The organism is Sporomusaceae bacterium (assembly GCA_031460455.1).
Taxonomy (GTDB): Bacteria; Bacillota; Negativicutes; order Sporomusales; family UBA7701; genus Anaeroselena.
In genome coordinates, this window is sequence record JAVKTQ010000002.1 from 1 (window position 1) to 56,630 (window position 56,630).

Genomic DNA, 56,630 nt, shown 5'->3' on the forward strand with positions numbered 1-56,630 from the left:
GCCGCCAAGCTCGGCCGCCCCACCGGGTTCACGGTGACGGTGCGCGAGGTGCGGGTGGCGGCCGGGGCGGGCTTCCTGGTGGCGATCACCGGCGAGATCATGACGATGCCCGGCCTGCCCAAAAAACCGGCCGCCGAGGCGATGGACATCGACAACAACGGCAAGATAGTAGGCCTGTTCTAGGGAAGTTAACGCAGCGAAAAACCCCGCCATTGGCGGGGTTTTTCGCTGCGTTTTGTATACTTGGGGCTTGGGAGCCAATTGGCTTGATTTGGCAGATGCATTGTGATAGTGTGTAATTATAAAGGCTTAGTGCCTGGAGTGGGGTGAGAAACGTGACGCAAAGCCTGGGGAATCCTGATAAGGTCAAGATGATGCTCTCCGGGTCGATTCTGGTGGTCGCGCTTTATTGCTATTTCGATTTTATCTTGGATGTCGGCGATATGTACCCGAATATGATTTGGGACGAGGTTGTCACCGGTTTGCTGGGAGTAGGCTTCGTGCTTATATGGCGCCGTTTTCTGGGCAGGCGATAGCCTGGCGGATGACTTGCCTGACTAGAAGACCCGCGATTGCGCGGGTCTTTTTTTCTGCTTTTCCGGTTTGTGAAAAAAATATCAAAAAAACGCGCCGCCGGGCGGACGGGCGGCAGGGAGTGGACGGACGGCAGGCGAATTCCAAAAGTTATAACAGAGACGAGGTGAAGTATGCAGACATTCGACGTGTTAGTCATCGGCAGCGGCGGCGCCGGGATGCGGGCGGCGCTTGAGGCGGGGGCCCGCGGCGGGCTGTCGGTGGGCCTGATGACCAAGATGTTCCCGACCCGCTCGGCTACCGGCATGGCTCAGGGGGGTATAAACGGCGTTCTCGGCAACGCCGACCCGACCGATACCGTAGACAAACATATCTTCGACACGGTGAAAGGCAGCGACTACCTCGGCGACCAGGACGCCATCGCCTTTTTCTGCGGACAGGCGGCGGCCGCTATCAGGGAGATCGACTACTATGGGGTGCCTTTTTCCCGCGATGCGAAGGGGCAGATCGCCCAGCGCAACTTCGGCGGCCAGTCGGCGCCCCGCACTTGCTTTTCGGCCGACAAGACGGGCCATGTCATCCTCCACACGATGTACGAGCAATGCCTGAAGCACGGGGTGAAAATGCTGACCGACCGGCAGCTTCTTGATCTGGCAGTGGACGGCGACGGGCTGTGCGGCGTGGTGGCGCTCGATATCAGGACAGGCACGGTCGTGCCGGTGAAGGCCAAGGCGGTGGTCGTGGCCACCGGCGGGGCGGGGCGGATGTACTGGTCGCGGACGACCAACCCGTTCACGTCGACGGCCGACGGCATGGCGGCCTGCTTTAGGGCGAGCATTCCGCTGAAAGATCCGGAGATGGTGCAGTTTCACCCCACCGGCCTGGCCGGGACGGGGATACTGATGTCGGAGGCTTCCCGCGCCGAGGGGGGCTACCTGTACAACAACGCGGGCGAGCGGTTCATGGCCCGCTACGCGCCGGAGAAGATGGAGCTGGCGACCCGCGACCTCGTTTCCCAGGCGATCGAGACGGAGATCAGGGAGGGGCGCGGCTTCGGGGAGGGGATGAACGCCTATGTGCTGCTCGATCTCAGGCACCTGGGGCGGGAGAAGATCCTCGAGCGCTTGCCAGGTATCCGCGATCTGGCGATAACCTTCGAACAGGTCGACCCCATCGAAGCGCCGATTCCTATCCGTCCGAGCTGCCATTATACGATGGGCGGCGTGGACGTGACAAATTTCCGCACCGGGGGCACGGCTCTCGCCGGGCTGTTCGCGGCCGGCGAGGCGGCCTGCGTGTCCATCCACGGCGCGAACCGGCTGGGCGGCAATTCGCTCGCCGATATCATGGTGTTCGGCAAGTGCGCCGGCGTCGGGGCGGCCGACTATGCCCAGGCGCAGAGCCGCGAGGCCGGCGACGGGGCGCTAATGGCCAAGACGGCCGAATGGGAGGCGCGGCTGGCGGCGGCGATGGCCCGCGGCGGCGGACCGGCTGTAGCGTCGATCCGCGACCGGTTGGCCGAGGCGATGTGGAACAAGGTCGGTATTTTCCGCCGCGGCGCCGAGATGGAGGAGGCGGCGGCGATAGTGGACGGCCTGGCCGCAGAGTATGAACGGTGCGCCGTCGGCGACGACAGCCGGGTTTTTAACACGGCGCTGGTGAATTACGTGGAGCTGGGCAACCTGCTGGCGATGGCCAAGGCGGCGGTGCTGGGAGCGATAAACCGCACCGAGAGCCGTGGCTGCCACCTGCGCGAGGATTACCCGGCCCGCGACGACGTCAATTTCCTCAAACATACCCTCGTCACTCTGGCGGGGGCACAATATGAGCTGTCTTACCGGCCGGTGGTCGTGACCGAGCACCAGCCGGCGGAACGGAGGTACTGATGGAACAGGTTGTCTACCGGATACGCCGCTTCGACGGCGAGAAGGAGTTCTGGCAGGAATACAGCTTCGCGCATGAGCCGAATAAGACAGTGCTGTGGGGGCTGCTGAAGATCAAGGAGACGGCCGATCCTTCGCTGGCGTTCGTGGCCGCCTGCCGCTCGGCGGTGTGCGGGGCGTGCGCGGTGCGGGTCAACGGCGAGGCGGTGCTGGCGTGCGAGACGCCGCTCGACGCGCTGCTGGGCCGCTTCGGTGCGACGTTGGTCCTCGAGCCGCTTGGCAATTTCCCGGTAATCCGCGATCTGGTGGTGGACTGGGAGCCCAAGGCGGTCAGGCTGGCGGAGGCCAAGCCGTGGCTGATGCCGCGGGACGAGTTTTCGGCGGAGGCGGGCTGCCGACAGACGCAGGCGGAGTTTAAGAAGATAAACGCGCAAACCAACTGTATCCTCTGCGGGTCGTGCGCGTCGGAGTGCAACAAGCTGAGCACGGGAGACGACGATTTCTACGAGCCGTTTGTCTATACCAAGGCCGGCAAGTTTGTCGCCGATTCGCGCGACGGGGCGGCCGCCGAGCACCTGCGCCCCGTGCTGGCGCGCGGCCTGTGGAAGTGCGTGCATTGCCAGGAGTGTGTGACGAAGTGCCCCAAACGGGTGGCGCCGGCGGAGGATATCGCCGCGCTGCGCCGCGAGTCGATCAGGCAGGGGCTGACCGATAATCCGGGGGCGAGGCATGCGCTGGCGTTCGCGGGCGATATCACGAATTCCGGCCGGCTGAACGAGACGACGATGGCGGTCAAGACCGACGGGCTGCTGAAGTCTGCCACCCGCCTGCCGTTCGCTCTGCGGCTGCTGCGCCGCGGCAAGCTCAACCCGTTCCACTTCCCGGCGCCGGTCGAGGGCATCGACGGTGTCCGCGCGATCGTGAAGGCCGCTAAGGAGGCGAAAGAATGATGCGCTATGCGTTTTTCCCCGGCTGCGTGCTGGACGGGGCGGCAGCCGAGGCCCGCGAGGCGACGGTGAGAGTCGCGCGCGCCCTGGATATCGAGCTTGTCGAGCTGCCGGGCTGGACGTGCTGCGGCGCGTCTCACGCCCAGGACGTGGACGAACTGGCGGCAGTGGCGGTCAACGCCCGCAATCTGGCCCTGGCGGAGAAGCTCGGCCTGCCGCTCTTGACGGCGTGCAGCACCTGTACGCTGATGCTGCGCAAGGCCAAGGCGGCCCTCGACGGAGGGCTGAAGGACAAGGTGAACGGATTGCTCGCGTCAGCCGGGATGGCTTACGCGGGGACGAGCGACGTAACCCACCTGCTGTGGGCGCTGGTCCGCGACTACGGGCTGGAGCGGCTTAAAGCCAAGGTGACGCGGCCGCTGACAGGCTTGAAGGTGGCCGGCTACTACGGCTGCCATCTGCTGCGCCCGCCGCAGGTGATGGATTTCGAGGACCATGCCCGGCCACGGTCACTGGCGGCGCTGATCGCCGCCCTGGGCGCCGAGCCGGTGGAAATGGCTTCCGCCCGTAAGTGCTGCGGCTTCCATGCCGTATTTCCCGCCGAGCGGGATGTTTTCAAGATGACGGGGACGATCAACGCCGACGCGGTTGCCGCCGGCGCCGACTGCATTGTGACGCCTTGCCCGCTGTGCCAGATGCAGCTCGATATGCGTCAGCCGGAAGGCAGGGAGGCGATCGGGACGGCGGGGGATATGCCTATCCTGCACCTCGCCCAGCTCGTCGGTCTGGCGCTGGGGATGACGGGCAGCGAAATGGGACTGGGACGGCATGTGACCGCCGCCTTCCATGTAGCCGCCAAGGCCGGCGGACGGTAAAAAAACAATATTATTACGGGGCGCAGCCCGGCTGTTCGGCCGGGCTGCGTTTTTACGTATTTTTGTATTTTTACAACGGACAAAAGTATACATGTTATCTGTTTTTGCGAGTGTGATAAAAATTGTGGCGGGTAATTTACAAATAGTGCTTGCATTTAGATCGGCAAACAATTATAATCAAAAATCATATCTAGTATTAATGTATACATGTATTTTAAAAAACATCAGATTTACGAGGAAGGCGGTTGGTGAAGATGTCAGGTCTGGCGGAAGTAATCGCGTGCGACTCAACCATCTGTTCCATCGAGAATGGCGTTCTGAGATACCGGGGTTACGCTATCGAGGAACTCGCCGAGCACGCGTCGTTCGAGGAAGTGATCTATCTGCTGTGGTACGGGCGCCTGCCTAACTGCTACGAGCTCAAGGCACTCAAGCAGGATCTGGCCGAGAACGCGGCGCTGCCGCCGAAGATTTACGATCTGCTGCGCATGTATGCCCCGTGGGGCAACGCGATGGCAAAGCTGCGGACCTGTCTTTCGTTTCTGACCCACTTTGACGACGAGGTTATGGACCATTCCTTCGCCGCCGACCATCGCAAGGCTGTGAGGATAATGGCGCGGATGGCCGCGATCGTCGCCGCCATCGAGCGTATCCGCTGCGGCAAGGAACCGGTCGATCCTGCGGCCCTCCGCACTCAGAGCCTGGCGGAACTTTTTCTGTGGCTGCTGTCTGGAGAAAAGCCTGAGCCGATTGCCGTGAGGGCGATGGATAAGTGCCTTGTCCTCCAGGCCGAGCACGAGCTTAACGCGTCCACCTTTGCCGCCCGCGTGACGGTGTCCACCATGTCGGATACTTATTCGGGGATGGTGTCGGCCATCGGCACACTCAAGGGGGCCCTACACGGCAACGCCAACGAGCAGGTGGCCCGCATGCTGGAGGAGATCGGCGATATCGACCGGGTGGAGGCTTATATCGGCGCAAAGATCGCTGCCGGCGAGCTTATCATGGGCTTCGGCCACCGGGTTTACAAAAACGGCGACCCGCGGGCCAGGGTGCTGAAGGAGCTGGCGAAGGAGCTGGGCGAGTGGCGGCAGGACACCCGTTGGTACGATATGTCGGTGAAGGTGGCCGACCTGGTGGAAGAGAAGAAGGGGCTGCTGCCCAATGTGGATTTTTACGCGGCGTCGGTTTATACTTATCTCGGCATCCCGCGCGACCTGTTTACCCTGGTATTCGCGATCAGCCGCACGAGCGGCTGGCTGGCGCATATCATGGAACAGCACGAGAATAACCGCATCATCCGGCCCAGGGCCAACTATACCGGCAAGGACGCCGGCAGGTGGCTGCCGCTGGCGGAGCGTTAGAAGAGCATAGCGCGGCGGAGGATTTTACGGCTCCGGCGGAGAAGATGTAGCGCACGGATACATTCTCTGAGAGGAGCCAGATGATGATGAAAACAATCGTAGCGACCAACGAGGCGCCACAAGCGATTGGACCGTATTCCCAGGCGGTCAAGGCCAACGGTTTCCTTTTCTTGTCCGGGCAGATCCCCCTCGATCCCGTAACAGGCCAGCTTGTATACGGCGGCGTGGCCATGCAGACCCGCCAATCGCTCGTCAATATCAAGGCGGTTTTGGCCAAGGAAGGGCTGACGCTGGAAAATGTCGTGAAGACGACGGTGTTTTTGCACGATATGGACGACTTCGCCGCGATGAACAAGGTGTATGCCGAGTTTTTCCCGGCCGAGCCGCCGGCCCGGTCGACCATCCAGGTAGCCCGTCTGCCCAAGGACGCGTCGGTGGAGATCGAGGTTGTGGCTGTATACTAGGAGCAGCAATAAAAAACCGTCATCCCGTTTGGGGATGACGGTTTTCTTATTGCTTGACAGGGTCGATTTGCAGCTGACGGCGGATATTCATGTAGGCTTTGCGGACGTGCTCGGTGAGCGCCTTTTCCGCGCCGACCGCGTCTTTGGCCTCGAAGGCTTCGAGGATGGCGTGGTGCTCGGCGAGGGTGTGGGGCAGGCGGTTCTGCATGCCGAGGGATTTGAGGCGGGCCATCTGGACGTACTGGTGCAGGTTGTGCAGGGTGAGGTAGAGGATTTTGCTGCCGGCAGCCTCGTAGATCATCTGGTGAAATTTGTTGTCAAGCTCGGCGATTTCCTCGACATCGTTCTTCTGGGCGTAGAATTCCATCAGTTCGTAGGTTTTCTGCAGTTCCTTCAGTTCGGCGGGCGAGAGGCGCTCGGCCGCCCAGCGGGCCGCGAGTCCTTCGACGAGCTGACGGATGGCGTAGATGTCCTCGACGTCCTGATGGGAGATGCCGAGGACGATGGCCCCTTTTTTCGTGGTGGTTTCGACGAGGCCTTCCATTTCCAGCAGGCGGATGGCTTCGCGAATCGGGGTGCGGCTTACGCCGAGTTCCTCGGACAGCTTCGATTCGAGTAGTGTTTCGCCGGGGCCGAAAGAGCCGTTGATTATTTGTGACTTAATGTATTTAAATACTTTGTTGCGCAAAGACGCATCACTGGCGGGGGAAAATTCTGTTTCCCGTGACATTGCGTTCCCTCCTCGCGTCTACTGACCATGTATATTCTATTATATCATTTTTCCCCGCACAAGCCCAGGAAACATCAAATTTTTCAACGCCTGGCGACCCTTGGCGGCTGAACAGGAACGTAGCGTAGTAGTGAACAAATGTATTTGAATAATAGACGCAGTAAACAGTACAATAAAAAAACATTTTTTTTTTGCGACCCTCTAGTATTTCTTTACAAAGAGTGTTATAATGTACCCAAAAATCAATGTATTAATGGGGGATGAAATACATGTATACGCAAAAAGGCAGCCGCGTCGATCTGGAACTGGTGCTCGAAGAACTGAAGCACGTCGAGCCTGAGCAGACCGTTTTCGCCGAGCACTAAGCCGCGAAGACAATACCGGCAATGCCGGCCCGGAGCCAGGGGCCTGATTGGTGTACCCCGGCTTAAGCCGCTGTGGCCTCTTTTCCATCCCCGGACAATACAATTGCTGTTTCAAGCTGCGACAGAGTTGTCGCGGACGCTGTTTCCGCCGGTCGTCCGTCTTGAAAGAGCAGTTGTTATTTTTTTACCCCGCGGCCGGCGCCGCGCATATTGATAACGGAGGAAGCGCCATGGGAAAAACGCTGACAGCAAAGATTCTCGCCGCCCACCTGGCGAGCGGTTCGCTTAAACCGGGAACGGAGATCGGCATAAGCATCGATCAGACTCTGACCCAGGATTCCACCGGGACGATGGCTTACCTGCAGTTCGAGGCCATGGATGTGCCGCGGGTCAGGACGAAGCTGTCGGTGGCGTACGTTGACCACAACACGCTACAGTGCGGGTTCGAGAACGCCGACGACCACCGCTACATAGAAACGGTGGCCGCCAAACACGGGGTGGTATTTTCCAAGCCGGGCAACGGCATCTGCCATCAGGTCCATCTGGAAAGGTTCGGCCGTCCAGGCTGGACGCTGCTGGGCTCAGACAGCCATACGCCCACCGGGGGCGGCCTGGGGATGCTGGCGATCGGCGCCGGCGGCCTCGACGTGGCCGTGGCGATGGCGGGCGGCGCATATCATCTGACGATGCCCAAGGTGTGCCGGGTGGAGCTTGTCGGGAAGCTGCCGCCGTGGGTGGCCGCCAAGGATGTAATCCTCGAGCTTTTGCGCCGCCTGTCGGTAAAGGGCGGGGTGGGGCGGATTTTTGAATACGGCGGGCCGGGCGTGGCGACGCTCAGCGTTCCCGAACGGGCGACGATCACCAATATGGGCGCCGAACTGGGGGCGACGACGTCGATTTTCCCCAGCGACGAGGCGACCAGGGCTTTCCTGACGGCCCAACAGCGGAGCTGCGAATGGCAGCCGCTGGCCGCCGACCCTGATGCGGTCTACGACGAGACGGTTACTATCGACCTTGCCAGGCTGGAGCCGCTGGTGGCCGCGCCCCACAGCCCGGACAACGTGGCGCCGGTGAGCGAGGCGGCGGGGACGAGGCTTGATCAGGTGGCGATCGGCAGTTGCACCAATTCGTCGTTCAGCGATCTTTACAAGGTGGCGAAGATTCTCGAGGGCAAACGGATCGACCCCGGCGTGTCGCTGGTGATCGCCCCCGGGTCGCGGCAGGTGTTGGGTATGCTGGCCGACTGCGGCGCCCTCGGCGCGCTCATCCGCGCCGGCGCTCGCATTCTCGAATGCGCCTGCGGGCCGTGCATCGGGATGGGGCAGGCGCCGCGCTCGGGCGGGGTGTCGCTCAGGACTTTCAACCGCAATTTCCCCGGCCGCAGCGGCACGCCGGACGCCGGCGTCTTCCTGGCCAGCCCCGAGGTGGCGGCAGTGAGCGCGCTGACCGGCATGATAACCGATCCGCGCCACTGCGGCGCGCCGCCCATGGCTGTCGGCGACGACGCCGCCGGCCGCAACGCGGGCGACAATCTGTTCGTTTTTCCGCCGTTTTCAGGCGACGAGCTGACGGTGGTGCGGGGACCGAATATCAAGCCTTTCCCCCGAGCCGCCCGGCCGCCCGCGGAACTTGCGGCGGCCATCGTCCTCAGGGCAGGCGATAATATCACGACCGACGATATCATGCCGTCTCACGCCGGTCTGCTGCCGTACCGCTCGAATATTCCCCATCTGGCCGATTACTGCTTCGCCGGCCTGGACGCGGCCTTCCCGGCCCGGGCGAAGGCGGCGGGCGGCGGGATAATCGTCGCCGGAACCAACTACGGGCAGGGCTCAAGCCGCGAGCACGCGGCCCTTGTGCCGCTTTACCTCGGCATCAAGGCGGTGATCGCCAAGTCGTTCGCCCGCATTCACCGCGCAAATTTGATCAATTTCGGCATCCTGCCCCTGCTGTTCGCCGACCAGGCGGACTACGACACGCTGGCCGCGGGCGAGACGCTGACATTCTCCGGACTTACGGAGCAGATAGCGGCGGGTACGGAGCTGACCGCGCGGACTGACGCCGGCCGCACGGTGAGCCTGCGGCTGGAGATGACGCCGCGGGAGCGGGAAGTCATCCTCGCCGGCGGCCTGCTCAATCTGGCCGGGAAGGGAGGGGGCGCCCATGCATAAGGTGACGCTCATCCCCGGCGACGGCATCGGACCCGAAATCAGCGCCGCGGTCCAGGAGATTTTCGCCGCCGCGGGCGCGCCGGTGCTGTGGGAGGTCCATCACGCCGGCCAGGGCGGCATCGACCGCCACGGCGACCCGCTGCCGGAGGCGACGCTGGCCAGCATCAGGGCCACCAAGGTCGCGCTGAAGGGGCCGCTGACCACCCAGGTGGGCGAGGGATACCGCAGCATCAATGTCACGCTGCGGCAGACGCTCGACCTGTACTGCAACCTGCGGCCGGTGAGGTCGCTGACCGGGGTGAGGAGCCGCTATGCGGATGTCGATCTGGTGATATTCCGCGAGAACACCGAGGATCTTTACGCCGGCATCGAGCACCGCGTCGGCCGCTACGCGGCCGAATCGGTCAAGATTATCACCAAGGAGGCGTCGGTCCGCATCGCCCAGGCCGCTTTCGAGTACGCGGCCAGGCATGGGCGGAAAAGGGTGACGGCTGTTCACAAGGCAAATATCATGAAGCTGACCGACGGGCTTTTCCTGGCGAGCGCCCGCGAGGTGGCGAAGCTCAACCCCGATATCCGCTACGACGAGGTGATTGTCGACAATCTCTGTATGCAGCTGGTGCTGCGGCCGGAGGAGTACGATATTCTGCTTGCCCCCAACCTGTACGGGGATATAATCTCCGACCTGTGCGCCGGCCTGGTGGGCGGCCTGGGGGTGGTGCCCGGAGCGAACATCGGTGAGGGCGGGGCAATCTTTGAGGCGGTGCACGGCACGGCGCCGGACATCGCAGGCAAGAATGCGGCCAATCCGGCGGCGCTGCTGCTGTCGGCGACGATGATGCTGGAGTACATCGGCGAAGGGGCGACGGCGGCCCGCATCCGCGCAGCGCTGGAGGCGGTGCTGGCCGAGGGGCGGGCGGTGACGGTCGATCTGGGGGGCGCTGCGACAACAGCGGAGATGACGGCGGCAATAATAAGGAAACTATGAGAAGACGCCCTGCCGGGTAGTACTGGCAGGGCGTCCTTTTGTTTTATGCTATTTTCTTCTGGAACTTCTTGATCGCGATCGCTAAAACGACAGTTGTAAACAGCGTCAGGGCGAGGATCTGGGTCCACAGGACGCTGATGCCGACGCCTTTGAGGATGATGCCGCGCAGTATCTGGAGGTAGAAGGTGAGCGGCAGGAGGGTGCCGAGCCAGTTGAAGAGCAGGGGCATGGATTCGCGCGGGAACATGAAGCCGGAGAGGAGAACACTGGGCAGGAAGATGAAGAAGGACATCTGCATGGCCTGCATCTGGGTTTTGGCGAGGGTGGAGATGAGCACGCCGAGGGCGAGCGAGGCGATGATGAACCACGAGGTGAGCAGGTAGAGGAGACCGAGGCTGCCGCGCACGGGCAGGTCGAAGACGACGATGCCGACGAGGAGGGCGACGGTGGCCTGGACATAGCCGACGACGATGTAAGGGATGATTTTGCCGAGCATGAGTTCCCACGTTTTCATCGGGGTTACGATGAGCTGTTCGAGGGTGCCGCGCTCGCGCTCGCGGACGATGGCCATCGAGGTTATCATGACCATGGTCATGGTGAGGACGATGCCGAGGATGCCGGGGACCATGTAGAAGGCGGTGACGAAGTCGGGGTTGTACCAGGGGCGGATGCGGACGTCGAAGGGCGGGTCGACCTTTTTGCCGGTGACGCCCTGCAGGCGTTTAATCATGATCTCCTGCGATTTTATCTGGCCGACGAGCTGGGCGGCGCTGATGGCCGACGAGGCGGCCATGGAATCGGAGGCGTCGACGATGACCTGCACGGCGGCGCTGCGGCCGTGCTTGAGGTTTTCGGCAAAGTCGGGGGGTATTATGACCCCGACTTTGGTTTTGCCTGACTCGACGGCGGCGGCGACTTCTTCGTGGCTCGTGGCCACCTGGGTGACGTCGAAGTATTCGCTGGCGGTCAGGGCGGCGAGGAAATCGCGGCTGTCCTGCTGCATGGACTGGTCGTAGACGGCGGTGGGCAGGTGTTTGACGTCGGTATTGATGGCGAAGCCGAATACGAGTAGCTGGACGATCGGCAGGCCGATCATCATGGCGAAGGTCAGCCGGTCGCGGCGCATCTGGATGAATTCTTTTATCAGCAGGGCTCTGAGGCGTCTCATGCTACCGCCTCCTTGCGGTGGGATTTGACGAGGTAGACGAAGACGTCTTCCAGCGACGGGTCGATGACGGCCGGACCGTAGGTTGCCAGCCGGCCCTCCTGGCCGGGGGCGGCGAGAACGTGGAGGCTGGAGCCGAAGGGGTAGACGTCGAGGAAGGGGTCGTCGCCGCCTTCGAGTTCGGCGAGCAGGGCCATCGGCTCGGGGGTGGGGATGGCCAGCAGCGTGCCGGGGAGGTTTTTTTTGAGGTTGGTGGGGGTGTCGCTGGTAAGGAGGGCGCCTTCGAAGATGAAGCCGATTTCGTCGCAGTGCTCGGCTTCGTCCATGAAGTGGGTGGTGACCATGACGGTGGTGCCCTGGCGGGACAGGTCGTAGATGATGTCCCAGAAGAGGCGGCGGGATTTGGGGTCGACGCCGCCGGTGGGCTCGTCGAGGAAAAGGATGGGCGGGCTGTGGAGGATGGAGCAGCCGAGGGCCAGTCGCTGTTTCCAACCGCCGGAGAGGTTGGAAACAAGTTCGTGCTGCCGTTTTTCCAGGCCGGCGAGGGCAAGCATGGCGGCGATCCGCTCTTTTTCCACGGCCGGCGGCAGGCTGTACATGCCGGCGTAAAAGGCAAGGTTTTCGCCGACGGTCATGTCGTCGTAGAGGCTGAATTTCTGGGACATGTAGCCAATCTTGTGTTTGATGGCTTCGCTGTCGGCGGCGATGTCGAGCCCGAGGACGCGGCCGCCGCCGGCCGAGGGGGCGAGGATGCCGCAGAGCATGCGAATGACGGTCGTTTTGCCTGAGCCGTTGGGGCCGAGGAAGCCGTAGATGCTGCCCTGACGGATGCTGAGGGTGACGTTGTCGACGGCGGTGAAGGCGCCGAAGCGGCGGGTGAGGCCATGTAGCTCAATAGCGTGCATATCAGGCCACCTCGCTTGCGAGGGCGACAAAGACGTCCTCAAGGGTGGGGGGTATCTCGGTGAGGGCTACTATGGGCACGCCGGCGGCGGCCAGGCGGGCGCGGACTTCAACCGCGGCGGCTGCTGCGTCGTCGGCGACGAGGTGGTATTTGTCGCCGAAGGGGTTGATGTCGATGAGCCGGCTGCCGGTGAGCAATTGTTTGACGTTTTTGCCGGGGGTGGCGAGCTCGAGCACTTTGTGGGGGTAGGAGCCGCGAAGGCCGCGGGGCGAGTCGCAGGCGACGATGCGGCCGTTGTGCATGAAGGCTACGCGGGTGCAGAGCTCGGCTTCGTCCATGTATGGGGTGGAGACGAAGACGGTGGTGCCTTCTTTGTTGAGTTTGTAGAGCATCCGCCAGAATTCGCGGCGCGAGACGGGGTCGACGCCGGTGGTCGGCTCGTCGAGGACAAAGAGCCGTGGCCGGTGCATGAGGCCGGCGGCGAGAGCGAGCTTCTGCTTCATGCCGCCCGAGAGGTTGTCGGCCAGGCGGTCCTTGAAGGGGAGGAGGTTGGTGAAGGACAGGATGGCGGTGGCCCGGGTCGCGATCTCGGCGTCGTTCTGGCCGTAGAGGGAGCCGAGGACGCGGATGTTTTCCATGACGGTGAGGTCGCTGTAGAGGCTGAATTTCTGCGGCACATAGCCGAGCTTGTCTTTTACGTGCTCGGGGTTGGCGGCGTCCATGACGCGCAGGCTGCCGGCGGTGGGGGCGAGGATGCCGGTGACCATGCGGATGACGGTCGTCTTGCCGGCGCCGTCGGGGCCGACGAGGCCGAAGATCTCGCCGGGAGCGACGCTCAGGGTGACGCCGTCGACCGCGACGGTTGCGCCGTATTCTTTGGTGAGGTTTTCGAGGGCGATCATTTTATGACCACATCCGCGGGCATGCCGGGTTTGAGGATGCCTTCGGCGTTGTCGACCTTGACTTTGACGGCGAAAACAAGGTTGGCCCGCTCGCGTTGGGTGATGCTTTGGCGGGGGGTGAATTCGGCGTTCTGGCTGATTTCCTTGATAGCGCCGGGGAAGGTGCGGCCGGGGAAGGAATCGACTTTGACGGACACTTGCTGGCCGACCTTGATGAGGCCGAGCTGGGTGGAGGAGATGTAGACTTTCACCCAGCAGTCGCTCATGTCGCCGACGGTGGCGATCGCCGAGCCGGGGTTGATGTATTCGCCGTTCTCGAAGTTTTTGGTCAGCACGACGCCGGTTATCGGGCTGGCGACGACGGTGTCGGCGAGGAGGGCGCGGCTGGCGTCGACGATGGCTTGCGACCTTTTAACTTCCTGGCGCTGAGCTTCGATGGCGTCGGGACGGTTGCCTTCTTCGACGAGGCTCTGGCGGGAGCGGGCGGCTGTGAGGGAGCTGAGGGCTACGTCGTAGCCGGACTGGGCGGCGTCAAGCTGCTGGGTGGAAATGGCGCCGCTCTTGTGGAGCGAGCGGTAACGTTCAAGGTCGGTGCGGGCTTTGTCGTACACCGCCTGGGCGGAGGCCAGGTTGGCGGCCGCTTCGCTGCGTTCCTGGCTGCGGGCGCCTTTCTCGAGGTCGTCGAGCTGGACCTTGGCCTTGACGAGGGCCGATTCGTCGCGCAGGAGCTGGGCTTCGAGATCGGGGCGGGCGATGCGGGCTACCGTCTGGCCGGCTTTGACCGTGTCGCCGGCCTGGATTTTAAGTTCGCCGAGGTAGCCGTTGACCTTGGGCATGACGTCGGCGCGGGTGACTTCGATGGTGCCGGTGGCGGTGATGCCGTCTTCGCGCGCCATGTAGAGTTTGTAGCCGGCGAGGGCGGCGAGGGCGAGGAAGATGACGGCGCCGACGATGATAAGCCGCTTATTCATTGTCTTTCCTCCTGATGCCGTTGAGATAAATGGCGAACGCCTGGGAAACGTACCGTTCGTCGGAAAACTCGTTGATGGGCAAGAGCTGGCTGGCCATAGGCTTGACGATAAAGTAAAAATTCAGTATTCCGGCCAGCGAGATGGTGGCGAAGCCGAGGTCGAGGCCGGGCCGGAAGTCGCCGGCGGCGACGCCGTCTTCGAGTGTTTGGCGGAGGAACCGGAATATTCGCGGGATGTATTTTTTGACGACCGCTTCGAAGGCGGCGGTAGGACTTGTCAATTCGCTGTGTACGAAGCGCAGCAGGTAGGGGCGCTGGCGGTGGACGCCGGCGACAAGCGAGGCGTAGTGGGACAGGCGCTCGAGCGGAGGAAGGGAGGACATGGTTTGGATGCGCTCCAGCGCCGCGGCGATGGGCTCGAACTGGTACTCCAGCACGGCGTGGTAGAGCCCTTCTTTACCGCCGAAGTGGTAGGAGACGGCGGCGACGTTGGCGCCGGCCGCCTGGGCGAGTTCGCGTACCGACACACCGGCGAGACCCTTGTCGGCGAACATGGGGGTCGCGGTCTCAATCAGCTTTGTGCGGGTATCTTTTTCCATATCGTCACCTCGCAAGCAAACAATTGTTTTAAACGTTTGTTTTAAAAATAGCATGATGTAAACCTGTCTGTCAAGATGTTTATGCTAAAAATTGGGAGATTATTATCGGGGTGGCATGATATGGGGGGACGGCCGGCGGCAGGTGGAGGCGGGGCCGGTGGAGAACAAGAACTGAAAGGCAAGTCCGCCCAATACGAATCTCAATAAATATAATGAGGAGTACAGCATGTGTCTGATCGCGTTTGCATATAAAGTCCATCCCCGCTACAGTCTTGTCGTCGCCGCCAACCGGGACGAATTTTACCGCCGGCCGACCGCCCCGGCAGATTATTGGCCCGAGTGCCCCGGCATGCTGGCCGGGCGGGATCTGGAGCAAGGCGGGACATGGCTTGGCGTGACCCGCGACGGGCGATTTGCCGCTCTGACCAATTACCGCGACCCGGCCGCCAACCGGCCGGACGCCCGCTCACGCGGCGAACTGGTGCGCAATTACCTCTGCGGTGCGCTGGCTGCCCGGGAGTATCTGGAGCGGGTAAGGGCGGCCGGCGGGGATTACAACGGGTTCAATCTGCTGGCGGGCGACGCCGGCGGGCTGTGGTACTATGCCAGCCGCACGGATACCGTCGCCGCGGTGGCGACCGGCGTCCACGGATTGAGCAATCAGCTGCTGGACACGCCCTGGCCGAAGGTGGCGAAGGCGAAGACGGGGCTGGCCGCTTGCCTGGCCGGCCGGGACGGGGATCTCGCTGCGGGGTTGTTCGCCTTGCTGGCCGACGCAGCGCCCGCGCCGGACGCGGCGCTGCCGGATACGGGGGTGGGACTGGCATGGGAGCGGACGCTGTCGCCGGTGTTCATCGCCAGCGCCGATTACGGCACCCGCTCGTCGACAGTGGTGCTGCTGGGCGGCGACGGGACGCGGTTCGCCGAACGGAGCTGGCCGGCGGGGACGGAGCGCGTGTATATGGTTTAGGCAGGAAAACCGCGGTTTTTTGACCGCGGTTTTTTCGTCGGTACGGGCGAATTGTTTTGCGGCGGCGGCGCAAGCTAAAAGGAAATGGCGAATACCGGCTTGCCCGGGGAGGCGTGGAGCTTTTAGGAATACCGAACGCCCGCCTGCCGCGCGGCGACTGGCTCCGCAGGCCTTGCAGGAGCGCCGGATAAAGGTGACGAATAATCTGTTAAGAGATATTTCCGGGAGGCGAAACAGATGGGTTTTATTTTGAAGGATAACATTACCTGGGTGGGCAAGGTCGACTGGGAGCTCCGCCGCTTCCACGGCGAGGAATACCATACCCAGCGGGGCTCGAGTTACAATTCCTATTTGGTCAGGGACGAAAAGACGGTGCTGATCGACACCGTCTGGGCGCCGTTCGCGAAGGAGTTCGTCGCCAACCTCAAGAACGAGATCGATCTGAAGAAAATCGATTATATCGTCGCCTGCCACGGCGAGGTCGACCACAGCGGCGCACTGCCCGAACTTATGCGGGAGATTCCCGGCACGCCCATTTATTGCACTGCCAACGCGGTGAAGTCGATCAAGGGACAGTACCACCAGGACTGGGATTTCAGGACAGTGAAGACGGGCGACAGGCTCAGCCTGGGTTCGAAGGAGCTTGTGTTCATCGAGGCGCCGATGCTGCACTGGCCTGACAGCATGTTCTGCTACCTGACGGGCGACGCGGTGCTGTTCAGCAACGACGCTTTCGGCCAGCACTACGCGTCGGAAAAGATGTTCAACGATCTTGTCGATCAGGCCGAGCTTTATCAGGAGGCGCTGAAGTATTACGCCAACATCCTTACGCCGTTCAGTAAGCTGGTGGACAAGAAGATCAAAGAGGTGGTGGGCCTCGGCCTGCCGGTGGCGATGATCGCGCCGAGCCACGGCATAATCTGGCGGGACAACCCCCTGCAGATCGTGGAGAAATACGCCGGGTGGGCGGCCGACTACCAGGAGAACCAGATCACGATTATTTACGATACGATGTGGAACGGCACCCGCCGCATGGCCGAGGCGATCTCCCAGGGCATCCGCGAGGCCGATCCGGCGGTGACGGTTAAGCTTTATAATTCGGCCCGCTCGGACAAAACGGACATCATCGGCGAGGTTTTCAAGTCCAAGGCGATTGTCGTCGGCTCGCCGACAGTCAACAAAGGGGTGTTGTCGTCGGTCGCCGGCATCATGGAGGAGATCAGGGGCCTGGGATTCAAAAACAAGAAGGCGGCGGCGTTCGGCGCGTACGGCTGGAGCGGCGAAGCGATCAAGCTCATCGGCGAGGAGCTCCAGAAGGGCGGCTTCGCACTGGTGGGCGACGGCCAACGGGAGCTGTGGTACCCGGGCGAGGAGTCGCTGGCAAACTGCGTGCGGTTTGGCCGCGAACTGGCGGAAAGGCTGTAACTGCGAAGCCTTTCACAGCCTGAGTTCGGCGGTGTTCGGGAGGCGGAAAATTTCCGCTTGCACTTTCGGGGGATTGTGTTAAAATCATAGCGTATGTTTCATGGGTATCTGACGGAGAACCCGACTTTAGCCGGGCACATGGGCGGGAGTCCGGGTTCTTCAGTCTGCGGAAATTGCGGATTTCCGCTAGGACCAGAAAGGCGGGGTGATTGACATGCAATCCTATTTTAAGCTCACCCGTCCGGCGGCCGAGTCGCTGGCGGAAAAGTACGGCACACCGCTGTTGGTCCTGTCGCTCGACCAGGTGAAGGCCAACTACCGGTTTCTCACCGAACACCTGCCCGGAGTAAAGGTTCATTACGCCGTGAAGGCTAACCCCGAGAAGCGGCTGGTGACGGCGCTGGCGGACGAGGGCTCGTGCTTCGATGTAGCTTCCGACGGCGAGATGCTCGAACTGGCGGCGATGGGCGTGGCTCCCGATCGCATCATATACGCCAATCCGATCAAGACGGCCAGCGGTCTGGCGGTTGCCCGCCGCACCGGCGTCAACAGGTTCACGTTCGACAGCGAAAACGAGATTGCCCGCATCGCCCGGGCAATTCCCGGCGGCACGGTGCTGCTGAGGATCAGGGTGGACAACCCGCAGGCGCTGGTCGATCTCAATAAGAAGTTCGGTGCACCGCCCGAGGACGCTCTCCGGCTTCTGAGGCTGGCCCGCGAGCAGGGGCTGGATGTAGCGGGGCTGTGTTTCCACGTCGGCAGCCAGTCGACGAGCGCCAAGGCGTACACCGAGGCTATCGGGGTCTGCCGGCGGCTGGCCGACGCAGCGGCGGCGGACGGCTTCAAGCTGCGATACCTTGATATCGGCGGCGGGTTCCCCATCCCCACGCCGCAGGAGAATGTGGATGTGACGGCGATGATGGCCGAGATCAGGGCGGCTCTGGCCGCTTTCCCGGACACCGAGATATGGAGCGAACCGGGCCGCTTTATCTGCGGCACGGCCGTCAACCTTATCACGCGCGTGATCGGCGTCCAGACCCGCAACAACCAGCAGTGGTATTTTCTCGACGAGGGGCTGTACGGGACATTCTCAGGGGTAATCTTCGATCATTGGGATTTCGCCCTGGAAACCTTCCGCGAGGGCAAACAGATTGCCGCCACTTTCGCCGGGCCGAGCTGCGATTCGTTTGACGTGATGTTCCGCGATAAGCCGACGGCGCCGCTGGCGGTGGACGACCTCATCCTGGTGCCGAACTGCGGCGCGTACACTTCGGCGTCGGCGACGACTTTCAACGGATTTGCCAAGGCCGGCATCCTCGTCTGGGAGGAGCTGCGGGCCGAGTTGACGGCGACGGTGTGATTGACTGTCTCCGGGCATCTTTCCCCAGCGGGAGAGGTGCCCTTTCTTTTTGCCCGGCCGGCTTTTGCTATCAACGGGATTTCGGTTTTCCGTTGACACAAGCTTCTGCAAATGGTAATATTTTATTGTCGACAGACTGTATACTAAAAAAGATGGTGAGAAGTTAGATAATGAATCGCAGAAAGCAAGTATATGATTACTTACTGGAGGCTATTCTTTCGAATCAGCTGCCTCCGGGGGCGCCGATTATCGAGACCGAAATTTCGGCAGCCCTGAAAATTAGCCGTACTCCGGTGCGGGAAGCGTTGAAGGAATTGGCCTCGGACGGGCTGGTTTCGCATTATCCGCTGAAGGGAACTTTTGTATCCGAGATAACGCCGTATGATATCGAGGAGATTTTTAATCTGCGTACGATGCTGGAAGTATGCGCCTTGCAGTTGGCGTATGACAAGATTACGGAAGAGGAGTTGAAAAGGGTCGGGAATATGTTTGCGGCGTTGGATGAGAATAGCTCGAAGGAGGCCCTCCACGAAGCGGACAAGTGCCTGCATTCTTTGATCGTCGACAAGGCGGGCAATTATCGGCTCAAGCAATTCCTCGGCATTCTCAACGTTCAGATTGAACGGTTCAGACGGATGGCCGCCCGCGACCCGAACCGGCTGATCAGCTCCAAGCAAGAGCACCAGGAGATTATCCATCTTCTGCGGAAAAAGGATTTGAAGGCCTGCGAGGAGAGCCTGAAAAAACATTTGCACAACGTAAAGGCTAGTACGCTGGATATTTCCAAGATGCTGATTATGAACAAGTAGCCGGACAACCCAAACCCTCGAATTTAACGCGAGATTGCCCAGAAAGCGCTCTCGCGGTTTAATTGGCTGCTATTGTCGACAGGCTGAATACAAATTGTGCACTATCGGGACACACTCTCGGGGGCGAGCAATTAAAATTGACATAAGGGGGCTATATCATGAACCAAGACTACCGCGAAAGGCTGAGAAAATTATCGACCACGAACGTGTCCGACGCCTTGGATGCGCTGGGGCTGAAAGGATCGACCTACGGGGTTAGGCCGATATGGGAGGGGTGCAAGAAGATTGTCGGCGAGGCGGTCACGATAAAATTGACAGCGGCCGGACTGACCAAGAGCACCACCCACCTGGGCGTGAAAGCGATCGAGGCCGCCAAGAAGGGCGATGTTATTCTGGTCGACAACGGCGGCCGGTTGGACACTTCCTGCTGGGGGGGCATTCTGGCCAACGGCGCGAAGGCCAAGGGAATAGAAGGCGTCGTGATCGACGGCGCCTGCCGCGATGTGGACGATTACCTGGAGGCGGACTTCAGTGTATACGCCCGGGGAGCGGTTGTGGCAACGGCCAGGGGACGGATTATGGAAGAAGCGACAAATGTTATGGTTCAGTTCGGGGGAGTCCAGGTTCGCCCCGGCGATGTGATAATAGCCGATAGGAGCGGGGTTGTCGTCGTTCCCCAGGAAAGGTTCGAGGATGTTTTGAAAAAAGCGGAAGAGTTGTTCGAAAAGGAAGAAAGTATGATCAGAGAAATCAGGAACGGCGCATCGATGTTAGAGGTGGATACCAAGTACAGCTACGAGAAAATGCTGAAGGCATAATCAGGATAGGATGGGTGACAATGGACGAAAAAATTCGCTTGCGTAAAGAAGTAATTGACGAATATAAGAAGCTGGACACGACAAGCATATCGGACGCCTTGGACAGACTCGGGATCAGGGGCGGACTTCTGGGTATAAAGCCGGTTGTCGAAGGCACTCGCCTCTGCGGCCAGGCGTTTACGGTTCATTATGTCCCGTGCGGGGAGATAAAGGGCACTGTCGGCGATTTTCTGGATGATGTCGAGCCAAACGAGGTAGTGGTGATTGATAATTCCGGACGGCTGGACTGCACCGTCTGGGGGGATATCATGGCGCTGAGCGCGAGCCAGCGGAAGATTGCCGGCACGGTGATCGACGGCGTGTGCCGGGACGTTCCGGTGGTAAAAAGCCTGCAGTATCCGATATTTACCAAGGGGACCTATATGGTTACAGGCAAGGACAGGGTTTTTGTCGATAAGGTCAATATTCCCGTTTCCGTGTCAGGCGTGCAGGTTATCCCTGGCGACCTGATCGTCGGCGACGGCACCGGCGTTGTGGTCGTTCCCCTGAAACGGGCGGAGGATGTGCTTAAGATTGCCACCGAGATTGAGACGAAGGAAAAGTTGGTCGAGCAGAAGATAAGGGAAGGATGTTCTCTGAAAGAGGCGCGGGCGGCCGTCAATTACCATTCCCTGCAAACCCGCGAGGCGTAAGAAGAGGCGAAGAGAAGGAGTGAACAAAGTGAAAAGAAACTTCAAGATGGCTATGGGTCTGGCGCTCGCTATCGTTATGCTGCTGACGGCCGTATTGACGGGCTGTTCGGGCGGAAACAAGCCGGCTAAGGAAAACGCCGCGCCCAAGGGAAAAGTCGTGCTGAAACTCGGGCATGTTTCGGCACCTTCGCATCCTTATCATGTAGCGGCAGAGGCGGTCGCGAAGGAGGTTGCCGAAAAGACGAAAGGCGCGGTGGAGATTCAGATTTTTCCTTCCAACCAGTTGGGTCAGCAACGGGAGATGAATGAAGGGCTGCAGCTTGGCTCGATCGATATCGTCCTTACATCGTCGGCCGTTTTGGCCCAGTTTGCTCCCAAGGTTCAGGTTATCGACTTGCCATACATATTCAGGGATAGGGAGCATGCGTACAAGGTTTTCGACGGCCCGTTGGCCAAGGAGATTTTCAGCGGCGTGAATGCCGTCGGCACGTATGTCACCACATGGGAAAACGGCGTGCGACATTTCATGGATAATGTAAGGCCGATCAAAAGTCCCGCCGATATGAAGGGTCTTAAAATCAGGGTAATGGAAAACAAGGTATATATCGAGATGACAAAACTGCTGGGCGCCAGCCCCACTCCCATGGCTTATGGCGAGCTATATACCGCGCTGCAGCAAAAGACTGTCGACGGCGCCGACGCCCCTATCGGCAATATTTACACCGAACGGTTCTATGAGGTGCAGAAGTATCTGGTTCTTGACGAGCATTCGTATTCGCCGTCTATCGTTCTTGTGAGCAATAACCTTGCCAAGAAGGTCGGCGACGAGAACGCGAAGATCATCATCGAGACGTTCAAAAAGTATACAAAGTACCAGCGCGATCTGGTGGTTAAGGAAGACTTGGAGAAACTTGAGCTGTTGAAGAAGGCGGGCATGCAGGTTTACACACCGACCGCCGACGAAAAGCAGCAGTTTATAACCGCCGTCAAACCCGTCTGGGGACAATTTGAGAAGGTTGTCGGCAAGGATTTGATCGACAAAATAGCTTCGACAAAATAGCTCGCCCCAAAAGGGGCAGAGGTCATGGCAAAAACACCGTCAGGTATGTCCGCGGCTTTCGTTAGGAAATGCAGCGACGGGCGCCTGCAGCCGATTGTCGGGTTGCGGGCGTCCCTTGCCGCGGCATTCGCTTTTCGGACAGGCTACTGTCCGTACGCAAGCACTTTATTGTAAGGAGATAGCTATGGAAGCGTTTGGACGGTTTACGGACAATTTAAACAAAATCGTGTTATGGGCTAGTATCGCCTGCTTCGGTGTGATGACCTTCTGTGCGGGAGCTCAGGTGCTGACGAGGTATTTGATGAGCGCACCGTTGGAGTGGACGGAGGAAATCGCCCGCTTTATGTTTATCTATATTGCTTTGCTGGGTTCGGCCATCTGTGTAAAGCAGATGAGCCATATCAACGTGGATCTTGTGCTTGTGCGGGTGTCGGCGAAAACGCAGTGGACCATGAAAGTTTTCGTTGCCGTGACCAGTATGGTTTTTTTCGCGATTATGTCGTGGTCCGGCGTGGAGATATCGGCGGCTACAATGGAACAGTACGCACCAGCCACGGATTTGCCGATGGGGTATGTTTACGCTTCGGTGCCAATCAGCGGACTGCTGATGCTGATATATTCCGGCGAAATATTTCTTAAACTGATCCGGGAGAAAACCGGCGGCTGTCAAGCGCAGGGAGGGAAGTAGATGATTTCTTTAATCCTGTTCGGAGCCTTCATTTTTCTGTTAGCCGTCGGCGCTCCCATAGGTGTGGCTTTGGGACTTGCGACCGTGGTTGCGCTGCTGGTGGACGGGACTGTAACGATGACGGTTGTCGCCCAGAAAATCCTGGCGGCGAACAATTCCTTTCCCCTCCTCGCCGTGCCGTTTTTTATGTTTGCGGGGGCGGTAATGACCGAAGGCGGCATATCGAAGCGACTGATTGATTTCGTGTATACGCTGGTCGGCAGCATAAGAGGCGGTCTGGCCATGGTTGCCACGGTAACGGCGATGTTTTTCGCGGCTATTTCCGGCTCGTCTGCGGCGACCTGCGCCGCTATCGGCTCCAGTTTGATTCCGGCGATGAAGCAAAAGGGCTATGATGAGGAATACTCGGCGGCGGTTATCGCTGCAGCCGGCACAACCGGTATTGTTATTCCGCCCAGTACGCCGATGGTCGTTTACGGCGTCGTCGCCGGCGTTTCAATCGGCGAGCTGTTTCTCGGCGGATTCATACCGGGGATCCTCATGGGACTGGCGATGATGGTGGTAATATACTTCCAGGCTAAAAAACGCGGGTATGTGGGTGAAAAACGCTCCGATATCAAAACGGTCTGGAAGACGTTTATCGACGCCTCTTGGGGTTTGATGATGCCGGTTATAATTCTCGGCGGGATATATGGTGGCATTTTCACCCCGACGGAGTCGGCCGCAATTGCTTCTTTTTATGGCTTGTTTGTTACCTTGTTTATCTACAAAGAGAAAAAATTCGCCGACATACCCAAGATAATGGGAAAGGCCGTAGTAGCCACGGCAATTGTAATGTTTATCATCAGTATGGCCGGCCTGTTCAGTTGGATTTTAACCGCTAACCGCATCCCGCAGGCGATGGCCGCTTTGTTTCTCAGCCTGACAACCAACCCGCTGTACATTATGATGCTTATTAACGTGCTGTTGCTGTTCGTGGGCACGTTCCTGAACGCGACGGCCGCGATTTCCATCCTTGTGCCGGTGCTGTTCCCGGTCATTACCAAGGTTGGCATTGATCCGGTGGCGTTTGGCGTTATTATGACGGTTAACCTGGCGATCGGCTGCATTACACCCCCGGTCGGCGTGGACCTGTTTGTCGCCCAGAGCATTTCCGGGATAAGCATTGAACGGATAACAAGATCGGTTTTCCCATTGCTGATGGCGCTGATCGGGGTTCTCTTGTTAGTTACCTTCGTTCCCGAGTTGATCCTCTTAATTCCCAGCACGATGAAGTGACGGTAAACAACAGCAACTGCTTCTTACTATTAGGAATGATAATCCACGGCAAAGAGCGGGAGGAATTATTATGAGCGTGGTTTTGTACCTGGACAAGATAAGCGGGCAAATGGAAAAGGTGCTGCTCGGAGTTTGTCCTGAGGGGCTGGAAATCAAATTCCTCGATCCCGTTTACGGGGTTAAGGGAACGATCGAAGAGGCGAACTACTTTTTGGCGACCAATTATCTGGTGACGAAGGAGGTCATCGATAAAGCGCCTTCCCTTAAGATGGTGCAGAGAACAGGCGTCGGGTACGACAATGTCGATATCGGACATGCCAAGTCGCGGAACGTGCCTGTCTCGATTACTCTCGGGACCAATGCCAGCTCGGTGGCCGAGCTTACCATCCTGTTCATGCTCGCTTTGTACCGCAAACTGATTATCTTGAATAGTGCGGCCAAAGAAGGGAAATGGATTTCGTGGACATATCGGCACGAGAGCTTTGAACTGTTGGGGAAGACCATCGGCGTGATCGGCGCGGGTGCTATCGGCCGCGAGGTGATAAAGAGATTGTTGCCCTTTGGCGTTAAGGTCGTATATTACGATGTGTATCGCTTAAAGCCGGAAGTTGAAGCGGAACTCGGCATTACATACTGCGGCCTTGATGAATTGCTCGCGCAGGCGGATATCGTTACGATCCACGTCCCCTGGCTGGAAAGCACCCGTGGCCTTATCGGCAGGAGCGAGCTGGCGAAAATGAAGAAAAACGCCGTTCTTATTAATACGGCGCGGGGGCCGATCGTCGACCAGAAAGCGCTGGTGGAGGCGTTAAAGGCAGGAAATATCGCCGGCGCCGGCCTGGATGTGTTTGATCCCGAGCCGTTTACCGCCGGCGCAGATATTCTCCAGTTTGAAAATGTGCTCACAACGCCCCATATTGGCGCCGCTACCCTTGACAATTACCTGCGGGTGTTCGATTTTTGCATCGCCAACATTCAGAGGGCGGAACGGAACGAGAAGCCCCTGAATGTCATAAACGGCCTGTAGAAGGGCTGGGGAAAGCGCCGGAGAAGATAATCGCACAGGGGGATTAAAATGGCGAATATCGGTTTTAGAATTTACGCAGATTTCAAACGGCCCAGCCCTGATCTTGTGGAAAAGTTCCGGGATTTCGCAACCTCTAATGTTTCCGATAACATGAACCGGTTCGGGTGTCTCGATTGGCGGTTAAAGCCGGTAAACAAAGCAGGCGACGTGCGGCTTCTCGGGACAGCGTTTACCGTGAAAACACGCGGGGCCGACAATCTCCTCGTGCACAAGGCCATCGATATGGCGGCATCCGGCGACGTAATCGTCATCGACGCGCAGGGCGACACCCCGAACGCCATTCTCGGCGAAATCATGTGCCGCTACGCCGCGACGCGGGGGATCAGGGGCTTCATTGTTAACGGGATGATCAGGGACAAAGCCGCTCTGAGCCTGATGGAGAATTTCGTCGTGTACGCGCTTGGCGCCGTTCCCAAGGGACCGTATAAGGACGGGCCTGGAGAGATCAATGTGCCGATAGCCTGCGGCAGCGATGTGATCGTAAATCCCGGCGATATTATTGTCGGCGACGAAGATGGTGTAGTCGTCATCCGGCCCGACGAAGCCGAAGAACTGTTTGCCAAGACGAAGGCGACGATGGCGAAGGAAGCGGAGATATTCAGGCAGATCGAGGCCGGGAAGTACGATAGGGCCTGGGTGGACGCAACGTTGTCCGCAAAAGGATGCGAGATTATCGCTAAACAAAATAAGTAAGAATATCGTGCCGAACTGCGGCGCGTACACTTCGGCGTCGGCGGCGACTTTCAACGGATTTGCCAAGGCCGGCATCCTCGTCTGGGAGGAGCTGGGGCCGAGTTGACGGCGACGGAGTGATTGACTGATCTTGAAAGGGGTGGGCTAAAAGCTCGCCTCTTTTTTGTGTTTGTTTCGAGACTTACGGCGGAGTGACAACAGGGTTATGGGGGCGCAGGGACCGGCTTCCCGCCATGGCGAGTTTTACCCAGCGGCGGTAAATATTTCTTTGGCATAAAGGAGTCGGGCGGGCGGAAAAGAATATATCGGTAGCACTGATGAGGGCGGCTCGGGTCCGCCCGCCGCGAGGAGGCTGAGGATGTCCGTGAAGAAGCACAGCATGGCCGGCAAGGCAGGTCTGCCGCCAGGGTCGCTTGTCCATGTGGGCCGCGATTACGGCCGGGCCGCGAAGGTGACGGTGTTAGATTACGACGCCGCCGGCGCCCGCGAACGGGGCGCCGACGATATCACGAGGCTGGCGGCTTTTCGGTCGGCGGATACGGTGACGTGGATAAGTGTGGACGGGCTCCAAAATGTCGGCCTGATCGAGAAGATCGGCGCTGCGTTCGCCATCCACCCGCTGGTGCTGGAGGATATTCTCAACACCCACCAACGACCCAAGCAGGAAGATTACGGCGATTACCTCTATATTGTGCTGCAGGCGTTCTTCCTTGAGCAGGACGGGACGATGGGCGGCGAGCAGGTAAGTCTGATTGTCGGCGACGGGTATGTGCTCTCGTTTCAGGAGAGCGGGCGGGAGCTTTTTAAGGCGGTCCGCGAGCGGATCAACGGCGGCAAGGGCCGCATCCGGCGCGAGGGCGCCGATTATCTGGCCTATTCGCTGATCGATACCGTTGTCGACAATTATTTTGTGGTTCTCGAAGACCTCGGGGAGCGGCTGGAGAATTTGGAGGATGACCTGGTAACCCGGCCGGGGCAGGGGACGCTGCAGGACATCCACTTCCTCAAGCGGGAGATGCTTTTTTTCCGCAAGGCGCTGTGGCCGCTGCGCGAGGTCGTCGGCGCGCTTAGCCGCGGCGAGTCGCCGCTGATACGGCAGGCGAACCTGCCGTATTTCCGCGACGCTTACGATCATACCATCCAGGTGATCGATACGCTCGAGACTTACCGCGATATTCTGTCCGGGATGCTGGACATCTATCTGTCGAGTATCAGCAACAGACTGAACGAGATTATGAAGGTGCTGACGATCATCTCGACCATTTTTATCCCGCTGACGTTCCTCGCCGGGGTTTACGGGATGAATTTCAAGTATATGCCGGAGCTGGAATGGGAGTACGGTTATCCGGCGGTGTGGGCGGTGATGATCCTGGCGGGGCTGGTGATGGTGCGCTTTTTCCGCCAACGCAGGTGGCTATAATAATTGCAGGAAGCTTTTTGGACGGTCCGGAAGGACCGTCCTCGTTTTTTCAGCGCAGCGTAGCCAGACGATGTTTTTCAGCGGCCTGCTTGGTCGGTGGGTCCGTGGTCCCATAAAAACGAGACTGCAGCGGCCGCAGGTTTAAGGCAATGGTCGGATGAGGCGGCGGATGGTTTGCGCTACAATTAAAGCATGGCAGCAGTGGAACCATTGGAGGGAAAGACGTGAAGAAGTTATCGACCAAAGGGCTGGTCGTTATCGCCCTGGTTTTCAGTTTATTGGCGGCCGTACTCGTCTATAGCTATCTGCAGAGCCTGGCAGCCCGGACCGTCAAGCCGGGGGTGCCGGTGGTGGTGGCTAAGGCCGACATCCCGCCGAAAACGCAAATAAGCGCTGAAATGCTTAAGTTGATGAATGTGCCGGCCGAATATATCCAGCCCGGAGCGCTTCAGGATATCAACAAGGCGGTCGGGGTGGTGGCCCGCGAGCAGATCGTCGCCGGTGAGCAGATCACCCAGCGCCGGCTTTTCATTGAGGGCAAGTCGGGCACCTTTTCCGGCATTATCCCCAAGGATAAGCGGGCGGTAACGGTGGCGGTGACAGAGGTGACCGGCGTGGCCGGAATGGTGAAACCAGGCGATTTTGTCGATATTATCGTGACTTTCGATCCCAATACCGTCGGCGAGCATCTCAGCCAGATATTCCTTCAGAATGTGAAGGTGCTGGCGTTTAACCGCGAGACGGAGGCGGGCGCTGCCGACGGTGGAGCCAAGAAGGAGACGGCCGCAAAGATGACCGTGACGCTGGCGGTTTCTCCCGATGAGGCTACCCGGCTGGCGGTGGCTGACGAGAAGGGCAAGATTCGGCTGGCGCTGCGGCCTTACTTGCCGGGCGAGGGAGTCGTTGTCGCCAACGCGCTGAAGCCCCGGGACATCGTGAATGCCTCCGGCCCCACGGCGCCCGCGCAGGGAGCGGCCAGCCCGCCGTCCGCGCCGGCGCCGGCGGCCAAGGGGATTCAGGTTATCCGCGGGACGAAAACGGAAATGGTCCCGGTCAACTGAGGCCGGCGGAGGTTATATAATGAAGAGCGTAACTGTGAAGGTAATAGCGTTGATGATGCTCTGCCTGCTGCTGCAGGTGGCGCCGGCGGCGGCCAACCAGAAAATAGCGGTGGCGGTCAGTCAGTCCCAGGTCGTTTCGATCAACGGTGTGGAGCGGGTGGCTGTGGCCAATCCGGAGGTGGCCGACGTTATCGTGGTATCCGGGGTCGAGATGGTGGTGGTCGGCAAGCAACCGGGGGTAACGACGCTCCATATCTGGTCGGCGGCCGGACGGGCGAGCTACGATGTGGAGGTCGGCACCAACGACACGCAGATCGCCAACGATATCAGAGCGATTCTCGGTTATGACGATATCCGCGTGAGCAAGGTGGGCAAGAATGTCATCCTCGAGGGCAGTGTGAACGACCAGTACCAGAAGATGCGGGCCGAGAAGGTGGCCGGCGCGTACGGGGAAAAGGTGGTCAACCTGTTGGAGATCATCAGGCCTGTCCAGGTCAAGATCGAAGCCCGGGTTATCGAGGTGAACCGCAACAATAAGGACGACCTGGGAATCCAGTGGGGCAACGACCCCACCAAGCCGGGCACTTTCCTGTTCGGCCAGGGGATTGCCAACTCGGTGATGGGCAACCGGACTCTCGGGAATATGGGTGGCTATAGTAATATCTACGGGGCGCTTTCCGCGTTGATCAAGAACGGCAATGCCCGCATCCTGTCGCAGCCGAACTTGATTACCCTGAGCGGCGAGAAGGCCAATATCCTCGTGGGCGGCGAGATTCCCATACCGGTGTCGGTAAAGGACGGCGCGGTGACGGTGGAGTGGAAGGAATTCGGCATCAAGCTGGAGATCGCTCCCGAGGTCAACCGCCAGGGGCTGATCAACAGCAAGATCAAGGCTGAGGTAAGCACGCCCGACTGGAGCAGCGGCCATAAGATCGGCATCAGCGCCAATTTCCAGGTGCCGCCGATTAATACCAGGAAGGCTGAAGCGTCGATCGCTTTGTCGTCCGGACAGACAATGGCCCTCGGCGGGCTGATTGCCAACGAGGTTACCAAAGACGTGTATAAGCTTCCGCTGCTCGGGAATATCCCGGTGCTGGGCAAGCTGTTCACAAGCACCTCTTTTTCCCGCGGCGAGACCGAGCTGATAATTCTCATCACACCGACGGTGGTTAACCCGCAGGAATACGTGCCAAACATGTCCCCGGAGTTACAGGAAAAGGTCATAGAAGACCCTTGGGGAGGTAAGAAGAGTGGCGGCAAAAATTAGCGTTCTCATCACCGACGATATCCAGGCGACGCGCGAAAACATCCGCAAGCTGATCGAGTTCCATCCCGAGATCGCCGTCATCGGGGAGGCGGCCGACGCCGAGACGGCGATCGCCCGGGCCAAGGAGCTGCAGCCGGATATCATCCTCATGGACATCAACATGCCTGGCATGGACGGCATCACCGCGACCAGCAGGCTGGCTGCCGAGGCGCCGCAGGCGAGCATCGTGATCATGAGCGTGCAGGGGGAGAAAGAGTATCTGCGGCGGGCGATGAATGCCGGGGCCAAGGATTATCTCACCAAGCCGTTCAGCGGCGACGAATTGCTGCAGACGATCAGGCAGGTCTACGCCACCGCCCAGCAGCGCGGCAAGGTGGTGGCTTTCGAGCCGAAGACGGAAAAGGGAACGGTGACGACCGTCTTCAGCGCCAAGGGGGGCGTCGGTAAGACGACGATCGCCGTCAACCTGGCGGTGGCGCTCGCTGCCAGAACCAAGCAGCGGGTATGCATCGTTGACGCCGACCTGCAGTTCGGCGATGTCAGCCTTTTCCTCAACATCCTTCCGAAGGCGACGGTCGCCAATCTAGTCGCCGATATCGAAGACCTGGACGGCAAGCATCTGGCCGGCTATCTCACCCGCTACAACGATTATGTGGATGTGCTGGCCGCCCCGCTCAGGCCCGAGCAGGCGGAGCTTGTCACGGCCGCCCACCTGACGGCCATCCTGAAGGTGCTGCGCACCGTTTACCAGTATATCATCGTCGATACCGCCCCCTCTTTCAGCGAGGCAATGCTGGCGACCCTCGACGAGGCCGATCAGGTGCTGGTGGTCTCCGCCCTCGATCTGCCGACGATCAAGAATGTGAAGCTGTGCCTGGAGATAATGGATTCACTGGCTTACAGCGGGGAGAAGATAAAGCTGGTGCTCAACCGGGCGAGCGGCGAGGGCGGCATGGATGTGCGGGAGGTCGAGGAGAGCCTGCGGCGCTCCTTTGCCGCGGTGCTGCCGAGCGACGGCAAGGTGGTTATGGCATCGGTCAACCGGGGCATGCCTTTTGTTCTAACAAATGGGGAAGCTCCTGTGTCGCAGGGGGTGTTCAATCTGGCCAGAGGCATAGCGGCCGAGGATTGGAACAGCCAGGAAGAGGCGCGGGGGATGGTGTTCCGCCTGAAGCGGCTGCTGGGGTAGAAGGAGTGGGTGGAAAGTGGCGGGACTAATAGCGCTGATCGCGTTCGTCGCCGTTCTGACGGGCCTCATTGCCGGTTGGCATGTGGTCATGTCTTCGCGGCAGGCGGTGCGGGAGCGGATTAACCGTTATGTCGAGGTGTCGGACGCTGCGGATGAGGCTGCGGAGGCTCTGGGAACGACGCTGACCGGCTGGCGGGCTTTTGTCCGCAGCATGAGCCGCCATTTCGAATGGTCGGGCCGGTCGAAGACGCTGGAACATAAGCTGATCCAGGCCGGGTTACCCTTGAAGGGTGCCGAGTTTATGGTCATTTGCGTGGGAACGATGGCGGCCGGCGCGGCTGGGCTGTTCCTGGTCAGCGGCGGCAAGACCGTAATGGCGCTGACGGGAGTGGCGATAGGCTATATGCTGCCGGTGCTTATCCTGCGCGTGAAGGCGGCGCGGCGGGTGCGCCTGTTCAACAATCAGTTGGGCGACACGCTGATTATGGTGGCCAATTCGCTGCGTACGGGTTACAGCTTTCTGCAGGCCGTCGAGATGGTCTCCCGGGAGATGGCTCCGCCGATCAGCGTTGAGTTCGCCCGCCTGCTGAAGGAAATGAGCCTCGGCGTTACGACCGAGGAGGCTCTCGCCAATATGGGCGAGCGGCTGGCCAGCGACGATCTCGATCTCGTTATCACGGCGGTGCTCATCCAGCGGCAGCTGGGCGGCAACCTGGCCGAGGTGCTCGACAATATCGCCGGCACGATCAGGGCGAGGATCAAGCTGAAGGGCGAGATCCGCACGCTTACCGCTCAGGGGCGGATTTCCGGGCTGATCATCGGTGTGCTGCCGTTCGCGCTGGCGGTATTTATCTTTCTTGTCAACCCAGGGTATATGAATACACTGTTCACCCACCCGATAGGCAAGATGATGCTGGCGGCGGCTTTGGTCAGCCAGGTGATCGGCTTGCTGCTGGTGCGGAAGATCGTCAATATCGAGTACTGAAAGAGGGGCGCGCCCCTCTTTTTTGATAGCCGGCAGGGATGCTGGAGCGGGCGGCGAAATCAACAGAAAACGATAAAAGGTGGCGGCAATGCAAAAGATCGACGTGAGGGTTCTCGACAAAATTGTCAAGCAGACGATCGCGGCCGTGGAGAAGGGCAAGTCGCAGATTTTCGATATTTATGAGGCGGCCCGCGCCGAGATGGAGAATGTTAAGAAGGATCTGGAGAGGATCAAGCAGGAAACAAACGAGATCATCATCCGCGTCGACGGGCTTGAGAAGAAGGAGCGGCGGACCCGCCTGCGCCTGGCCGAGGTGCACCGCAATTTCAAGGTCTTCAGCGAGGAGGATATGAAGCAGGCTTACCAGGACGCCGAGAACGTGCGCGTCGAACTGGAGGTGGCCCGCGAGCAGGAACGCAATCTCCGCCGCCAGCGGGACGATATGGAGCTGCGCCTGCGCAACCTTAAGGATACGCTGCAGCGGGCCGAGGGCCTTGTGTCCCAGGTGGGCGCCGCGCTGGGCTTTCTGGGCGACCATATGGAGACTGTGCTGACCCAGATCGATTCCCTGCAGCAGCGGCAGGCGTTCGCCGCCAAGATCATCAAGGCCCAGGAGGAGGAGCGGCGGCGGGTGGCGCGGGAGATCCACGACGGCCCGGCCCAGGCGATGGCCAATGTCGTCTTCCGGGCGGAGGTGTGCGAGCGGCTGCTCGAGAGCGACCTAGCCAGGGCCCGCGAGGAGCTCAAGGATCTGCAGGAGCAGATCCGCTTTGTGCTGAAGGAGACGCGCAAGATCATTTTCGGCCTGCGGCCGATGACGCTCGACGACCTGGGCCTGGTGCCCACGCTGCGGCGGGTGCTGGACACGATGCGGGAGCGGTCGGGGGTCTACCCGGAGATCAAGGTGACGGGCGAGGAGAAGCGGCTTGTTCCCCATGTCGAGGTCGGCCTTTTCCGGACGGTGCAGGAGGCGTTGACGAATATCGAGAAGCATGCCAGGGCAACCGCCGTCCTGGTCAGGCTCGATTACCGCCCGACGATGGTGACGGCGCTCGTCGAGGACGACGGGCTGGGCTTCGACCCCGACGCCGACCGGAGCGGGACGGAGAGCTTCGGCATCATGGGGATGCAGGAGCGCATCTCGCTGCTGGGCGGCGAGTTCGCGGTGAAGTCGCACAAGGGCAGAGGTACAAAGGTGCTGATAAAGGTGCCGCTGAAGGGAGAATAGGACCAGCAACCCTGTATTATATGGGACCAGGCGCCGCCGGGCCTGAGACCATCAGACCAGCAAAGATAAGACTTGCGGTCGATGGCAGGGCACGGGCGGGGTGGTACAATTAAATCACAAACCGGTTACCAATTTAATTCAAATACAGGGAGGAAGAAAAAATGCTGAGTCATGTCTGGAATTATCTGCGTGCCCGTATCGGCAACGAAAAAGGCCAAGGCCTCGTAGAGTACGGTCTCATCCTGGCCCTCGTGGGCGTAGTGGTCGCCGTCGCGCTGTCGTCCCTTGCGACCGATATCACGGGACTGTTCAACACCATCGGCCCGAAACTCAATCCCACACCGGCTGCTCCGCCCGCCGGCTGATGCGCAACACCGCCAACCCCTCCGGTTTAACCGGAGGGGTTTCCTTTTGCCGGTGCAGTTAAATGGGACTTATCGCCCAGACGCCTGGTGGGACCTGCCGCTCACGATAATAAGACCGGGGCACGATGCGGCGGCGCGGGCGGCGATGATACAATGAAGGAAAGTATGCGTCACGCTGGACGGGAGGGGGAAGACTGTGCGAACAATTTATCGGTATGTCCGCAACAGGCGGGGCCAGGCGATCGTGGAATTCGCACTGGTTCTGCCGGTCTTTCTGCTGCTGCTGGTGGGGATGATGGAGTTCGGCCTGGTGCTACACGACTATGTGACGGTCGCCGAGGCGGCCAGGGTCGGGGCCAGGGCCGCCTCGGTGCACAAGGATAACGCCACAATTACCGCCGCCACAAAAAACGCCGCGCCGGGGCTTTCCGCCGACCAGTTGACGGTGACGATAACCCCCGATGTGTTGACGGCGCGAACGACCGATACGGCGGTGACGGTGACGGTGGTTTATCCGGTGCCGACATATGTGCCGAGCATCACCAACCCCTGGTCGGGGGAGGAGTACGCTATCCTGCCGGCGACGGTCAATGTGACCGGCAGGGCGGTAATGCGCATGGAGTGAGGAGGGCCGGCTTATGTTGAGACGGCTCGTGAACAACGAGAGAGGCGGCGTCATCGTGCTGTTTGCGCTGGCGCTGACCGTATTTTCCGGGCTGGCCGGCCTGGTGGTGGACGTCGGCTATCTGTATCTGCAGCACGCCCGGCTGCAGAACGGCGTGGACGCGGCCTGCCTGGCCGGGGCGGCGTACCTGCCCAGCGCCGCCAGCGCCAGTGATGTGGCGGGCGATTATGCGGAGGAAAACGGGCTGGCGCGCGCCAAGCTGACGAGCGCTTTCGCCAACGGCAACCGGCGGCTCGAGCTGACGTATACCGAGAGTTTCGAGACGTTCTTCCTGCGAGTCCTGGGCATCGACAGCGCCAGCATCAGGGTGGCGGCGGCCGCGGAACTGGTGGTGGGCGGCCCGTTCGGGTTCACGATTTTTTCGGGCAGCGATACCGATATCCTGCCCCTTAACGGCAGCAGCCTGTATGTCGACGGGTCGGTGCACTCAGACCAGCGGCTGAGGATCAACGGCAGCGGGATCACGGTCACCGGCAATATCGAGGCTGCCGGGCGGGACGGCATGGACGGCGACATTCAAATCAACGGTACCAATATCAATATCCTCGGGACGCGCAGCGAAAACGCGGCACGTATCCCGATGCCCGACTACAGCGCGCAGATCCAGGCGATCGCCGCGCAGCGGTACGCCACGAGCCAGTCTTTCAACGGCGGCGATATCAATATCGACGGCTCGATATACGTCAACGGTGAAGTCTCTTTTAACGGCAACAACATCAGTGGCAGCGGCTCGGTGCTGGCGACCGGCGATATCCACAACAACGGCAACAATATCACCCAGACGGGTGATGGCGATATGTTTCTCTATTCCCAGAACGGGGATATCCATATCAACGGCAACGACATCGCCATCGACGCCACCCTGTACGCGCCTAACGGCAATATCATCATCAACGGCAACAATATTACGATCAACGGCCGGGTCGTCGGCAACACGGTGACGATCAACGGCACAGGCATCAGGGTGAGCGGCGAGAGCAACCCGGTGACGGTGCTGCCAGGCACCCCCAGGCTGGTGGAGTAGGAGGACAGGAAATGTCGCTGTTAAAGCGTCTTGAGGCTACGAGAGGGAGCGAGCCGGCCCTGGGGGCCAAGGATAGGGGCAAGGGGACCTCGGCGCAGTCGGACCCTTTTCAGAATCTGAAGATGCGTATCCACAAGCGGATCGTGGACGAGCTGAGCGCCGAGGAAAGCAAAATCCTCACAGATAAGGATGTCGACCGTCGGGTGCTGGAGGAGGTCGTCGCCAAGCTGGCCAACAGCCAGATGGACGGGGAACCGGTGCCTGTGCCGCGCGGCGAGCGGACCCGGATCATCAACGAGGTGGTGGACGAGGTTCTGGGCTACGGGCCGATCGACCCGCTGCTGCAGGACGAGACGATCTCGGAGGTGATGGTGAATGGTCCGGCCCAGGTTTATGTCGAACGTAAGGGCAAGCTCGTCCTCACCGATGTGCGGTTCCGCGACGACGCCCATGTGATGCACGTTATCGAGAAGATCGTCGCCCCGCTGGGCCGGCGCATCGACGAGAGCTCGCCGCTGGTCGACGCCAGGCTGCCGGACGGCTCGCGCGTCAATGCCATCATCCCGCCGCTGGCTCTCAAGGGCCCGTGCCTGACTATCCGCAAATTTTCCAAGGAACCGCTGACGGTCAACGACCTCGTTTCTTTCGGGACGCTTACCGGCGATATGGCCGAATTTCTGCGGGCCTGCGTCGAGGGTAAGCTGAATGTCGTCGTTTCGGGGGGCACCGGCTCGGGAAAGACGACAACACTCAACGTCCTGTCATCGTTCATCCCCGACGACGAACGCATCGTCACGGTGGAGGACGCAGCCGAGCTGCAGTTGCACCAGGAGCATATCGTCACACTGGAGACGAGGCCGCCCAACATCGAGGGCAAAGGGGCGATCACGATGCGCGACCTTGTGCGCAATTCGCTGAGGATGCGGCCCGACCGCATCGTCGTCGGCGAGGTGCGCGGCGGCGAAGCGCTCGATATGCTGCAGGCGATGAATACCGGCCATGACGGTTCGCTGACCACCGGCCACGCCAACAGCCCCCGCGATATGCTCAGCCGCCTGGAGACGATGGTGCTGATGGCGGGGATGGATTTACCGGTAAGGGCCATCCGCGAACAGATCGCCTCGGCGGTCGACCTGGTCGTGCAGCAGGCGCGGCTCAGGGACGGCAGCCGCAAGATAACCCACCTCACCGAGGTGCAGGGCATGGAAGGCGATGTCATAACTTTGCAGGATATTTTCGTTTTCGAACAGACCGGCAGAGATGAGGCGGGGCGCATAACGGGCAGCCTCAAACCGACCGGCATCAGGCCGAAGTTCCTCGATAAGCTGGCGGCCAACGGCATAAACATTGCCAACGGGGTGTTTTGGGCGAAGGAAGACAGGCGGTGAGAGCGGTATGGTGCTGTTGATAACAGGCGCGGTGGCGTTGACGGTGTTTTTGGTCGCTTTTTTGCTGGCTTCGTTGTGCCTGCCTGTCCAGGGGCAGGCAACGATGCGGCTTAAGGCTCTCGACGGCCTGATGGCCGGCCAGGAAACCGGCGATGAAGAGCTGGACAAACCTTTCGCCCAACGGGTGCTGGCGCCGTTGACAGGCAGCCTGGCGGGCATCCTTGTGCGGTTTACGCCGGCGGCGGTGCGCCGCATGGTAGGCGAGAAGCTGGCTGCCGCCGGCGGGTTCGGCGGGCTGGGGACGGACGGTTTTCTGCTGCTGTGCGGGGTGCTGTCGCTGTCTTTTGGGGCGGCGGGTGGCTTTATCGCTCTCGTGCGCGGGGCCGCGGCCGTCAAGCTGCTCGGGTTGGTCGTGCTGGGGGCCGCTATTGGCATCGGTCTGCCGCTGCTGCTGCTGGGACGCCGGATCGCCGCCCGTAAGGCGAGCATCCAGAAGGCGCTGCCCGATGTTCTCGATCTCCTGACGGTCAGCATCGAGGCAGGGCTGGGCTTTGACGGGGCACTGGCCAAACTGGCGGATAAGATGAAGGGTCCGCTGGTGGACGAGTTCGGCCGCGCGCTGCAGGAAATGCGCATCGGCGTGCCGCGGCGGGAAGCTCTTCATGCCATGGGCCTGCGCTGCGGTGTGGGCGATTTGTCGCTATTTATTTCGGCGCTTGTCCAGGCCGACCAGTTGGGGGTCAGTATCGGCAACGTGCTGAGGGTGCAGTCGGCGGCGATGCGGGATAAGCGTCGCCAGCGCGCCCAGGAGAAAGCAATGAAGGCGCCGGTGAAGATGCTGATTCCGCTTGTGGCGTTTATTTTTCCGGCGATATTTGTGGTGCTGGTCGGCCCGGCGGCCATCAGGGTCGTCGCGATGCTGGCGAACAGATGAAGATACGGACCGCGATAATAAAGCAAAGGTAGGTTGGTATGGAGATCGTCAATATTACGACCGGCATGACGCTGGCCAGGGATGCGCGGCTGGCGGACGGCTTTTTCTCCCGCCTTAAGGGCCTGCTGGGGACGAAAAGTCTGCTGATGGGTGAGGGGCTGGTCATCAGGCCGTGCAACAGCATCCACACCTTCGGCATGAGCTACTCCATCGATGTGGTATTTGCAGCGGACGGCGACTTGGTAAAGCATACGGTCAGCTGCCTCGAGCCCGGGCGGATGCTCGCCTGCCGCGGCAGCCGCTATGTGGTGGAACTGCCGTCGGGGACGCTGCTACGCACGGGAACAAAACCCGGCGACCAACTGCGGATCGGATAACAACGAAGATATAGGCACCCCTGCCGGGAGGCAGGGGTTTTGTGCGTATGGGGCGCCGGTTCGGCAATCTGCGCAGGGTATCTATTTTATTTGTGTAGCTTTATCCACTATGATACAATTAATAATGATTTCTATCGTTAGTGATTACACTAAGGACAGCCGTCCTTTGAGTACGGGTTTTTTCCGTTCCCCATTCCGGGAGGTGAAAACTGTTGCCGGGCTATTCGCAAGAAGAAACGCCTCTGCTCGCGGCAATGAAACGCTATGTAGACGACGGGGTTATCCCTTTTCATACACCGGGTCATAAATTCGGCAAGGGGATGCATCCCCGCCTTGAGAGTATCATCGGCCGGGCCTCGCTGGAGCTTGATCTGGCGCTGCTCCCCGAACTGGATGACCTGCACGAGCCTCACGGCTGCATCAAGGCGGCCCAGGATCTGGCGGCCGAGCTTTACGGGGCCGACCACAGCTTTTTTACCGTCAACGGCACGACCGGCGGTATTTACGCGATGATCCTGACGGTCGCCGGACCGGGCGATAAGATTATCGTGCCCCGCAACGCCCACCGGTCGATAATCGGCGGGGTTATTCTCAACGGGGCGGTACCTGTTTTTATGACCCCGGAGGTGGACAAGCATCTCGGCCTCGCCCACGGGGTGACGCCCGAGACGGTGGAGGAGGCTGTCCATAGGCATCCCGACGCCAAAGGGGTGTTGATTATCAATCCCACGTATTACGGTGTGGCCACCGATCTGCGCCGGATTGTCGAGATTGTCCACGATCACAATATGCCGGTGGTAGTGGATGAGGCGCATGGCCCGCATCTGCGCTTTTCCTCCCGCCTGCCGCTGCAGGCTTTGGACGCGGGGGCGGATATCTGCGCCCAGAGCACCCATAAGATCATCGGCGCGCTGACCCAGTGCTCGATGGTTCACTGCCGCGAGGGACGCGTGAGTGTGCCCCGCCTGAAGGCGATGTTGCAGCTCGTGCAGTCGACCAGCCCTAATTATCTGCTGATGGCTTCGCTGGACGTGGCCCGTATGCAGATGGCCACCGAGGGCCGCGAACTGGTGGCGCGGTCGTTGGAGCTGGCCGCGTGGGCGCGGGCGGAGATCAACGATATTCCCGGGCTGTATTGTTTCGGCGCCGACAAGATCGGCACGCCCGGCGTATACGGCCTCGACCCCACCAAGGTGACAGTGACGGTCAAGGGGCTGGGCCTCAAAGGGGCGGAAGCCGAGCGCATCCTGCGCCACGAGTATAAGGTGCAGGTGGAATTGTCCGATATGTATAACGTCCTGTTCCTGATAACGCTGGGCGACGGCGAGGCCGAGGTCCGGGCGATGGTGGAGGCGCTGCGCGCCCTGGCGGCCAATCACGCCGGCCAGCGCGATTTTTCCGCGGTCGAGGATGCCTACAACAGCCTCGATTATCCGTCGATTCCCGAACAGGTGCTGTCGCCCCGCCAGGCGCTTTTCGGCCACACCAAGACTATCCCCTTCAAACAGGCGGCCGGCCGGGTGTGCGCCGAGATCATCACTTTTTACCCTCCCGGCATCCCGTTGCTCTGCCCCGGCGAGCGTATTTCTGCTGAGGTCATCGATTACTGTCAGCGGCTGCAAAAAGCCGGCCTGCATATTTCCGGGCCGGAGGACTATATGTTAAAAACGGTCAAAGTGGTGGAATAATGGTAGGGATACTGATCACTTTCGAGGGGCCCGACGGCGGGGGCAAGACGACCCAGATGGGCCTCCTGGCGGAGCATCTCCGCCGGCAGGGCCATACCGTCGTCTGCACACGGGAACCGGGGGGCACGGCGCTGGGGGATAAGATCCGCGCTTTGCTGCTTGACCCGTCCAACGCCGCAATGGCCCCCAGCACCGAGGCGCTGCTGTATATGGCCGACAGGGCCCAGCACGTGGCCGAGGTGATCGCACCGGCGCTGGCCCGCGGAGAAGTGGTTCTTTCCGACCGTTATACCGATTCGACACTTGTTTATCAGGGAGCGGCCCGTCGTCTGGCGCGGGAGGAACTGGCCGCCATCAATCTTTTTGCAACCGGCGGGGTGGTCCCCGACCTGACAATTTTGCTGGACGGCGATGCCGCCACCCTTGGCGAGCGTCTGGCCGACCGCGGCGGGGCCGATCGCATCGAGGGAGAGGCGGCCGGATTCCACGCTTTGGTGCGCCAGGGGTTCAAGGAACTGACTGCAGCCGAGCCCGCACGGGTAAAGGCTGTGGCTGCCGACCGCGGCGTGGAGGAGGTCCACCTTATGGTGGTGGAGGTCGTGGAGGAGTTTTTGCGCAGGAGGGCTTATGGTTAAAATAAACAACGTGCGATCCGGCGGAACGCCGGTGCTGCCGGAACGCGAGGCGACCGGCCATCCGGAGAAGGTCGGCGGGCTGTTTACCGCCGATCTGTCGAAAGCCCAGGACTCGCTTTCCAAAGAGAAGATGAACGAGCTGCTGGATAAGATCACCGAGCAGGGACGGCGGCTGGGCGAGGTGCCGACCTACGCCGAGCTGAAGGCTTACCGGGAGCTTGTGCGCTCTTTTCTCGCCGAGGCGGTGGGGCAGGCTTACACGCTGCAGTCCCAGACAGGCTGGGACCGCCAGGGGCGCCAGAAGATGTACGCCGTTGTTAAGGAGATCGACCATCAGCTGGCCGAACTGACCGAGGAAGTCCGTCACGGGCAAGAGCGCCAGCTGCAGATCATGGGGCGCCTGGACGCCATCCGCGGCATGCTGGTCGATCTGTACAGCTGATATGGTTACGCGCTGGGAAGATATCGCCGGTCACGGCGAGGTAACAGCGATGCTGCGCAATATGCTTTCCTCGGGCCGGATGCCCCATGCCCTGCTGTTCGTGGGGCCGGCCGGCATCGGCAAGATGCTGGTGGCCCGGACGCTTGCGGCTGCGATTCTCTGCGGAGCCGGGGCCGAGCCGTGCGGCGAATGCCCGTCCTGCCGGCTGGTGGCGCAGGGCGCCCATCCCGATCTTGTAGTGCTGGCAGCCGAAGGGGCGAGTCTGAAAATCGACCAGATCAGGGCGCTGCAACACGAGGCGGCGCTCGCGCCATATTACGGCGCCGGCCGGGTTTTCCTGATCGAGGAGGCGGAAAGGCTGACGGTCCAGGCGGCCAACAGCCTGCTGAAGATTCTTGAGGAACCGCCGGCCGGGTCGGTGTTCATCCTGACGGCTGCTTCCCAGCACGCCATGTTGCCGACCGTCGTTTCCCGCTGCCGGGTATTCACGTTCCGGCCGCTGGCGCCGGAGGCTCTCGCCCGCCTGCTGGCGGCGAGGGGGGCGGACGGGACGCGGGCGGCGACGGCAGCCCGCCTGTCCGGGGGCCGGGTCGGCGAAGCGCTGGTTTTGCTGGCCGAAGGGGGCCTGGCGCTCAGGGACGCCGCGCTGGCCGTCGTGGTCGGCCTGCCGACCGGCGGGGCTTCGCTGGTATGGACGCAGGGTGCGGCGCTCGATAAACTGTCGGCGTCCGAGCTGACGGCATTTCTCCGCTACCTGAGCCAGGTGCTGCGCGATCTGCTTGTCATCGTCAGCGGCCGGGAGGAGCTGGCGCTCAACAGCGATGCGGCCGGCGAACTGCGCAGCGCCGCCGCCGACTGGGACGCCCCCCGCCTGGACGAGGCGCTTAGGGCGGTCCGGGATGCCGGGCGCGCGATAGAAGGAAACGCCAATACCCGCCTCACGCTTGAGGCGATGCTGATACATTTATTAGAAGCGGCAAGGGAGGGAACGCGATATGCAGACCGTCGTCGGAATACGGTTTAAGAAAGCTGGCAAGGTTTATTATTTTGACCCCGGACAGCTCAAGCTGGCGGAGAACGACCACGTGATCGTGGAGACTACGCGGGGGCTGGAGTTCGGCCGGGTGGTCATCGGCCCGCGCGAGGTGAAGGACGAGGATATCGTCGCTCCTCTGAAGCCGGTGCAGCGCAAGGCAACGCCCCAGGACGAGGCCAAGGTGCGCGACAACGAGGCTAAGGAGGCGGAAGCTTTCCGGGTCTGCCAGCAGAAGATCCAGGCCCACAGTCTGCCAATGAACCTGGTGGATGTCGAGTACACATTCGATGTGAACAAGATCATTTTTTATTTCACCGCCGAGGGCCGGATCGATTTCCGCGAGCTTGTCAAGGATCTGGCGGCAGTGTTCCGTACACGCATCGAACTGCGGCAGATCGGGGTGCGGGACGAGGCGAAGATGGTGGGCGGCATCGGCTGCTGCGGGCGGCCGCTGTGCTGTTCGACTTTCCTCGGCGATTTCGAGCCGGTGTCGATCCGCATGGCCAAGGACCAAAACCTGTCCCTCAATCCGACGAAGATTTCCGGCATCTGCGGCCGACTGATGTGCTGCCTGAAGTACGAGAGCGACTGCTACGGCTCGTGCTGCAAGAAGACGGCCGCCCCGGCGACGGGTCGCGAGGTGATGACGGTGGAGGGCGAAGGCAGGATCGTTGCCGTGAACGGCGCGAAGCGGACTGCGTCCGTCAGGTTGAAGGACGGCAAGATGCTGGATATTCCCTGGGAAGAGGTCGTGGAAAAAGAGGAAAATGGCAAATGAGCTTTTGCGTCCGGGCGAACGCCTGGACGATTTGCTAATCGGGGAGCTCAAGATCATCCAGCAGGCCGGCCAGTTCCGCTTTTCCCTCGACGCGGTGCTGTTGGCCCACTTTGCGACGGTGAAGCGGGGCGCGGCCGCGGTCGACCTGGGCGCGGGCACGGGAGTGCTGGGGTTGCTGCTGGCCGCGCGGGGCGCTAAGCGGGTGACGGGGGTGGAAATAAACCCCGATATGGTGGATATGGCCAACCGCAGCATTGCTGTCAACAGCCTGGGAGATCGTCTGGCGGTGGTGTGGGCCGATGTGCGGGCGATACCGGGCGGCTCCCTCCTGGAGGGGCGGAGCTGCGATTTGGTGGTCGCCAATCCCCCCTACCGGCCGCTGGGCGGCGGAGAGGTCAATCCCCGGGAGGAGCTGGCGTTGGCCCGCCACGAGATCGCCGGCGGGCTGGACGATTTTGCCAAGGCAGCAGCATTTCTTCTGAAGGAAAAAGGCCGCATGGCGATGGTGCACCTGCCGGAGCGGCTCGCCGATGTCGTCGGCGCGCTGCGGGGGGCGGGCGTCGAGCCAAAAAGGCTGAGGCTGGTGCACCCGGCTCCCGGCAAGGCGGCCAAGCTGCTACTGGCCGAAGGGGTGCGCGGCGCGCGGCCGGGCCTGACGGTGGAGCCGCCGCTTTATATTTACGGCGAAGACGGCCGCTACAGCGGGGAGATAATGGCTTATTACCGGGCGGGTGAATAGCATGGAGAAGAAAACCGGCACACTATACCTGTGCGCGACGCCGATCGGCAACCTGGAGGATATGACGTTCAGGGGCGTGAGGGTGCTGAAAGAGGCGGCCGTCATCGCCGCCGAGGATACCCGGCATACGCGGAAGCTGCTCAGCCATTTCGACATCCACACGCCGCTCGTCAGCTACCACGAGCACAACAAGGCGGCCCGCGGACCGGAACTGGTAGCCCGGCTGCTGGCCGGCGAGGATGTCGCAGTGGTCAGCGACGCAGGGCTGCCGGGGATTTCCGATCCGGGCGCCGATCTTGTGAGGCTGGCGCTGGCGGCGGGGGCGGCGGTGACGCCCGTGCCGGGGGCGAACGCGGCTCTTGCGGCGCTGGTGGCCTCCGGCCTCGATACTGGCATGTTCCTGTTTGTCGGTTTCCTGCCGAGGGTGGCCAAAAGGCGGCGCGAGCTTGTTGCTTCGCTGGCGGAGTTGCCGTATACCCTGATTTTCTACGAGTCGCCCCACCGGCTGGCGGTCACGCTGGCCGAACTGGCGGCGGCGTTCGGCGAGCGCCCGGCAGTTGTGGGCAGGGAGCTGACCAAAAAATTCGAGGAATTCGCCCGCGGGTCGTTGTCGGAGATCGGCAGCCGTTTTGCCGCGCAGGCGCCCCGCGGCGAGATTACGCTGGTGGTGGCGGGAGGCACGGGGAAGGCTGCGACGGCGCCGGCCGCGGCTCAGGAGGAGCCGGCGGCGGCGGTGGCGAAGCTGGTGGCCGCGGGGACTGCCAAGAAGGAGGCCATCAGGCGGGTGGCGACGGAACGTGGTTTGCCTCGCCGCGAGGTCTACCAGGCGGTCGTGGCGGCGGAGAAATAGGCCGCCGCCGTTTTCGACGGAAAAACAAAAAAAAGAGGCCTTTTCAGCCTCTTTTTCGCCAAACTCGGTATTTTAGACAGCCTTTTGTCCCATGGTGGCCATGCACTCTTTGCAGACGTTTTTGCCGCGGAAGTTGGTGATTTCGTCCGCATTACCGCAAAAAACGCAAGCAGGCTCGTATTTGCGGAGGATGATGCGGTCGTTGTCGACGTAGATTTCCAGCGCATCTTTCTCTTCGATATCAAGGGTCCGGCGGAGTTCGATGGGGATTACGACTCTTCCAAGTTCGTCCACTTTGCGTACGATGCCAGTTGATTTCATGTTCAGTTCTCCTTTCCTTTCAACACAATTCGACAAGAAATGTCTACCTAAATAATACCAGAAATTACAATGCTTGTCAACCCCTTGTTTTGACAATAAAACACATTTTTTCCAACAAATGATCATTTTTGTCGAAAGCTATTATTTGACATTGCTGGTCAATTTATCTATAATTGTTGAGAATACAAGCTTTCTCGCCCCTAAAGGCGCCAGAAAAATTTGTCGATAAGGAGTGCTAATATGTCCAAAAAAAATTTCTATATCACTACGCCGATCTATTATCCGAGCGATAAGCTGCATATCGGCCACGCTTACTGCACGACGGTGGCCGACGCGCTCGCTCGCTACAAACGGCTGGCCGGCTACGATGTTTTTTTTCTGACCGGGTCGGATGAACACGGGCAGAAGATTCAGCGCAAGGCCCAGGAGAATGGCGTTTCGCCGCAGGAGTATGTCGACAAGATCGTTGCGTCTTTTCGCCATTTATGGGAGAAGATGTCGATCTCCTATGACGATTTTATCCGTACCAGCGAAGCGCGCCATCACGAGGTCGTTCAGACGATTTTCCAGAAGATTTTCGACCAGGGCGATATCTACAAGGCGTCTTACGAAGGTTGGTACTGCACCCCCTGCGAGACTTTCTGGCTGGAGCGCCAACTCAGCGAGGGCAACTGCCCCGATTGCGGCCGGCCGGTGGAGTTGCTCAAGGAGGAGAGCTATTTTTTCCGGATGTCGAAATACCAGGAACGGCTGCTGGCTTACATAGAGGCTAACCCCGATTTCATCCAGCCGACGTCGCGCCGCAACGAGATGATCAATTTTATCAAGGGCGGCCTCGAGGATCTGTGCGTGTCCCGCACTACCTTCGATTGGGGCATCCCGGTGCCGTTCGACACCAAGCATGTGGTTTATGTATGGTTCGACGCCCTTACGAATTATATCACCGCTGCCGGATATCTGCAAGACCGTGGTAAATTTGCCAAGTATTGGCCGGCCGATATCCACCTCGTGGGCAAGGAGATCGTGCGCTTCCACGCGATCATCTGGCCGGTTATCCTGATGGCGCTGGGGGTCGAGCTGCCGAAGATGGTGTACGGCCACGGCTGGCTGGTGATGGAAGGGGACAAGATGTCGAAGTCCAAAGGCAACGTCATCGACCCGCTGGTGCTGATCGACGAGTTCGGCGCCGACGCTATCCGCTATTTTCTGCTGCGGGAGATAATGCTCGGCAGCGACGGCAACTTCTCGCGCACAGCCCTCATCAACCGCATCAACGCCGATCTGGCCAACGACCTCGGCAATCTGCTCCACCGCACGGTCAACATGGTGGGCCGCTTCAGCGGCGGCGTGGTGTTGGCCCCCGAGGCTCGGGAGGCGGTGGACGAGGAACTGGTGAGGCTGGCGCAGGATACGGCGGCCGAGTACGAGCGGGCGATGGAGCGGCTGGAGGTCAATGCTGCGATTAAGGCGGTGTGGGCGCTTATCGGCCGCGCCAACAAGTATATCGACGAAACCGGCCCATGGGCGCTTGCCAAGGATCCGGCCAAGAAGGGCCGCCTGAACACGGTGCTTTATAACTTATCCGAGGTGCTGAGGATCGTGGCTATCCTGATTTCGCCTTTTATGCCCGGTACGACGCCGCGCATCTGGCGGCAACTCGGACTGGCCGGCGACCCTGCTGCGGCGAGCCTGAACGACGCCCAGCGCTGGGGATTGCTGCCGGCGGGCACGAAGATGACGGCGCCGGAGGCGCTTTTCCCGCGCATCGAGGAGAAGGAGGAGGCGGAGAGCGAGGCTCAGCCGCCGGCCGCGCCGGTGAAGCCCGCCCTGCCGCTTCTGCCGGAGGTAAGTATCGAGGAGTTTGCGAAGATGGATCTCCGTACCGCCAGGGTGCTGGCGGCCGAGAAGGTCGAGAAGGCCGATAAGCTGCTGAAGCTGACGGTCGACCTCGGCGGCGAGGAGCGGACGATCATCTCCGGCATTTCCCAGCATTATGCGCCTGGCGACCTCGTGGGCAAGGATGTGGTGATGATCGTCAACCTGAAGCCGGCCAAGATCCGCGGCATCGAATCGCGGGGGATGGTGCTGGCGGCGGTGAACGGCGATAAGCTGGCGCTGGTGACGGCGCCCGGGATGGAACCCGGCAGCAAGGTTAGGTAGCATATAAGTGGGAGGCTGTCCATAACGCCCAGCTGCTTCGTTGCTCCTCGGCTGCCATCCTCAGCGTACGTTCGTGTACGCTTCCGGTGTCAGCCTCCGGTGCGCCTTGCATCTGGGACGTTCTGAACAGCCTCCGGCATTTCATGGAGGTTTTTATGCTATTCGATTCTCATGCCCATTTGGACGATAAGAGGTTTAACGACGACCGCGACGAGGTGGTTGCAAGGGCGGCGGACGGCGGCCTTGTCGGGATATTGAACGCCGGCGCGGATATGTTCTCGTCGGCGCGCGCGGTGGAGCTGGCGGCAAAGCACGCTATCGTCTGGGCGGCGGTGGGCATTCACCCCCATGACGCCAAGGAAGCCCGCGAGGAGGATTACGGCAAGCTGGCGCAGTGGTGCGCCCTGCCCAAGGTGGTGGCGGTGGGCGAGATCGGCCTCGATTACCACTACGATTTTTCGCCTCGCGAGGTGCAGCGGGCGGTATTCATCCGTCAGCTCGACCTGGCCCGCCAGGTGAATAAACCGATAATAATCCACGACCGCGAGGCTCACGCCGATGTGCTGGCGACCGTAAAACGGGAAGGCAAGGGGCTTGCCGGGGTGTTCCACTGCTTTTCTGGCAGCGTGGAGATGGCCCGCGAGGTGCTGAAGCTGGGGTTCTACGTCTCGGTGGCCGGACCGGTGACGTTCGCCAACGCCCACAAGCTGCACGAGGTGGTGAGGGCGGTGCCGCTGGATCGCCTGCTGGTCGAGACGGATTGCCCGTATCTGACGCCCGAGCCGTTCCGGGGCCGGCGCAACGAGCCGGCTCATGTACGCTATGTTGCCGAGAAGGTGGCCGGGCTGCTGGGTATGGAGGCGGAGGCTCTGGCGGCGGCGACGACGGAGAATACCAAGCGGTTGTTCGGGATTGCGTAAAAAAAGTTGCCTACGGGCAGCTTTTTTAATTTGAACGGAGAAGATGTCTTTGAGGGTGCGGAGGTCGAAGATGTGTGTGCGGATTCTGCTTAAAGGCGGCGGCAGGATAGAGGGCGCCGACAGGGAATAATATTATCACATGTTGTTGCACGGGGGAGGACACGACGGTGATCAAGAAGGAACTGCTGGAGTTTTTGTACGAGAGCGCTCATATCCAGCGCTGGAATGACCATATGCGCCCCAAAGGCGGGTTCACCGAACTCGATAAGCAGGCCCATAAGATGATTATCGCTTATGTCCTCGCGAAGCACGAGATCGAGGATCGCAAGGCGCCGGTGAGCTGGCGGCGGCTGATCGAGGGGGGCATGTTCGAGTTTTTGCACCGCGTGAGGGTGACGGATATTAAGCCGCCGGTATTCCATGAGCTGATGGCCAGGCACGGCGCTGAGCTGAACCGCTGGGTGCTGGACAAGCTGCAGGACAAGGTCGATTCGCTGGCCGGGGATTTCGCCGCCAATTTCAGCCGCTACCTATCCGAGCCTGGATACGCGGCGACGGAGAAGAAGATTCTCAGGGCGGCCCATTATCTGGCGACCGACTGGGAGTTCCAGATGATCTATCAGCTGAATTCCCATCTCTACGGGGTGGAGGAGACCAAGACGCGGATCGCCAACGAACTGGAGGAGCACTTCGATCTGGTTGGGGTGCAGAAGATCGGTCTGGGCCGCAAGACGCGCCATTTCATCGATCTGGTGGGCCAGCTTCGCTTCCAGCAGCGCTGGGCGCAGTCGCCGCGGGTGCCGGAGACATCGGTGATGGGCCATATGCTGATCGTGGCCATGCTGGCGTATTTCTGCTCACTGGAGGTAGGGGCTTGTGAGGCGCGCCTGGTCAACAACTATTTCGCCGGCCTTTTCCACGACTTGCCGGAGGTGTTGACCCGCGATATTATTTCGCCGGTGAAAAGCTCGGTGACCGGGCTGGACGAGCTTATAAAGGAGATCGAAACGCGGCAGGTGGCTCAGAAGCTTTTCCCGCTGTTGCCGGACGGTTGGCACCAGGAAATCAGGTATTACATGGAGGATGAATTCGACAACAAGGTCATGGTGGACGGCAGGGTGGAGAAAGTGGCGGGCCGGGATATCGGCACCAGTTACAACGAAGACCGGTTCTCGCCGATCGACGGGGAGATGATCAAAGCCTGCGATCACTTAGCGGCCTATATCGAGGCGTCGTTGTCGATTGCCCACGGTATCACGTCGCGGCCTCTCCGGGACGGCGTCCAGGCTCTTTATGCGCGATATGAAAACCGCCGCGAGGTGGCGGGGGTCGATTTTGGTCGGATGTTCGACTGTTTCCGCAATCCTTAGGGGGAGAGGCGCTCCGAAGGAGAATAACTTGAAGGGAGGAGAAGGCTGCGGGTTCTGAGAATTATTTACGACTGTCGGTAGATTAGAAGCTGGTTAACCGGGTTTGTTTTGTTTGATAATATTTGTGGGGGGAATCTCAAATGGCAGAAGAGCTGACGGGCAGCGAGATTATCGATATGTTCGCCAAGATCGCGCCGTACCTCAACGATGTGTTGGCTACCGACGTGGGCGTGACCATCGCCCGCGACGGCAAGTATGCCCTGTACATTCCGGCGTCCGATCTCGACCTTAAGACGAAAGTCGGCGAGCCGGTGCTGGCCGGCGCGACCAAACAGGCTTTGGAGACCGGTAAGCAGGTGGTGAAGCTGATTACGAAGGAGAAGTCGTCTTACGGTGTGGCCTATGTCGCCAACGCGATGCCTTTCAAGGACGGCAACCGGGTGGCCGGCTGTGTGACGACTACCCAGAGTGTCAATGCGCTCGACAAGGTTACTTCGATTTCCGGCGAGCTTGCGGCGTCGTCCGAGGAACTGACCGCCGGGATGGAGGAACTGGCCAGCCGGGCGGTGGAAGTGTCGCACGCATGTAAGCGCCTGGACGAGCTGGGTAGAAATCTGTCATCGGCGGCTCAGCAGACAGACGAGATTGTCGCTTTCATCCGCAATGTGGCCGGGCAGACCAACCTGCTGGGTCTGAACGCGGCAATCGAGGCGGCGCGCGTGGGCGATGCCGGGCGTGGCTTCGGCGTGGTGGCCGAGGAGGTGCGCAAGCTGGCCGAAGTGAGCGGCGACTCGGTGAAGCGCATCGCCGGCTCACTGAGCAATATCCGGGCGGCCATCCATACTTTGTCGCAGGAGATCGACGTAATCGACCAAAGTGTCGGCGGCCAGACGTCGGGTATCGACGAGATGGCCAAGGCCAGTCAGGCGCTGGCGATGATGGCCACCCAACTTTCCGGGGCGGCCAGGGAGATGTATCAGATTACCGATTGAGAGAATATGTCTGACGGGGCCGGCTTTTGCCGGCCCCGTCAGACTGTCGATAAAGCCCCATCTGCGGCGTTGCTCCTCAGAGCGCTTGCTTGCGTACGCCCCAAAGTACGCGGCGCGGCGCGCTCTTCCGGTGCGCCTTGCATCTGGACCTTTCTCAACAGTCTGACTTTGTCTACAAGCTGACGGGGCCGGCTTTTGCCGGCCCCGTTTTCGCTTTGTGAAGTATAAAATCCGCCTGTTTCGGGGATAACTTGACTAGGGGAGGAAAACAATGGTATGTTTGACACCCGGCAACCTGCTATGGTATAATTTACGAACCTGGAAAGGGGGAAGTGAATGAGTGGCTTAAAAACCATAAGTTTACGTAAGCTTGGGGCCAATCTTGATAGGGGCAGGACGCTGCTTGTCGTTGCTCTTATCATAACATCGCTGGTGATTACAGGAGCTGTCTGGGCAAGCAAAAACGTTGTTGTTGTGGCCGACGGCAAGAGGACCACCATATATACTGTCCATGATAATCCCGAAGATATTTTGCGCCAGACGGGAATTTATCTCGCCAGCAAGGACGAGTTCCGGATGTCTACCGCCAAGGTGACGGAGGGAACGGTTCTCACGGTTTACCGGGCTGTTCCGGTAGAGGTGATTTTCAAAGACCGCACGCGGGTTGTGCTTACCGGCCAGCCCACTGTGGGCGAGGTGGCGGCCAGCCTGGGATACGGTCCCGGCCACGGCCGCACGGAGCCCGCCGAGTCGACGCCTGTACAGCCGATGATGAAGTTGCGGATTATTTCGCTGACGGAGAGCCTGGTTACCCGCAAGGTGCCGGTCCCGCCGCCGGTGGTCCGCCAGCCTGACGGCACGCTGGAACGGGGCCTGGAAGAGGTTCTTGATGAAGGCGAGGAAGGCCTGAAGGAGGCTACCGTAAAGCTGCATTACGAAGATGGCGCCCAAACGGCCACCACTACGGTGACGGAAAAGGTGCTGTTGGAGCCCAAGCCGCAGATTCTGCGGGTGGGTACCCGCGAGACGGTTAGTACGTCGCGGGGAACGATGCGCTTTAAGAGAGTGTATTCGATGGAGGCGACGGCTTATCTGCCTACCGACGGCGGCGGCCACGGGATTACGGCCAGCGGCCTCGCGGCCCGGCACGGCATCGTGGCGGTCGATCCGTCCGTCATCCCGCTCGGCACCCGCGTTTATGTGCCCGGTTACGGGCTGGCGCTGGCGGCCGATACCGGCAGCGCGATCATCGGCAACAGAATCGACCTGTGCATCGAAGATTATAACACCGCCTGGCGTTTTGGGCGGCAGACGGTCAAGGTGTACGTACTGGCCGATTAAGCAGGGTTCAGAAGGGGTAAATCCGCAGGGGTTTACCCCAATATTTTGCCGATCCGGGGGAAGAATAGCTTTGTCAGGCGGGGAGTGAAGACGTGATCCGGGAAGTGATCGTGGTCGAAGGCAAGAAAGACGTGGCGGCGGTAAAACGGGCCGTGGAGGCGGAATGCCTGGTGACGGGCGGGTTTAGCCTCTCCCGGCATCTGCTCGCGCAGATCGAGGCTGCTTACGGCCGCAGCGGCATTATCATCCTTACCGATCCGGACAGCGCCGGCGAACGGATTCGCAAGGTGTTGTCCGCGCGTTTTCCGGCGGCCAAGCACGCGTTTGTGCCGCGGGAGGCGGCTACCGCCGCCGACGATATAGGCATCGAGCGGGCGTCGGCGGAGGCGATTAGGGCAGCGCTGGCGAAGGCCCGTTGCCATGAATGGCAGCCGCAGGCGGTATTCGCGATGGAGGATTTGCATGCCGCGGGGCTGGCGGCGTCGCCTGCGGCCGCCGCGAGACGGGCCGCGCTTGGGGAAACGCTCGGGATCGGCTATGCCAACGCCAAGACTTTTTTACGCCGTCTTAACAATTACGGGGTGACGAGGGCGGAATTTTCGGCAGCGGCGGCTGCGATGGAGGCCGGAGATGCTTAAACCGCGGATTGCAAAACGCGAGGTTACGCTTCACATTTTGCGGGCTTTCGGTCTGCATGCCAGTAAGCGGCTGGGGCAGAACTTTCTTGTGGATGAGACGGTGGTGGACAGGATTGTGGCTGCTGCCGGCGTGGCTCCGGGGGACGCGGTGCTGGAGATCGGCCCCGGTATCGGTACGCTTACCCAGGGACTGCTTGAGGCTGGGGGAACGGTGGTGGCGGTGGAGCTCGACCGGCGCCTGGTGGAGGTACTGGCCGATACGCTGGCCGGGTACGACGCTTTGCGCGTGGTGCACGGCGATATCCTAAAAACTGATATTTCCCGGGAAATGCCGACATCGCCTTTCAAGGTTGTCGCCAATCTGCCGTATTATATCACGACTCCTATTCTGATGGGTATTTTGGAGCAGCGTCTGCCGGTATCGGTGCTGGTGACGATGGTCCAGAAGGAGGTGGCCGAGCGGATGGTGGCCGCCCCCGGCGGCAAGGATTACGGGGCGCTGTCGGTGGCGGTGCAGTACTATACTGCGCCTGAGATCGCTTTTTTCGTGCCGCCGCGCTCTTTTATCCCGGCGCCGGCGGTCGAGTCTGCGGTCATCCGCTGTGTTGTCCGCTCAGAGCCGCCAGTGGCGTTGGCGAGCGAGGCGACTTTTTTTCGGGTGGTGAAGGCGGCGTTCGCTCAGCGGCGCAAGACGCTGGCAAACGGGCTCAAGGCGGCCGGGCTGGCGGCGGCAGACACTGCGGCGGTATTGGCCGCGGCCGGCATCGACGGCGGCCGGCGGGGAGAGACGCTGTCGCTGGCCGAGTTCGCCGCGGTGGCGAACGCGTGGGAAGATAATAAAAACGGCCGCTCGCTATGAGCGGCCGTTTTCGCTGAGAAACAGGTCTAGCAGGTCAAACCGCCTTTCGCTGTGATAGCCCAGGTAGGTCGAGTTTTGCCACTGGCGGGTGCGGGGCTCGCCACGGAAGACGGCGATGGCCTCTAGGCAGTCGCCGACGATGGTGTCGATGATTTTGTTGGTGTGGATCTGGTTTTTGATGGAGGACCCCAAACGGTAATGGGGGATGGTGGTCGCGACGTCAAGACGGAGCTTGGCCTGCCTGGCCAGGGCCATGACCACGGGGGGGACGGCGATTTCCCGGACGGGGATGGTTTCCAGAAGGCGCCGTGATACGGCATGAGGGCCGTGGGCTGTAGAGGCCAGGCCGATTTTTTTTTCCAGGCCGAGTTCTTTGTTGAGGTTGAGTCGCCACTGGAAGGTGGGATTATACCGTTCGATATGGCGGGGCGGGGAAGGATAGCAGTTGGTGAGGGCAAGGTCGAGATGTTTGAGGGTTATCCCTTCGGCCAATTCCATCAGGTTTTCGTTGAAGGTTCCCACCATGTCGCCGTCGACGAAGGCGACAACGTCGCTGCCGAGAGACAACGCCACTTTTGCGCCGATGGCCCGGGGAACGTCAATGCCCAGGCAATCGTGGAAGTAGATGATCTGGAGCTTGGGGAGGCGGAGGTTGAGAATTTCGCGCATTGTCGCGTCTTTGGATCCGTTGGCGATCACGATGATGTGGTCCACCGGCAATGTGCCCAGATTCTGCAGAACGGTAGCGATGCGGCCTGCTTCGTTTCGTGCGGGGACAACCACGCTGATCAAGCGCCATCACCTCGGTGGGACTAGTGCGGCAGAGCCCTCTTCGGCTTTACTACAGTATATTGGCGGACAAGAAGCTTTGCCACTTGTCCGCCGGGGGAAAATAAACCCTTTGCAGGCGGCTTGTCTGTCCCCGGTGGCAAACGCCCGGCATGCCACATAGTATGTAATAATCGGGGGAGGGATGAGCGTGCCGGAATTAGCGGTGGGCGATTTGGTAATCCGCAGATCGCACGGCGGCGATATCGTGTTCAAGGTCATGGGGCTGGAAAACGATGAGCAGGGGCGCACGGTATATACGCTGCGCGGGCTGCACCTCAGACTGCTGGCGGATGCGCCGCCGGACGATCTTGAAAGGGTGGACGCCGAACATCTGAAACAGGAAATTATCCGCAACGAAAACGTGCATAATGACTCGATGCGTCGGGTGATGATGCGCCGCAGCCAGGAGTTCGAGCAGCGGGAGTTCAGCAGAGCCGAACCGACAAAAAAGTACGCATTTTTTGACGTTCCCGGCCGGGTGCTGCATATCGACGGCGACGAGGATTATCTCAAGATGTGCCTTAAGACTTACGGCCAGCTCAACATCGAGGCCGAGGGCCGCTATATCGAGGAAGATAAGCAGCCGGACGCCCTGCTGGCGCTTTTGAAAGAGTACCGGCCGGATATTTTGGTGGTGACGGGGCACGATGCGCTGATCGGCGGCGGGAAGAAGGGCTTCAGGGATATCAACAATTACCGGACGTCGAAGTATTTCGTGCGCTCTTCCCAGATAGCCAGGGAATTTCAGCCTTCCCTGGACGATCTGGTGATTTTCGCGGGTGCGTGTCAGTCGTATTTCGAGGCGATCTTGGCGGCGGGGGCCAATTTCGCAAGTTCGCCGACGAGGATATTCATCCACGCTTACGACCCGGTGTTTATCGCCGAGAAGGTGGCGTTTACGCCGATCGGCAAGACTGTGGATGTAAACGATGCGATCACGGCTTCGGTGACCGGGGCTGAAGGGGTAGGGGGAGTGGAGACTCGCGGCAAGTTTCGGCTGGGAATGCCGAAATCGCCGTATTAGAGGCGGGGGCGCGGCGGGGCTGCGCCCTTTTGGTTTGTACCGGCCGGGGACAGGCAGCCGGCTGGTAGGGATTCGGCTTGACGAGGGAGAATGTAGTAGACAGGTAAACTGCACGGAAGAGGGGGTGAGCGGGCGTGAAAAGGCTGATGAGGGTGGTGCTGCTGTGCCTGCTGGCGGCGGCTGTTGCGATGGCTCCGGGCGGCGCCGCCGAAGGCGCTTCGCACGGGCAGGCCCTTACCGCCGACGAGGAGCAGGCGGTCGAACTGCTGAATGCCGACCGGAGCGCGCAGGGATTGCCGCCGCTGCGGGTTAACCTGACCGTGGCCGCTCTAGCGCGGGAATATGCCCAGGATATGATCGACCGGCGCTATTTTTCCCATGTGAGTCCGGAGGGTGAGACGTTTACCGACCGATTGGCCCGGTATGGCGTCGCATTCCGCAGCGCCGGCGAGAATCTGGGAATGCACGGCAGCGTGGCCGCCGCCGAGCGTATGCTGATGAACAGCCCCGCTCACCGGGCTAACATTCTTGGCAAGGATTTCGCCGAGGTGGGTATCGGCGTACGCACCGCCGCCGACGGTTCGGTATTTGTCGTGCAGGTGTTCGTGGGCTGGTGAGCACAGATGTCTTTATAGCGAGTACGGAACGCGACGGGAGAGCGGCTTTGCAAACATTACCACTGTTATGTTAACAGGATATTGCCCCGTCGGCGAGAATATATATGGCAGACTAGTCGGGAAGTTTGACATGACGTGGCCTGTCCTTATTTCTTCAAATTAGAAAGGCAGGTTGCATATGGGAAAAAAGCGATGGACCAGGTTGTTGATGACGGGTTTTGTGGCCTTTTCTCTGGTTAGTACTTCCCTGGGGGGCGCCTTCGCCACCGCCGCACAGGCGGCGACAGCGGAGAAGGCGGCTCAGGATTCAGGCGGCGATACGAAGGCGATCATCGGCGGCATAGCGGCTCTCGGCCTGATAGCCATGCTGGCGAAAGGCGGCGACAGCTCCGGCGGCACACCCGCTCCCAAGAATCCGGCTCCGGTATCCACGCCGGCGCCAGCCCCGAAACCGGTTCCGAAACCGACCCCAAAACCGGCTCCGGCTCCCAAACCGACCCCGAGCCCCAGCCCGAGTTCGTCGGGGGTTGCGGCGGATGAGCAGAAGGCTTTAGCGCTTCTCAACGCCGACCGGGCGGCCCAAGGCCTGCCCGCTGTCCGTTTGAACGGGAAGTTGGCCGCTTTGGCCGGGGATTATGCCCAGGACATGATTAACCGCAACTTCTTCGCTCACAACAACCCCGAAGGGAAGACGCCTTTCGACCGGATGCGGGAGCGGGGCATCAGCTTCGGCTACGCCGGCGAGAATCTGGCCATCAACACGAGCGTGGCCGGCGCCGAGCAGGCGTTCATGAACAGCCCCGGTCACCGCGCGAATATCCTGAACCCCCGCTATACCCAGGTGGGGATAGGGGTGCGCTACAGCCGTAGCGGTTCGGTGTACGTGGTGCAGGAATTCACTGACGGCTGATTACATGTGACAAAGAGGCAAAGCATTTATGCTTTGCCTCTTTGCTTTGATATGAAGGATTGCCGGGACCGTTTAAAACCCTTCAGATGCAAGGCGTACCCGAGGACGCGCCGCGACGCGTACACGAACGTACGCTAGCCAGCGCCCGGAGGGGCAAGTGCGCGGTTCTTGGCGCTTTAGCGCCTAGAACCGCGGCCTGCCCTTTACGGGTACGAAGCAGATGGAGGGTTATCAACGGTCCCCTTGTTTTGAGCCAAGGCTACCGGCATTTGGGGCACACGCCGTGGTGCCCGTAGTAGTCAAACTCCGTGCCGCAACGGCAGCAGATTTTGTACAGGCGATAGGTGCAGATTTTGTACATTTTGTAGTACGTCTTGTAGGTTTTGACGCATTCCTTGCTTGTTTTGCATTTGATCTTCGGCATTGCGCCTTCGCCGCACTCAAAGTCGTAGCAGCCGTCGTCTTCCATGCAGCCATATCCCCACTTGGGGTCGTCCTGGCAGTATATGCCGGCGCCGCAACAATTGCCGTACATCGCTCTGCGGTCATAGTCTTTCACCAAGCCACTCCCCCCATCTGATGTCGTCCGTTTTTCCAAAGCGGTTCTGTTATATTGTATGTTGCGGCGGGTAAAAGTGTTATGTTCTCTTGCGGCGTCAGGGTTGGCCGTTTTGCGGCCGCCGGCGGCGGCGGCAAATTTACCGCGTCAGCCCCGGAGAGCGCTTTTTTTGTCACATAAGACAAAATGCAGGCATATATATAACTAGAAAACACAAAGGGGGGAATATGTGTGGACGATAAAAACTTGCGGCAGA

The 56,630-nt window shown here is 60.4% G+C and carries 59 protein-coding genes (1 of these 59 running past the window's edge); 50 read left to right on the plus strand and 9 right to left on the minus strand.

Annotated features, from left to right (window positions below; genetic code table 11):
* From RIN56_04520 to RIN56_04550, 7 genes are all read left to right on the plus strand, one after another.
* Window positions 1–183, plus strand: a 183-nt coding sequence (locus tag RIN56_04520) for a formate--tetrahydrofolate ligase (protein MDR7866058.1), incomplete at its 5' end; no start/stop codon positions are given.
* 152 nt (window positions 184–335) lie between these two features.
* Window positions 336–536: a hypothetical protein gene (locus tag RIN56_04525; GenBank protein MDR7866059.1), complete on the plus strand. Its 201-nt coding sequence runs from the start codon at window positions 336–338 to the stop codon at window positions 534–536.
* A 171-nt stretch (window positions 537–707) separates the two neighbouring features.
* Window positions 708–2,420, plus strand: a complete 1,713-nt coding sequence (locus tag RIN56_04530) for an FAD-binding protein (protein MDR7866060.1) — start codon at window positions 708–710, stop codon at window positions 2,418–2,420.
* The gene (locus RIN56_04535) at window positions 2,420–3,367 is read left to right on the plus strand and encodes a succinate dehydrogenase/fumarate reductase iron-sulfur subunit (GenBank protein ID MDR7866061.1); all 948 of its coding nucleotides are present in this window, start codon (window positions 2,420–2,422) and stop codon (window positions 3,365–3,367) included. The genes RIN56_04530 and RIN56_04535 overlap by 1 nt, the downstream gene beginning before the upstream one ends.
* Entirely contained in the window at window positions 3,367–4,239 is an 873-nt protein-coding gene (locus RIN56_04540) for a CoB--CoM heterodisulfide reductase iron-sulfur subunit B family protein (protein ID MDR7866062.1), read from the plus strand. The genes RIN56_04535 and RIN56_04540 overlap by 1 nt, the downstream gene beginning before the upstream one ends.
* Window positions 4,240–4,493: 254 nt before the next feature.
* A complete protein-coding gene (locus RIN56_04545) occupies window positions 4,494–5,603 on the plus strand; it encodes a citrate/2-methylcitrate synthase (protein ID MDR7866063.1) in 1,110 nt (369 codons plus the stop codon).
* Between the two features lie 86 nt (window positions 5,604–5,689).
* A complete protein-coding gene (locus RIN56_04550) occupies window positions 5,690–6,067 on the plus strand; it encodes a RidA family protein (GenBank protein MDR7866064.1) in 378 nt (125 codons plus the stop codon).
* Window positions 6,068–6,113: 46 nt separating this feature from the next.
* Here RIN56_04550 and RIN56_04555 read toward each other — a convergent pair whose 3' ends face one another.
* Window positions 6,114–6,797, minus strand: coding sequence for a GntR family transcriptional regulator (locus RIN56_04555; protein ID MDR7866065.1), 684 nt, complete (start codon window positions 6,795–6,797; stop codon window positions 6,114–6,116).
* Between the two features lie 595 nt (window positions 6,798–7,392).
* Between RIN56_04555 and RIN56_04560 the strand changes: the two genes are divergently transcribed.
* Together RIN56_04560 and RIN56_04565 are read left to right on the plus strand one after the other, a co-directional pair.
* Window positions 7,393–9,333, plus strand: a complete 1,941-nt coding sequence (locus RIN56_04560; protein ID MDR7866066.1) for an aconitate hydratase — start codon at window positions 7,393–7,395, stop codon at window positions 9,331–9,333.
* Entirely contained in the window at window positions 9,326–10,321 is a 996-nt protein-coding gene (locus RIN56_04565) for an isocitrate/isopropylmalate family dehydrogenase (protein ID MDR7866067.1), read from the plus strand. Before RIN56_04560 ends, RIN56_04565 begins: the two co-directional genes overlap by 8 nt.
* Before the next feature lie 43 nt (window positions 10,322–10,364).
* Here the strand turns inward: RIN56_04565 and RIN56_04570 are convergent, their stop codons facing one another.
* The 5 genes from RIN56_04570 to RIN56_04590 are packed head-to-tail and all read right to left on the minus strand — an operon-like array spanning window position 10,365 to window position 14,861.
* Window positions 10,365–11,489, minus strand: coding sequence for an ABC transporter permease (locus RIN56_04570; GenBank protein ID MDR7866068.1), 1,125 nt, complete (start codon window positions 11,487–11,489; stop codon window positions 10,365–10,367).
* Window positions 11,486–12,391, minus strand: a complete 906-nt coding sequence (locus tag RIN56_04575) for an ABC transporter ATP-binding protein (protein ID MDR7866069.1) — start codon at window positions 12,389–12,391, stop codon at window positions 11,486–11,488. The genes RIN56_04570 and RIN56_04575 overlap by 4 nt, the downstream gene beginning before the upstream one ends.
* A gap of 1 nt (window position 12,392) precedes the next feature.
* Window positions 12,393–13,292: an ABC transporter ATP-binding protein gene (locus RIN56_04580; GenBank protein MDR7866070.1), complete on the minus strand. Its 900-nt coding sequence runs from the start codon at window positions 13,290–13,292 to the stop codon at window positions 12,393–12,395.
* Window positions 13,289–14,263, minus strand: coding sequence for an efflux RND transporter periplasmic adaptor subunit (locus RIN56_04585; protein ID MDR7866071.1), 975 nt, complete (start codon window positions 14,261–14,263; stop codon window positions 13,289–13,291). The genes RIN56_04580 and RIN56_04585 overlap by 4 nt, the downstream gene beginning before the upstream one ends.
* Entirely contained in the window at window positions 14,256–14,861 is a 606-nt protein-coding gene (locus tag RIN56_04590) for a TetR family transcriptional regulator (protein ID MDR7866072.1), read from the minus strand. Before RIN56_04590 ends, RIN56_04585 begins: the two co-directional genes overlap by 8 nt.
* Before the next feature lie 226 nt (window positions 14,862–15,087).
* Here RIN56_04590 and RIN56_04595 point away from each other — a divergent pair, with 226 nt between their 5' ends.
* From RIN56_04595 to rsmI, 30 genes are all read left to right on the plus strand, one after another.
* Window positions 15,088–15,831 (plus strand): NRDE family protein, encoded by a 744-nt coding sequence (locus RIN56_04595; GenBank protein MDR7866073.1) that lies wholly within the window; start codon window positions 15,088–15,090, stop codon window positions 15,829–15,831.
* A gap of 237 nt (window positions 15,832–16,068) precedes the next feature.
* Entirely contained in the window at window positions 16,069–17,256 is a 1,188-nt protein-coding gene (locus tag RIN56_04600; protein MDR7866074.1) for an anaerobic nitric oxide reductase flavorubredoxin, read from the plus strand.
* 214 nt (window positions 17,257–17,470) lie between these two features.
* Window positions 17,471–18,616, plus strand: coding sequence for a type III PLP-dependent enzyme (locus tag RIN56_04605; GenBank protein MDR7866075.1), 1,146 nt, complete (start codon window positions 17,471–17,473; stop codon window positions 18,614–18,616).
* A 170-nt stretch (window positions 18,617–18,786) separates the two neighbouring features.
* Window positions 18,787–19,425, plus strand: a complete 639-nt coding sequence (locus RIN56_04610; GenBank protein ID MDR7866076.1) for a GntR family transcriptional regulator — start codon at window positions 18,787–18,789, stop codon at window positions 19,423–19,425.
* A 158-nt stretch (window positions 19,426–19,583) separates the two neighbouring features.
* Window positions 19,584–20,243 carry an RraA family protein gene (locus RIN56_04615; protein ID MDR7866077.1) on the plus strand — a complete coding sequence of 220 codons (660 nt, stop codon included), beginning with the start codon at window positions 19,584–19,586 and terminating at the stop codon, window positions 20,241–20,243.
* Between the two features lie 20 nt (window positions 20,244–20,263).
* A complete protein-coding gene (locus RIN56_04620; protein MDR7866078.1) occupies window positions 20,264–20,935 on the plus strand; it encodes an RraA family protein in 672 nt (223 codons plus the stop codon).
* 28 nt (window positions 20,936–20,963) lie between these two features.
* The gene (locus tag RIN56_04625; GenBank protein MDR7866079.1) at window positions 20,964–21,995 is read left to right on the plus strand and encodes a DctP family TRAP transporter solute-binding subunit; all 1,032 of its coding nucleotides are present in this window, start codon (window positions 20,964–20,966) and stop codon (window positions 21,993–21,995) included.
* A 184-nt stretch (window positions 21,996–22,179) separates the two neighbouring features.
* Window positions 22,180–22,683 carry a TRAP transporter small permease gene (locus tag RIN56_04630; protein MDR7866080.1) on the plus strand — a complete coding sequence of 168 codons (504 nt, stop codon included), beginning with the start codon at window positions 22,180–22,182 and terminating at the stop codon, window positions 22,681–22,683.
* The gene (locus RIN56_04635) at window positions 22,684–23,961 is read left to right on the plus strand and encodes a TRAP transporter large permease (protein MDR7866081.1); all 1,278 of its coding nucleotides are present in this window, start codon (window positions 22,684–22,686) and stop codon (window positions 23,959–23,961) included.
* A gap of 70 nt (window positions 23,962–24,031) precedes the next feature.
* Window positions 24,032–24,988, plus strand: coding sequence for a 2-hydroxyacid dehydrogenase (locus tag RIN56_04640; protein ID MDR7866082.1), 957 nt, complete (start codon window positions 24,032–24,034; stop codon window positions 24,986–24,988).
* A 48-nt stretch (window positions 24,989–25,036) separates the two neighbouring features.
* Window positions 25,037–25,741: an RraA family protein gene (locus RIN56_04645; GenBank protein ID MDR7866083.1), complete on the plus strand. Its 705-nt coding sequence runs from the start codon at window positions 25,037–25,039 to the stop codon at window positions 25,739–25,741.
* Between the two features lie 358 nt (window positions 25,742–26,099).
* Complete coding sequence (gene corA, locus RIN56_04650; GenBank protein MDR7866084.1) at window positions 26,100–27,161, plus strand: magnesium/cobalt transporter CorA; 1,062 nt, start codon at window positions 26,100–26,102, stop codon at window positions 27,159–27,161.
* 224 nt (window positions 27,162–27,385) lie between these two features.
* Window positions 27,386–28,222, plus strand: coding sequence for a Flp pilus assembly protein CpaB (gene cpaB, locus RIN56_04655; protein MDR7866085.1), 837 nt, complete (start codon window positions 27,386–27,388; stop codon window positions 28,220–28,222).
* A 19-nt stretch (window positions 28,223–28,241) separates the two neighbouring features.
* A complete protein-coding gene (locus tag RIN56_04660) occupies window positions 28,242–29,489 on the plus strand; it encodes a pilus assembly protein N-terminal domain-containing protein (protein ID MDR7866086.1) in 1,248 nt (415 codons plus the stop codon).
* Window positions 29,473–30,678, plus strand: coding sequence for a response regulator (locus tag RIN56_04665; protein MDR7866087.1), 1,206 nt, complete (start codon window positions 29,473–29,475; stop codon window positions 30,676–30,678). Before RIN56_04660 ends, RIN56_04665 begins: the two co-directional genes overlap by 17 nt.
* Before the next feature lie 16 nt (window positions 30,679–30,694).
* Window positions 30,695–31,663: a type II secretion system F family protein gene (locus tag RIN56_04670; GenBank protein ID MDR7866088.1), complete on the plus strand. Its 969-nt coding sequence runs from the start codon at window positions 30,695–30,697 to the stop codon at window positions 31,661–31,663.
* A gap of 88 nt (window positions 31,664–31,751) precedes the next feature.
* The gene (locus RIN56_04675; protein ID MDR7866089.1) at window positions 31,752–32,891 is read left to right on the plus strand and encodes a sensor histidine kinase; all 1,140 of its coding nucleotides are present in this window, start codon (window positions 31,752–31,754) and stop codon (window positions 32,889–32,891) included.
* Window positions 32,892–33,052: 161 nt separating this feature from the next.
* The gene (locus tag RIN56_04680) at window positions 33,053–33,256 is read left to right on the plus strand and encodes a Flp family type IVb pilin (protein MDR7866090.1); all 204 of its coding nucleotides are present in this window, start codon (window positions 33,053–33,055) and stop codon (window positions 33,254–33,256) included.
* 196 nt (window positions 33,257–33,452) lie between these two features.
* Window positions 33,453–33,881, plus strand: coding sequence for a pilus assembly protein (locus tag RIN56_04685; protein ID MDR7866091.1), 429 nt, complete (start codon window positions 33,453–33,455; stop codon window positions 33,879–33,881).
* Between the two features lie 13 nt (window positions 33,882–33,894).
* Window positions 33,895–34,965 carry a Tad domain-containing protein gene (locus tag RIN56_04690; GenBank protein ID MDR7866092.1) on the plus strand — a complete coding sequence of 357 codons (1,071 nt, stop codon included), beginning with the start codon at window positions 33,895–33,897 and terminating at the stop codon, window positions 34,963–34,965.
* An 11-nt stretch (window positions 34,966–34,976) separates the two neighbouring features.
* Window positions 34,977–36,353, plus strand: coding sequence for a CpaF family protein (locus RIN56_04695; GenBank protein MDR7866093.1), 1,377 nt, complete (start codon window positions 34,977–34,979; stop codon window positions 36,351–36,353).
* 7 nt (window positions 36,354–36,360) lie between these two features.
* Window positions 36,361–37,287 carry a type II secretion system F family protein gene (locus RIN56_04700; GenBank protein ID MDR7866094.1) on the plus strand — a complete coding sequence of 309 codons (927 nt, stop codon included), beginning with the start codon at window positions 36,361–36,363 and terminating at the stop codon, window positions 37,285–37,287.
* A gap of 38 nt (window positions 37,288–37,325) precedes the next feature.
* Window positions 37,326–37,664 carry a DUF192 domain-containing protein gene (locus RIN56_04705; GenBank protein ID MDR7866095.1) on the plus strand — a complete coding sequence of 113 codons (339 nt, stop codon included), beginning with the start codon at window positions 37,326–37,328 and terminating at the stop codon, window positions 37,662–37,664.
* A gap of 212 nt (window positions 37,665–37,876) precedes the next feature.
* Window positions 37,877–39,352, plus strand: a complete 1,476-nt coding sequence (locus tag RIN56_04710) for an aminotransferase class I/II-fold pyridoxal phosphate-dependent enzyme (protein MDR7866096.1) — start codon at window positions 37,877–37,879, stop codon at window positions 39,350–39,352.
* Entirely contained in the window at window positions 39,352–39,987 is a 636-nt protein-coding gene (gene tmk, locus RIN56_04715) for a dTMP kinase (protein MDR7866097.1), read from the plus strand. Before RIN56_04710 ends, tmk begins: the two co-directional genes overlap by 1 nt.
* Window positions 39,980–40,429, plus strand: coding sequence for a YaaR family protein (locus tag RIN56_04720; GenBank protein ID MDR7866098.1), 450 nt, complete (start codon window positions 39,980–39,982; stop codon window positions 40,427–40,429). Before tmk ends, RIN56_04720 begins: the two co-directional genes overlap by 8 nt.
* Window position 40,430: 1 nt before the next feature.
* Window positions 40,431–41,453, plus strand: coding sequence for a DNA polymerase III subunit delta' (gene holB, locus RIN56_04725; protein ID MDR7866099.1), 1,023 nt, complete (start codon window positions 40,431–40,433; stop codon window positions 41,451–41,453).
* Window positions 41,425–42,243, plus strand: coding sequence for a stage 0 sporulation family protein (locus RIN56_04730; GenBank protein ID MDR7866100.1), 819 nt, complete (start codon window positions 41,425–41,427; stop codon window positions 42,241–42,243). The genes holB and RIN56_04730 overlap by 29 nt, the downstream gene beginning before the upstream one ends.
* Window positions 42,233–42,982, plus strand: coding sequence for a tRNA1(Val) (adenine(37)-N6)-methyltransferase (locus tag RIN56_04735; protein ID MDR7866101.1), 750 nt, complete (start codon window positions 42,233–42,235; stop codon window positions 42,980–42,982). Before RIN56_04730 ends, RIN56_04735 begins: the two co-directional genes overlap by 11 nt.
* A 1-nt stretch (window position 42,983) precedes the next feature.
* Window positions 42,984–43,832 carry a 16S rRNA (cytidine(1402)-2'-O)-methyltransferase gene (gene rsmI, locus RIN56_04740; protein MDR7866102.1) on the plus strand — a complete coding sequence of 283 codons (849 nt, stop codon included), beginning with the start codon at window positions 42,984–42,986 and terminating at the stop codon, window positions 43,830–43,832.
* Window positions 43,833–43,904: 72 nt separating this feature from the next.
* Here the strand turns inward: rsmI and RIN56_04745 are convergent, their stop codons facing one another.
* Window positions 43,905–44,159 (minus strand): AbrB/MazE/SpoVT family DNA-binding domain-containing protein, encoded by a 255-nt coding sequence (locus tag RIN56_04745; GenBank protein ID MDR7866103.1) that lies wholly within the window; start codon window positions 44,157–44,159, stop codon window positions 43,905–43,907.
* A 234-nt stretch (window positions 44,160–44,393) separates the two neighbouring features.
* Here RIN56_04745 and metG point away from each other — a divergent pair, with 234 nt between their 5' ends.
* From metG to rsmA, 7 genes are all read left to right on the plus strand, one after another.
* Window positions 44,394–46,313, plus strand: a complete 1,920-nt coding sequence (metG, locus tag RIN56_04750; protein MDR7866104.1) for a methionine--tRNA ligase — start codon at window positions 44,394–44,396, stop codon at window positions 46,311–46,313.
* Between the two features lie 155 nt (window positions 46,314–46,468).
* On the plus strand, window positions 46,469–47,233 hold the full coding sequence (locus tag RIN56_04755; GenBank protein ID MDR7866105.1) for a TatD family hydrolase: 765 nt from the start codon (window positions 46,469–46,471) through the stop codon (window positions 47,231–47,233).
* Window positions 47,234–47,400: 167 nt separating this feature from the next.
* On the plus strand, window positions 47,401–48,603 hold the full coding sequence (locus RIN56_04760) for an HD domain-containing protein (GenBank protein ID MDR7866106.1): 1,203 nt from the start codon (window positions 47,401–47,403) through the stop codon (window positions 48,601–48,603).
* 140 nt (window positions 48,604–48,743) lie between these two features.
* Window positions 48,744–49,595 (plus strand): methyl-accepting chemotaxis protein, encoded by an 852-nt coding sequence (locus tag RIN56_04765; GenBank protein MDR7866107.1) that lies wholly within the window; start codon window positions 48,744–48,746, stop codon window positions 49,593–49,595.
* Between the two features lie 336 nt (window positions 49,596–49,931).
* A complete protein-coding gene (locus RIN56_04770; GenBank protein MDR7866108.1) occupies window positions 49,932–50,936 on the plus strand; it encodes a G5 domain-containing protein in 1,005 nt (334 codons plus the stop codon).
* A 92-nt stretch (window positions 50,937–51,028) separates the two neighbouring features.
* A complete protein-coding gene (rnmV, locus tag RIN56_04775; protein ID MDR7866109.1) occupies window positions 51,029–51,574 on the plus strand; it encodes a ribonuclease M5 in 546 nt (181 codons plus the stop codon).
* Entirely contained in the window at window positions 51,567–52,433 is an 867-nt protein-coding gene (gene rsmA / locus RIN56_04780; GenBank protein ID MDR7866110.1) for a 16S rRNA (adenine(1518)-N(6)/adenine(1519)-N(6))-dimethyltransferase RsmA, read from the plus strand. The genes rnmV and rsmA overlap by 8 nt, the downstream gene beginning before the upstream one ends.
* Here the strand turns inward: rsmA and RIN56_04785 are convergent.
* Window positions 52,428–53,216, minus strand: coding sequence for a glycosyltransferase family A protein (locus tag RIN56_04785; GenBank protein MDR7866111.1), 789 nt, complete (start codon window positions 53,214–53,216; stop codon window positions 52,428–52,430). The two genes, rsmA and RIN56_04785, sit on opposite strands and share 6 nt — an antisense overlap.
* A gap of 190 nt (window positions 53,217–53,406) precedes the next feature.
* On the opposite strand from RIN56_04785, the gene yabG reads away from it, so the two are divergent.
* The 3 genes from yabG to RIN56_04800 all read left to right on the plus strand — a co-directional run bounded on the left by yabG (window position 53,407) and on the right by RIN56_04800 (window position 55,815).
* Window positions 53,407–54,288 carry a sporulation peptidase YabG gene (gene yabG, locus RIN56_04790; GenBank protein MDR7866112.1) on the plus strand — a complete coding sequence of 294 codons (882 nt, stop codon included), beginning with the start codon at window positions 53,407–53,409 and terminating at the stop codon, window positions 54,286–54,288.
* Window positions 54,289–54,422: 134 nt separating this feature from the next.
* A complete protein-coding gene (locus RIN56_04795; protein MDR7866113.1) occupies window positions 54,423–54,905 on the plus strand; it encodes a CAP domain-containing protein in 483 nt (160 codons plus the stop codon).
* Window positions 54,906–55,113: 208 nt separating this feature from the next.
* Window positions 55,114–55,815: a CAP domain-containing protein gene (locus RIN56_04800; protein MDR7866114.1), complete on the plus strand. Its 702-nt coding sequence runs from the start codon at window positions 55,114–55,116 to the stop codon at window positions 55,813–55,815.
* Window positions 55,816–56,074: 259 nt separating this feature from the next.
* On the opposite strand, the gene RIN56_04805 is transcribed toward RIN56_04800, so the two are convergent.
* Window positions 56,075–56,374 carry a hypothetical protein gene (locus RIN56_04805; protein ID MDR7866115.1) on the minus strand — a complete coding sequence of 100 codons (300 nt, stop codon included), beginning with the start codon at window positions 56,372–56,374 and terminating at the stop codon, window positions 56,075–56,077.
* 231 nt (window positions 56,375–56,605) lie between these two features.
* Between RIN56_04805 and RIN56_04810 the strand changes: the two genes are divergently transcribed.
* Window positions 56,606–56,630, plus strand: the 5' end (the start) of a protein-coding gene (locus RIN56_04810) for a DUF3794 domain-containing protein (GenBank protein ID MDR7866116.1). 653 nt of this gene lie beyond the right edge of the window; only the first 25 of its 678 coding nucleotides appear in the window; it begins with the start codon at window positions 56,606–56,608; the stop codon falls past the right edge of the window.

Excerpts from the sequence above, each read along its gene's own strand:
- RIN56_04530 (MDR7866060.1), top strand. The coding sequence starts at position 708 with ATGCAGACATTCGACGTGTTAGTCATCGGCAGCGGCGGCGCCGGGATG.
- RIN56_04535 (MDR7866061.1), top strand. The coding sequence starts at position 2,420 with ATGGAACAGGTTGTCTACCGGATACGCCGCTTCGACGGCGAGAAGGAG.
- RIN56_04540 (MDR7866062.1), top strand. The coding sequence starts at position 3,367 with ATGCGCTATGCGTTTTTCCCCGGCTGCGTGCTGGACGGGGCGGCAGCC.
- RIN56_04545 (MDR7866063.1), top strand. The coding sequence starts at position 4,494 with ATGTCAGGTCTGGCGGAAGTAATCGCGTGCGACTCAACCATCTGTTCC.
- RIN56_04550 (MDR7866064.1), top strand. The coding sequence starts at position 5,690 with ATGAAAACAATCGTAGCGACCAACGAGGCGCCACAAGCGATTGGACCG.
- RIN56_04555 (MDR7866065.1), bottom strand. The coding sequence starts at position 6,797 with ATGTCACGGGAAACAGAATTTTCCCCCGCCAGTGATGCGTCTTTGCGC.
- RIN56_04560 (MDR7866066.1), top strand. The coding sequence starts at position 7,393 with ATGGGAAAAACGCTGACAGCAAAGATTCTCGCCGCCCACCTGGCGAGC.
- RIN56_04565 (MDR7866067.1), top strand. The coding sequence starts at position 9,326 with ATGCATAAGGTGACGCTCATCCCCGGCGACGGCATCGGACCCGAAATC.
- RIN56_04570 (MDR7866068.1), bottom strand. The coding sequence starts at position 11,489 with ATGAGACGCCTCAGAGCCCTGCTGATAAAAGAATTCATCCAGATGCGC.
- RIN56_04575 (MDR7866069.1), bottom strand. The coding sequence starts at position 12,391 with ATGCACGCTATTGAGCTACATGGCCTCACCCGCCGCTTCGGCGCCTTC.
- RIN56_04580 (MDR7866070.1), bottom strand. The coding sequence starts at position 13,292 with ATGATCGCCCTCGAAAACCTCACCAAAGAATACGGCGCAACCGTCGCG.
- RIN56_04585 (MDR7866071.1), bottom strand. The coding sequence starts at position 14,263 with ATGAATAAGCGGCTTATCATCGTCGGCGCCGTCATCTTCCTCGCCCTC.
- RIN56_04590 (MDR7866072.1), bottom strand. The coding sequence starts at position 14,861 with ATGGAAAAAGATACCCGCACAAAGCTGATTGAGACCGCGACCCCCATG.
- RIN56_04595 (MDR7866073.1), top strand. The coding sequence starts at position 15,088 with ATGTGTCTGATCGCGTTTGCATATAAAGTCCATCCCCGCTACAGTCTT.
- RIN56_04600 (MDR7866074.1), top strand. The coding sequence starts at position 16,069 with ATGGGTTTTATTTTGAAGGATAACATTACCTGGGTGGGCAAGGTCGAC.
- RIN56_04605 (MDR7866075.1), top strand. The coding sequence starts at position 17,471 with ATGCAATCCTATTTTAAGCTCACCCGTCCGGCGGCCGAGTCGCTGGCG.
- RIN56_04610 (MDR7866076.1), top strand. The coding sequence starts at position 18,787 with ATGAATCGCAGAAAGCAAGTATATGATTACTTACTGGAGGCTATTCTT.
- RIN56_04615 (MDR7866077.1), top strand. The coding sequence starts at position 19,584 with ATGAACCAAGACTACCGCGAAAGGCTGAGAAAATTATCGACCACGAAC.
- RIN56_04620 (MDR7866078.1), top strand. The coding sequence starts at position 20,264 with ATGGACGAAAAAATTCGCTTGCGTAAAGAAGTAATTGACGAATATAAG.
- RIN56_04630 (MDR7866080.1), top strand. The coding sequence starts at position 22,180 with ATGGAAGCGTTTGGACGGTTTACGGACAATTTAAACAAAATCGTGTTA.
- RIN56_04635 (MDR7866081.1), top strand. The coding sequence starts at position 22,684 with ATGATTTCTTTAATCCTGTTCGGAGCCTTCATTTTTCTGTTAGCCGTC.
- RIN56_04640 (MDR7866082.1), top strand. The coding sequence starts at position 24,032 with ATGAGCGTGGTTTTGTACCTGGACAAGATAAGCGGGCAAATGGAAAAG.
- RIN56_04645 (MDR7866083.1), top strand. The coding sequence starts at position 25,037 with ATGGCGAATATCGGTTTTAGAATTTACGCAGATTTCAAACGGCCCAGC.
- corA (MDR7866084.1), top strand. The coding sequence starts at position 26,100 with ATGTCCGTGAAGAAGCACAGCATGGCCGGCAAGGCAGGTCTGCCGCCA.
- RIN56_04660 (MDR7866086.1), top strand. The coding sequence starts at position 28,242 with ATGAAGAGCGTAACTGTGAAGGTAATAGCGTTGATGATGCTCTGCCTG.
- RIN56_04675 (MDR7866089.1), top strand. The coding sequence starts at position 31,752 with ATGCAAAAGATCGACGTGAGGGTTCTCGACAAAATTGTCAAGCAGACG.
- RIN56_04680 (MDR7866090.1), top strand. The coding sequence starts at position 33,053 with ATGCTGAGTCATGTCTGGAATTATCTGCGTGCCCGTATCGGCAACGAA.
- RIN56_04690 (MDR7866092.1), top strand. The coding sequence starts at position 33,895 with ATGTTGAGACGGCTCGTGAACAACGAGAGAGGCGGCGTCATCGTGCTG.
- RIN56_04695 (MDR7866093.1), top strand. The coding sequence starts at position 34,977 with ATGTCGCTGTTAAAGCGTCTTGAGGCTACGAGAGGGAGCGAGCCGGCC.
- RIN56_04700 (MDR7866094.1), top strand. The coding sequence starts at position 36,361 with ATGGTGCTGTTGATAACAGGCGCGGTGGCGTTGACGGTGTTTTTGGTC.
- RIN56_04705 (MDR7866095.1), top strand. The coding sequence starts at position 37,326 with ATGGAGATCGTCAATATTACGACCGGCATGACGCTGGCCAGGGATGCG.
- tmk (MDR7866097.1), top strand. The coding sequence starts at position 39,352 with ATGGTAGGGATACTGATCACTTTCGAGGGGCCCGACGGCGGGGGCAAG.
- RIN56_04720 (MDR7866098.1), top strand. The coding sequence starts at position 39,980 with ATGGTTAAAATAAACAACGTGCGATCCGGCGGAACGCCGGTGCTGCCG.
- holB (MDR7866099.1), top strand. The coding sequence starts at position 40,431 with ATGGTTACGCGCTGGGAAGATATCGCCGGTCACGGCGAGGTAACAGCG.
- RIN56_04730 (MDR7866100.1), top strand. The coding sequence starts at position 41,425 with ATGCAGACCGTCGTCGGAATACGGTTTAAGAAAGCTGGCAAGGTTTAT.
- RIN56_04735 (MDR7866101.1), top strand. The coding sequence starts at position 42,233 with ATGGCAAATGAGCTTTTGCGTCCGGGCGAACGCCTGGACGATTTGCTA.
- rsmI (MDR7866102.1), top strand. The coding sequence starts at position 42,984 with ATGGAGAAGAAAACCGGCACACTATACCTGTGCGCGACGCCGATCGGC.
- metG (MDR7866104.1), top strand. The coding sequence starts at position 44,394 with ATGTCCAAAAAAAATTTCTATATCACTACGCCGATCTATTATCCGAGC.
- RIN56_04755 (MDR7866105.1), top strand. The coding sequence starts at position 46,469 with ATGCTATTCGATTCTCATGCCCATTTGGACGATAAGAGGTTTAACGAC.
- RIN56_04765 (MDR7866107.1), top strand. The coding sequence starts at position 48,744 with ATGGCAGAAGAGCTGACGGGCAGCGAGATTATCGATATGTTCGCCAAG.
- RIN56_04770 (MDR7866108.1), top strand. The coding sequence starts at position 49,932 with ATGAGTGGCTTAAAAACCATAAGTTTACGTAAGCTTGGGGCCAATCTT.
- rsmA (MDR7866110.1), top strand. The coding sequence starts at position 51,567 with ATGCTTAAACCGCGGATTGCAAAACGCGAGGTTACGCTTCACATTTTG.
- yabG (MDR7866112.1), top strand. The coding sequence starts at position 53,407 with ATGAGCGTGCCGGAATTAGCGGTGGGCGATTTGGTAATCCGCAGATCG.
- RIN56_04800 (MDR7866114.1), top strand. The coding sequence starts at position 55,114 with ATGACGGGTTTTGTGGCCTTTTCTCTGGTTAGTACTTCCCTGGGGGGC.